General features: G+C 74.3%; 48 protein-coding genes (1 of these 48 only partly in view). 21 read left to right on the top strand and 27 right to left on the bottom strand.

Going from position 1 to position 45,439, the window contains the following annotated elements; translation table 11 throughout:
• On the top strand, positions 1 to 135 hold the 3' portion of the coding sequence (locus ACGF13_RS36240; RefSeq protein ID WP_392883520.1) for an MFS transporter. The gene continues 1,197 nt to the left of window position 1, outside the view; only the last 135 of its 1,332 coding nucleotides appear in the window; its start codon lies off the left edge, out of view; it ends in the stop codon at positions 133 to 135.
• 98 nt (positions 136 to 233) lie between these two features.
• Here ACGF13_RS36240 and ACGF13_RS36245 read toward each other — a convergent pair whose 3' ends face one another.
• Both ACGF13_RS36245 and ACGF13_RS36250 read right to left on the bottom strand, forming a co-directional pair.
• The gene (locus ACGF13_RS36245) at positions 234 to 761 is read right to left on the bottom strand and encodes a hypothetical protein (RefSeq protein WP_392883522.1); all 528 of its coding nucleotides are present in this window, start codon (positions 759 to 761) and stop codon (positions 234 to 236) included.
• 277 nt (positions 762 to 1,038) lie between these two features.
• Complete coding sequence (locus ACGF13_RS36250) at positions 1,039 to 2,556, bottom strand: glutamate synthase subunit beta (protein WP_392883524.1); 1,518 nt, start codon at positions 2,554 to 2,556, stop codon at positions 1,039 to 1,041.
• Positions 2,557 to 2,743: 187 nt separating this feature from the next.
• Between ACGF13_RS36250 and ACGF13_RS36255 the strand changes: the two genes are divergently transcribed.
• Entirely contained in the window at positions 2,744 to 3,424 is a 681-nt protein-coding gene (locus tag ACGF13_RS36255; protein ID WP_392883525.1) for a response regulator transcription factor, read from the top strand.
• Complete coding sequence (locus tag ACGF13_RS36260) at positions 3,421 to 4,824, top strand: ATP-binding protein (RefSeq protein WP_392883527.1); 1,404 nt, start codon at positions 3,421 to 3,423, stop codon at positions 4,822 to 4,824. Before ACGF13_RS36255 ends, ACGF13_RS36260 begins: the two co-directional genes overlap by 4 nt.
• Before the next feature lie 87 nt (positions 4,825 to 4,911).
• On the opposite strand, the gene ACGF13_RS36265 is transcribed toward ACGF13_RS36260, so the two are convergent.
• Positions 4,912 to 5,238 (bottom strand): hypothetical protein, encoded by a 327-nt coding sequence (locus ACGF13_RS36265; protein WP_392883528.1) that lies wholly within the window; start codon positions 5,236 to 5,238, stop codon positions 4,912 to 4,914.
• 375 nt (positions 5,239 to 5,613) lie between these two features.
• Between ACGF13_RS36265 and ACGF13_RS36270 the strand changes: the two genes are divergently transcribed.
• Positions 5,614 to 7,269 carry a cytochrome bc complex cytochrome b subunit gene (locus tag ACGF13_RS36270; RefSeq protein WP_392883529.1) on the top strand — a complete coding sequence of 552 codons (1,656 nt, stop codon included), beginning with the start codon at positions 5,614 to 5,616 and terminating at the stop codon, positions 7,267 to 7,269.
• 92 nt (positions 7,270 to 7,361) lie between these two features.
• On the opposite strand, the gene ACGF13_RS36275 is transcribed toward ACGF13_RS36270, so the two are convergent.
• Positions 7,362 to 7,763 carry a cytochrome C oxidase subunit I gene (locus ACGF13_RS36275; protein WP_392883530.1) on the bottom strand — a complete coding sequence of 134 codons (402 nt, stop codon included), beginning with the start codon at positions 7,761 to 7,763 and terminating at the stop codon, positions 7,362 to 7,364.
• 204 nt (positions 7,764 to 7,967) lie between these two features.
• On the opposite strand from ACGF13_RS36275, the gene ACGF13_RS36280 reads away from it, so the two are divergent.
• From ACGF13_RS36280 to ACGF13_RS36290, 3 genes are all read left to right on the top strand, one after another.
• Positions 7,968 to 8,582, top strand: coding sequence for a TetR family transcriptional regulator (locus ACGF13_RS36280; RefSeq protein WP_392883532.1), 615 nt, complete (start codon positions 7,968 to 7,970; stop codon positions 8,580 to 8,582).
• A gap of 28 nt (positions 8,583 to 8,610) precedes the next feature.
• Entirely contained in the window at positions 8,611 to 10,155 is a 1,545-nt protein-coding gene (locus ACGF13_RS36285; protein WP_392883534.1) for an FAD-dependent monooxygenase, read from the top strand.
• Between the two features lie 123 nt (positions 10,156 to 10,278).
• Positions 10,279 to 10,710 (top strand): YchJ family protein, encoded by a 432-nt coding sequence (locus ACGF13_RS36290; RefSeq protein ID WP_392883535.1) that lies wholly within the window; start codon positions 10,279 to 10,281, stop codon positions 10,708 to 10,710.
• A 21-nt stretch (positions 10,711 to 10,731) separates the two neighbouring features.
• Here ACGF13_RS36290 and ACGF13_RS36295 read toward each other — a convergent pair whose 3' ends face one another.
• A complete protein-coding gene (locus ACGF13_RS36295; RefSeq protein ID WP_392883536.1) occupies positions 10,732 to 11,694 on the bottom strand; it encodes a polysaccharide deacetylase family protein in 963 nt (320 codons plus the stop codon).
• Positions 11,695 to 11,938: 244 nt separating this feature from the next.
• On the opposite strand from ACGF13_RS36295, the gene ACGF13_RS36300 reads away from it, so the two are divergent.
• On the top strand, positions 11,939 to 12,478 hold the full coding sequence (locus ACGF13_RS36300) for a GNAT family N-acetyltransferase (protein WP_392883537.1): 540 nt from the start codon (positions 11,939 to 11,941) through the stop codon (positions 12,476 to 12,478).
• A 6-nt stretch (positions 12,479 to 12,484) separates the two neighbouring features.
• On the opposite strand, the gene ACGF13_RS36305 is transcribed toward ACGF13_RS36300, so the two are convergent.
• Positions 12,485 to 13,402, bottom strand: coding sequence for a carbohydrate kinase (locus tag ACGF13_RS36305; protein WP_392883538.1), 918 nt, complete (start codon positions 13,400 to 13,402; stop codon positions 12,485 to 12,487).
• Positions 13,403 to 13,742: 340 nt separating this feature from the next.
• Here ACGF13_RS36305 and ACGF13_RS36310 point away from each other — a divergent pair, with 340 nt between their 5' ends.
• Positions 13,743 to 15,365 (top strand): M1 family metallopeptidase, encoded by a 1,623-nt coding sequence (locus ACGF13_RS36310; protein ID WP_392883539.1) that lies wholly within the window; start codon positions 13,743 to 13,745, stop codon positions 15,363 to 15,365.
• A 237-nt stretch (positions 15,366 to 15,602) separates the two neighbouring features.
• The gene (locus tag ACGF13_RS36315) at positions 15,603 to 15,842 is read left to right on the top strand and encodes a hypothetical protein (RefSeq protein WP_392883540.1); all 240 of its coding nucleotides are present in this window, start codon (positions 15,603 to 15,605) and stop codon (positions 15,840 to 15,842) included.
• A 13-nt stretch (positions 15,843 to 15,855) separates the two neighbouring features.
• Here ACGF13_RS36315 and ACGF13_RS36320 read toward each other — a convergent pair whose 3' ends face one another.
• From ACGF13_RS36320 to ACGF13_RS36330, 3 genes are all read right to left on the bottom strand, one after another.
• Complete coding sequence (locus ACGF13_RS36320; protein ID WP_392883542.1) at positions 15,856 to 17,421, bottom strand: sigma-70 family RNA polymerase sigma factor; 1,566 nt, start codon at positions 17,419 to 17,421, stop codon at positions 15,856 to 15,858.
• A 187-nt stretch (positions 17,422 to 17,608) separates the two neighbouring features.
• Positions 17,609 to 18,616 (bottom strand): CAP domain-containing protein, encoded by a 1,008-nt coding sequence (locus ACGF13_RS36325; RefSeq protein WP_392883543.1) that lies wholly within the window; start codon positions 18,614 to 18,616, stop codon positions 17,609 to 17,611.
• 116 nt (positions 18,617 to 18,732) lie between these two features.
• Entirely contained in the window at positions 18,733 to 19,212 is a 480-nt protein-coding gene (locus ACGF13_RS36330) for a GNAT family N-acetyltransferase (RefSeq protein WP_392883544.1), read from the bottom strand.
• A 360-nt stretch (positions 19,213 to 19,572) separates the two neighbouring features.
• Between ACGF13_RS36330 and ACGF13_RS36335 the strand changes: the two genes are divergently transcribed.
• From ACGF13_RS36335 to ACGF13_RS36355, 5 genes are all read left to right on the top strand, one after another.
• Positions 19,573 to 21,117, top strand: coding sequence for an ATP-dependent DNA ligase (locus tag ACGF13_RS36335; RefSeq protein ID WP_392883546.1), 1,545 nt, complete (start codon positions 19,573 to 19,575; stop codon positions 21,115 to 21,117).
• A gap of 230 nt (positions 21,118 to 21,347) precedes the next feature.
• Positions 21,348 to 21,560 (top strand): ferredoxin, encoded by a 213-nt coding sequence (locus ACGF13_RS36340; protein ID WP_392883547.1) that lies wholly within the window; start codon positions 21,348 to 21,350, stop codon positions 21,558 to 21,560.
• 109 nt (positions 21,561 to 21,669) lie between these two features.
• Positions 21,670 to 22,884, top strand: coding sequence for a cytochrome P450 (locus tag ACGF13_RS36345; protein ID WP_392883548.1), 1,215 nt, complete (start codon positions 21,670 to 21,672; stop codon positions 22,882 to 22,884).
• 189 nt (positions 22,885 to 23,073) lie between these two features.
• Positions 23,074 to 23,238 carry a hypothetical protein gene (locus ACGF13_RS36350; protein WP_392883550.1) on the top strand — a complete coding sequence of 55 codons (165 nt, stop codon included), beginning with the start codon at positions 23,074 to 23,076 and terminating at the stop codon, positions 23,236 to 23,238.
• 103 nt (positions 23,239 to 23,341) lie between these two features.
• On the top strand, positions 23,342 to 23,680 hold the full coding sequence (locus tag ACGF13_RS36355; RefSeq protein ID WP_392883551.1) for a hypothetical protein: 339 nt from the start codon (positions 23,342 to 23,344) through the stop codon (positions 23,678 to 23,680).
• A gap of 48 nt (positions 23,681 to 23,728) precedes the next feature.
• On the opposite strand, the gene ACGF13_RS36360 is transcribed toward ACGF13_RS36355, so the two are convergent.
• From ACGF13_RS36360 to ACGF13_RS36375, 4 genes are all read right to left on the bottom strand, one after another.
• Positions 23,729 to 24,682, bottom strand: a complete 954-nt coding sequence (locus ACGF13_RS36360) for a hypothetical protein (protein ID WP_392883553.1) — start codon at positions 24,680 to 24,682, stop codon at positions 23,729 to 23,731.
• 52 nt (positions 24,683 to 24,734) lie between these two features.
• Positions 24,735 to 25,019, bottom strand: a complete 285-nt coding sequence (locus ACGF13_RS36365) for a DUF427 domain-containing protein (RefSeq protein ID WP_392883554.1) — start codon at positions 25,017 to 25,019, stop codon at positions 24,735 to 24,737.
• Between the two features lie 70 nt (positions 25,020 to 25,089).
• Complete coding sequence (locus tag ACGF13_RS36370) at positions 25,090 to 25,326, bottom strand: DUF6296 family protein (protein ID WP_392883556.1); 237 nt, start codon at positions 25,324 to 25,326, stop codon at positions 25,090 to 25,092.
• Positions 25,327 to 25,341: 15 nt separating this feature from the next.
• Complete coding sequence (locus ACGF13_RS36375) at positions 25,342 to 25,587, bottom strand: DUF2277 domain-containing protein (RefSeq protein ID WP_392883558.1); 246 nt, start codon at positions 25,585 to 25,587, stop codon at positions 25,342 to 25,344.
• 177 nt (positions 25,588 to 25,764) lie between these two features.
• Between ACGF13_RS36375 and ACGF13_RS36380 the strand changes: the two genes are divergently transcribed.
• Positions 25,765 to 26,958 (top strand): MFS transporter, encoded by a 1,194-nt coding sequence (locus ACGF13_RS36380; RefSeq protein ID WP_392883559.1) that lies wholly within the window; start codon positions 25,765 to 25,767, stop codon positions 26,956 to 26,958.
• On the opposite strand, the gene ACGF13_RS36385 is transcribed toward ACGF13_RS36380, so the two are convergent.
• The 3 genes from ACGF13_RS36385 to ACGF13_RS36395 form a co-directional block, all read right to left on the bottom strand.
• Entirely contained in the window at positions 26,955 to 27,473 is a 519-nt protein-coding gene (locus tag ACGF13_RS36385) for a gamma carbonic anhydrase family protein (RefSeq protein WP_392883561.1), read from the bottom strand. The genes ACGF13_RS36380 and ACGF13_RS36385 overlap by 4 nt on opposite strands.
• A gap of 59 nt (positions 27,474 to 27,532) precedes the next feature.
• Positions 27,533 to 28,834 (bottom strand): serine hydrolase domain-containing protein, encoded by a 1,302-nt coding sequence (locus tag ACGF13_RS36390; protein WP_392883562.1) that lies wholly within the window; start codon positions 28,832 to 28,834, stop codon positions 27,533 to 27,535.
• A 236-nt stretch (positions 28,835 to 29,070) separates the two neighbouring features.
• Complete coding sequence (locus ACGF13_RS36395) at positions 29,071 to 29,637, bottom strand: DJ-1/PfpI family protein (RefSeq protein WP_392883564.1); 567 nt, start codon at positions 29,635 to 29,637, stop codon at positions 29,071 to 29,073.
• Between the two features lie 257 nt (positions 29,638 to 29,894).
• Here ACGF13_RS36395 and ACGF13_RS36400 point away from each other — a divergent pair, with 257 nt between their 5' ends.
• On the top strand, positions 29,895 to 30,443 hold the full coding sequence (locus ACGF13_RS36400; RefSeq protein WP_392883566.1) for an RBBP9/YdeN family alpha/beta hydrolase: 549 nt from the start codon (positions 29,895 to 29,897) through the stop codon (positions 30,441 to 30,443).
• A 35-nt stretch (positions 30,444 to 30,478) separates the two neighbouring features.
• Positions 30,479 to 31,090: a hypothetical protein gene (locus ACGF13_RS36405; RefSeq protein ID WP_392883567.1), complete on the top strand. Its 612-nt coding sequence runs from the start codon at positions 30,479 to 30,481 to the stop codon at positions 31,088 to 31,090.
• A gap of 114 nt (positions 31,091 to 31,204) precedes the next feature.
• Here ACGF13_RS36405 and ACGF13_RS36410 read toward each other — a convergent pair whose 3' ends face one another.
• From ACGF13_RS36410 to map, 4 genes are all read right to left on the bottom strand, one after another.
• A complete protein-coding gene (locus tag ACGF13_RS36410) occupies positions 31,205 to 33,514 on the bottom strand; it encodes a transglycosylase domain-containing protein (RefSeq protein ID WP_392883568.1) in 2,310 nt (769 codons plus the stop codon).
• 181 nt (positions 33,515 to 33,695) lie between these two features.
• Positions 33,696 to 35,207 carry an alpha/beta hydrolase gene (locus ACGF13_RS36415; protein WP_392883570.1) on the bottom strand — a complete coding sequence of 504 codons (1,512 nt, stop codon included), beginning with the start codon at positions 35,205 to 35,207 and terminating at the stop codon, positions 33,696 to 33,698.
• A 147-nt stretch (positions 35,208 to 35,354) separates the two neighbouring features.
• On the bottom strand, positions 35,355 to 35,780 hold the full coding sequence (locus ACGF13_RS36420) for an acyl-CoA thioesterase (protein ID WP_392883571.1): 426 nt from the start codon (positions 35,778 to 35,780) through the stop codon (positions 35,355 to 35,357).
• Positions 35,781 to 35,893: 113 nt separating this feature from the next.
• Positions 35,894 to 36,661, bottom strand: coding sequence for a type I methionyl aminopeptidase (gene map, locus ACGF13_RS36425; protein ID WP_392883573.1), 768 nt, complete (start codon positions 36,659 to 36,661; stop codon positions 35,894 to 35,896).
• Positions 36,662 to 36,784: 123 nt separating this feature from the next.
• On the opposite strand from map, the gene ACGF13_RS36430 reads away from it, so the two are divergent.
• A complete protein-coding gene (locus ACGF13_RS36430) occupies positions 36,785 to 37,054 on the top strand; it encodes a helix-turn-helix domain-containing protein (protein ID WP_392883574.1) in 270 nt (89 codons plus the stop codon).
• Between the two features lie 72 nt (positions 37,055 to 37,126).
• On the opposite strand, the gene ACGF13_RS36435 is transcribed toward ACGF13_RS36430, so the two are convergent.
• The 3 genes from ACGF13_RS36435 to ACGF13_RS36445 are packed head-to-tail and all read right to left on the bottom strand — an operon-like array spanning position 37,127 to position 40,405.
• Complete coding sequence (locus ACGF13_RS36435) at positions 37,127 to 38,521, bottom strand: ABC transporter substrate-binding protein (protein ID WP_392883575.1); 1,395 nt, start codon at positions 38,519 to 38,521, stop codon at positions 37,127 to 37,129.
• A 49-nt stretch (positions 38,522 to 38,570) separates the two neighbouring features.
• A complete protein-coding gene (locus ACGF13_RS36440; protein WP_392883576.1) occupies positions 38,571 to 39,470 on the bottom strand; it encodes a carbohydrate ABC transporter permease in 900 nt (299 codons plus the stop codon).
• Positions 39,467 to 40,405, bottom strand: a complete 939-nt coding sequence (locus ACGF13_RS36445; protein WP_392883577.1) for a carbohydrate ABC transporter permease — start codon at positions 40,403 to 40,405, stop codon at positions 39,467 to 39,469. The genes ACGF13_RS36440 and ACGF13_RS36445 overlap by 4 nt, the downstream gene beginning before the upstream one ends.
• A gap of 238 nt (positions 40,406 to 40,643) precedes the next feature.
• Here ACGF13_RS36445 and ACGF13_RS36450 point away from each other — a divergent pair, with 238 nt between their 5' ends.
• Positions 40,644 to 41,330, top strand: a complete 687-nt coding sequence (locus ACGF13_RS36450; RefSeq protein WP_392883579.1) for an SMI1/KNR4 family protein — start codon at positions 40,644 to 40,646, stop codon at positions 41,328 to 41,330.
• A 31-nt stretch (positions 41,331 to 41,361) separates the two neighbouring features.
• Here the strand turns inward: ACGF13_RS36450 and ACGF13_RS36455 are convergent, their stop codons facing one another.
• The 3 genes from ACGF13_RS36455 to ACGF13_RS36465 all read right to left on the bottom strand — a co-directional run bounded on the left by ACGF13_RS36455 (position 41,362) and on the right by ACGF13_RS36465 (position 44,249).
• Complete coding sequence (locus ACGF13_RS36455; RefSeq protein WP_392883581.1) at positions 41,362 to 42,123, bottom strand: SDR family NAD(P)-dependent oxidoreductase; 762 nt, start codon at positions 42,121 to 42,123, stop codon at positions 41,362 to 41,364.
• The gene (locus tag ACGF13_RS36460) at positions 42,120 to 43,592 is read right to left on the bottom strand and encodes an MFS transporter (protein WP_392883583.1); all 1,473 of its coding nucleotides are present in this window, start codon (positions 43,590 to 43,592) and stop codon (positions 42,120 to 42,122) included. Before ACGF13_RS36460 ends, ACGF13_RS36455 begins: the two co-directional genes overlap by 4 nt.
• 78 nt (positions 43,593 to 43,670) lie before the next feature.
• Positions 43,671 to 44,249 carry a TetR/AcrR family transcriptional regulator gene (locus ACGF13_RS36465; RefSeq protein ID WP_392883584.1) on the bottom strand — a complete coding sequence of 193 codons (579 nt, stop codon included), beginning with the start codon at positions 44,247 to 44,249 and terminating at the stop codon, positions 43,671 to 43,673.
• Positions 44,250 to 44,400: 151 nt separating this feature from the next.
• Here ACGF13_RS36465 and ACGF13_RS36470 point away from each other — a divergent pair, with 151 nt between their 5' ends.
• On the top strand, positions 44,401 to 44,877 hold the full coding sequence (locus ACGF13_RS36470; protein ID WP_392883586.1) for a DoxX family protein: 477 nt from the start codon (positions 44,401 to 44,403) through the stop codon (positions 44,875 to 44,877).
• A gap of 32 nt (positions 44,878 to 44,909) precedes the next feature.
• On the opposite strand, the gene ACGF13_RS36475 is transcribed toward ACGF13_RS36470, so the two are convergent.
• Entirely contained in the window at positions 44,910 to 45,221 is a 312-nt protein-coding gene (locus tag ACGF13_RS36475) for an MTH1187 family thiamine-binding protein (protein ID WP_392883588.1), read from the bottom strand.
• Positions 45,222 to 45,439: the final 218 nt, after the last annotated feature.

Genomic DNA, 45,439 nt, shown 5'->3' on the forward strand with positions numbered 1-45,439 from the left:
CGGGCGGCCCTGCGCACCGGCGGGCTGCTCTGCCTCGGCAGCTCGGCCGCGCTGTCCGCCGCGCTCCCCGCCCTCTGGCGCTACGACCGGCGAGCGCCCCGCACCGAGCCCGCCCTGCCGGAGTCGACCCCGTGACAAGCCTGTACGCGCCACCCCGCGAACGGCCGCTCGGTCCAGGACGAGCTCGGTCCAGGACAAGCTCAGTCCAGGACGATCTCAGTCCGGGACGGATCTCAGTCCGGGACGAGCGCCTCGGCATGCCGGCCGATCAGCTGCCCCAACCCCCGGACGTCCTCGACCCCGCGCTTGGGCAGCACGGTCACCACCCCCGGCTCCTCCGCACCGGCCAGCAGCAGGAACAGCTCACGCGTCTCCAGGAAGTACCGCTGCTCCGGCCAGCCGAGCAGGGTGTCCGAAGCCTCGTGGCTCACGACCACCCCGCACTCGTCCAGCAGGACCCGGAACTCACCCTTGTCCGCCACCTTCCGCACCACCCGGCGCGCCTGGATCCGGCTCGGTGCGAACAGCGCCCACAGTGCGCACACCAGCAGCAGCGCGGCCGGCAGCAGCGCCGCCCCGCCGACCAGGGCGAGCAGCCCGGCACCCGCCGCCGCACCGGCGGACACCGTGCGCCTGGCGCTCCGCGACCGGCGCCCGGGCGCCGTGTGCCGGGCCAGCACGGCGAAGGCCTCCCGGAAGTCGGCGGCCGTCGGGGTGTAGCGGACCTCGACCGACGTCACCGCCCACTCACGCTCACTCACGCCCACGTCTTCCGACCCCCGTACGCCCGACTCCTGACACCCACGTCGCCGGATCGTAGCAAAGGCCGTACGTACCCGACTCACCCGTCCGCGCTCTTCCGCCGGTCGCGCACGCACCCGCTGACCGACCGCCACGCCCTGCGGTCGGCTCACCCCGGGCCGGCCGCCGGGGAGTTCGGCCTCCACCGCCTGCCGCTCCCCTGCCCCTCCCCACGGACCGATCACCGGCGCACGACCACCTCGGCGCACGACCACCCCGCCGGGGCCGCTGCCCGCCTCACGCCGTGAGCGCTCGCGCCGAGGCCCGGATCGGCGCCGGCAGCTCCGTCCACCCCCGCAGGTACCGGTCCACCGCCGCCGCCACCGCCCGCCCCTCGGCGATCGCCCAGACGATCAGCGACTGCCCGCGCCCGGCGTCCCCCGCGACGAACACGCCCTCCGCCTCCGTCGCGAAGGCGTCGTCCCTGAGCAACGTGGACTCCGGCCCGGTGGCGAGGCCGAGTTGGGCGAACAGCCGCCCGTCCGGCTCCGGCCCGGTGAAGCCCAGCGCGAGCAGCACCAGCTGGGCCGGGAGCCTGCGCTCGGTGCCCGCCCGCGGGCTGCGGTCGGCGGGCTCGGCCTCGGCGATGCGGACAGCGGCCAGCCGGCCGTCCGGGCCTGGCTCGAAGGCCACGGTGACCGCCGCGAACACCCGGGGCCCGGCGGCCGCGGCACCGGACTCCTCGTGCGAGGTGGTCTCCCGGTACACCTTGGGGTGCACCGGCCAGGGCTGCCCGGAGGCCCGGCCCTGCGGCGGCCGCGGGTTGATGTCCAGTTGGGTGACCGAGGCGGCCCGCTGGCGCAGCGCCGTCCCCAGGCAGTCGGCCGCCGTGTCCCCACCGCCGACGATCACCACGTGCCGCCCCTCGGCGGACAGCGGCGAGACCGGGCAGTCGCCCTCGTCCACCCGGTTCGCCCAGGTCAGGTACTCGATGGCCTGGTGCACCCCGGGCAGGTCCCGCCCGGGCAGCGGCAGGTCCCGGCAGGCCGTCGCGCCCACCGCGACCACCACCGCGTCGTACTCGGCCCGCAGCTCCTCGCCCGGGAGGTCCCGGCCGACCCACACCCCGGTGCGGAAGGCCGTGCCCTCGGCCCGCAGCTGGTCCAGCCGGCGCTCCAGCCGGTGCTTCTCCAGCCGGAACGACGGGATGCCGTACCGCAGCAGTCCGCCCGCGCGATCGGCCCGCTCGTACACCGTGGTGGCGTGCCCGACCCTGGTGAGCTGCTGGGCGGCGGCCAGCCCGGCCGGGCCGGAGCCGATCACCGCGACCCGCCGCCCACCGGCCCGCTCGGGGCGGTCGGGCGGCCGGGGCGCGTCCCAGCCCGCCTCCCAGGCCCGGTCGGCGATCGCCAGCTCCACGTTCTTGATCGTCACCGCGGCGCCGTCGATCGCCAGCACGCAGGCGCTCTCGCAGGGCGCGGGGCAGAGCCGCCCGGTGAACTCCGGGAAGTTGTTGGTCGCCAGCAGCCGCGCCGCGGCCGCCCGCCAGTCGGCTCCCGCCGCCCCCGCCCCCGCTTCCTCACCCGTCCCCGACTCCGCCACCAGCCGGTTCCACTCCGGCACCAGGTTCCCCAGCGGACAGGCGCTGTGGCAGAACGGCAGCCCGCAGTCCATGCACCGCCCCGCCTGTCCGCCCACCACCGGCAGCAGAGCCCCCGGCCGGTACACCTCCCGCCAGTCCTCCAGCCGCTCCCGAGCGTCCCGCCGCGCCCGCTCCGCGCGCGGGGTGGTGAAAGGAGCCATCCGGTCTGCCATCGCGGCCTCCGGCAGGGCGTGCCGACTCGGACCCGGCGGCCCACCCGGCGGCGCGCCACCGTACGGCCACCGTACGCCCGCGAAGCACCACGCAAAAGCGGCGGCCGTCGCGGACCGGCCAGGAGCGGGCCCGGACACCCCGACCCCGCCGCGAACCGTCGTGGACACGCCAGGGAGAATCTCCGCCATGACGCACACCGTGCTGATCGCCGAGGACGACCGGGCCATCCGCGACTCGCTCGCCCGGGCCCTGATGCTGGAGGGCTACCGGGTACGGGTCGCCGCCGACGGCACCCAGACCCTGGCCGTCCTCGCCGAACAGCGCCCGGACGTCCTGGTGCTCGACGTGATGATGCCCGAGCCGGACGGCCTGGAGGTCTGCAGACGGCTGCGCGCGGCCGGCGACCGCACCCCCGTGCTGATGCTCACCGCCCGGGTCGAGGTACCGGACCGGATCGCCGGCCTCGACGCCGGCGCCGACGACTACCTGGTCAAACCCTTCGACGTGGACGAGCTGTTCGCCCGCCTGCGCGCCCTGCTGCGCCGCCACCCGCCCGCGCCCACCGGCGAGGTGCTGACCGTCGCCGACCTGCGGATCGAGCCGCCCGCCCGACGCGCCTGGCGCGCCGCCCAGGAGCTCGAACTCTCCCGCACCGAGTTCGACCTGCTGGAGCTGCTCGCCCGGCACGCCGGCGCCGTCCTCGACCAGGCCACGCTCTACGAGCGGATCTGGGGCTACGACTTCGGCCCCGGGTCGAAGAACCTCGCGGTGTTCATCGGCTACCTGCGCCGCAAGCTCGACCGCCCCGGCCTGGCGCCGCTGATCCACACCGTCCGCGGCGTCGGCTACACGCTGCGCGAGCCGTGACCGGCCCGGCCCGCCGCCTCCCCGGCCCACCACGCCTGCCGCGTCTGCCGCGTCCCGGCCTGCGCACCACCCTCGCGCTGGCCTTCGCCGCGATCGCCGCGCTGGTCGCGGTGCTGATCGGCGCGCTCGGCTACCACGCCGCCGCCCGGCTGATCCGGGACGACGAGACCGCCGACTTCGGCGCCGCCGTCGACTCCGTCGGCCGGCAGGTCCAGCGCGAGGCCCTCTTCCCCGGCGACTTCGCCGGGCCGAGCGGCCTGAGCGCCGATCTGGTCCGCCCGATCCGGGTGACCACCCAGTCGCTCGACCCCGCCGGCGCGGTGCTGCCCGGCACCGCCCGGCTCGACCTGCCACCGAGCCCGTCCGACCAGGAACTCGCCCACGCCGACCAGCCGGGCCGCACCTCGATCGGGCTGCGCCACCAGCGCGACGAGGGCTACCGGGTCGGCGTGGTCTCGCTCGGCGGCCGGCGCGGCGCGGTCCAGATCATCCAGCAGGTCGGGCCCGCCGAGGAACTGCTGGCCACCCTGCGGACCCGCACGGTGGCCCTGGTGGCGGTCGTCGCGGTGCTCGCCGGCGGGGCCGGCCGGCTGCTGGCCCGGCGGATCACCGGTCGGCTGGTCCGGCTCACCGACGCGGCCGAACTGGTCGCCTCCAGCGGGAGGCTGGACGTCCAGGTGCCCGCCGCCGGGACGGACGAGGTGGGCCGCCTCGGCCGGGCCTTCGACCGGATGCTGGTCCGGCTGGCCACCGCCAGGGAGAACCAGCGTCGACTCGCCCAGGACGCCGGACACGAGCTGCGCACCCCCCTGACCAGCCTGCGCACCAACCTCTCGGTGCTGCCCAGCCTGGACCGGCTGCCGCCCGCCGAGCGCACCGCGCTGATGGCCGATCTGGCCGAGGAGGCACGGGAGTTGACCCAGCTGGTGGAGGAGCTGGTGGCGCTCGCGGCGGACAGCAGGGCAGCCGAGCAGCCGACCGAGGTGGTACTCGCCGACCTGGTCCGGGAGGCCGCCGCCCAGGCCCGGCGGCGCAGCGGCCGCGAGGTCCTGGTGGACGCGGACGGGACCGTCGTCACCGCCCGGCCGGACGCCCTGGCCCGCGCGGTGGGCAACCTGCTGGACAACGCCGCCAAGTTCGACCCGGCCGGGACCGGCCCGATCGAGGTGGTGGTGCGCGGCCCGCGGGTGGAGGTGCGCGACCGCGGCCCGGGCATCGACGCGGCCGACCTCGACCGGGTCTTCGACCGCTTCTACCGGGCCACCGCCGCCCGCAGTCTGCCCGGTTCCGGGCTGGGCCTGGCTATCGTGGACGAGGTGGCCCGCTCGCACGGCGGAACGGCCTTCGCCGCCAACCGGGACGGCGGCGGCGCGGTGATCGGCTTCACCCTCGACGGCTGAGCGCGCGTACGGGCCCGGCACCCGAAGCATCGGGCCCGGTCCGCGCTACACCGGGCCCGGTGCGTACGACACCGGGCCCGCCGCCGCTCACCCCCACCACTGCTCCGGTACGGGCTCCGGCTCGGACGACTCCGGCACCGTCACCGGTTCGGCGCAGCGCACCAGCAGATCGCCCCCCTCCGTCCCGGCGACGAGATAGCCGCACTCGCGCAGCACGACCGCGGCCGCGCCGCTCAGCGCCGCCAGCGCCTCCCGGGAGGGCGGCCCGCCCGGCTCCGCGCCCGGCGTCCAGCCGACCACCACACCCTCGGGGTGACGGTCGATCCACAGCGGTGAGGGACCCGGTCCGAGGTCGAACCCGGCGCGGGCCAGGGCCTCGGTGACGTCCTCGAAGAGTTCACGGTGATCCACCATTGGCGCAGCGTAGGCCCCGGACCGTGCGACCCCCGGACGCGGCGCGCGCCGAAACGCCTCAGTGGCACTCGACCGCAGCATCGGCACCCGTTGGGCCGAGCGGCGGCCAGCCGATCGGGCGTCAGGGCCCCCCGTCCGGCCCGACACGCGCGGCCGGACGGGCCGATGGACGTGCACAGTCGGCCCCCTGCCGACAGCATGACAGAGTAAGCGCTCCATCACCCTGAGCAACGGGTCCAGCGGAACACCTGGTCCGCGCGCCGGTCCGGCCGGCGGGCCCGTATCGAGAGGTCCCATGATCACAACACTTCGCCGGCCGGGGTTCCCGCCGGCGGGTCTCCAGCACGGCACGCCGAGGACGCCGGGGAGCCCGTCGTGAGAACCGACCAGCAGTCGCAGCCGGGACCGGTGACCACCACGCGCGCCAACCCCGCCAACGCGGCCGAGGCGCTGGCCGACTGGACCGACGGCCGGCTCGGCATCTACTCCCTGGCCAAGTCCAATCTGCGCAAGATCTTTCCCGACCACTGGTCCTTCATGCTGGGCGAGATCGCGCTCTACACCTTCGTCATCATCATCCTCACCGGCGTCTGGCTGACCATGTTCTTCACGCCGAGCATGGGCGAGGTCGTCTACGACGGGACGTACGTCCCCCTCCGGGGCATCCCGATGTCCGAGGCCTACTCCTCGACCCTGAGGATCAGCTTCGACGTGCGCGGCGGCCTGCTGATGCGCCAGATCCACCACTGGGCGGCGATCGTCTTCGTCGCCTCGATGCTGACCCACATGATGCGCGTCTTCTTCACCGGCGCGTTCCGCAAGCCGCGCGAGATCAACTGGGTCTTCGGCGCGATGCTGCTGATCCTCGGCATGTTCGACGGCTTCATGGGCTACTCGCTGCCGGACGACCTGCTCTCCGGGACGGGCATCCGCTTCATGGAGGGCGCCATCCTGGCCATCCCGATCGTCGGGTCGTACCTGCAGTTCTTCATCTTCGGCGGCGAGTTCCCGGGCACCGACATCATCCCCCGGCTGTTCACCGTCCACGTGCTGCTGATCCCGGGCATCATGCTGGGCCTGCTCGCGGGGCACCTGATCCTGGTCTTCTACCACAAGCACACCCAGTTCGCCGGGCCCGGCCGCACCAACCAGAACGTGGTGGGCATGCCGCTGATGCCGGTCTACATGGCCAAGGCGGGCGGTTTCTTCTTCCTGGTCTTCGGCGTGGTCGCGGTGATGTCGGCGATCGCCACGGTCAACCCGATCTGGGCGTACGGACCGTACCGCCCGGACCAGGTGTCCACCGACGCCCAGCCGGACTGGTACATGGGCTTCTCCGAGGGCCTGATCCGCGTGATGCCCGGCTGGGAGATCAGCGTCTGGGGCGGCCACACCCTCAACCTCGGGGTGTTCATCCCGCTGATGGTCTTCCCGCTCGTACTGCTGGTCATCTGGGGCTACCCGTTCCTGGAGGCCTGGATCACCGGGGACCGGGGCGAGCACCACATCGCCGACCGGCCGCGCAACGCCCCGGTCCGCACCGCCTTCGGCGCGGCCTGGATCGGCCTCTACCTGCTCCTGCTGGCCGGCGGCGGCAACGACCTGCTGGCCACCCACTTCCACCTCTCGATCAACGCGATCACCTACGCGGTGCGGATCGGCTTCTTCACCGTGCCGGTGGTCGTCTTCGTGATCACCAAGCGGTGGTGCCTGGGCCTGCAGCGGCGGGACAAGGAGAAGGTGCTGCACGGCCGGGAGACCGGTGTCATCAACCGGCTCCAGCACGGCGAGTTCGTCGAGGTGCACGCCCCGCTGCCGCCGGGCCGGCTCTACACCCTCACCTCGCACGACCAGCCGCAGCCCTCCGAGCTGCCGCCCGAGGTGGACGAGAACGGGGTGGCCCGCAAGGCCGGACTGTGGACCCGCGCCCGGGTCAAGCTCTCCCGCGGCTTCTACGGCAAGTACAGCCAGATCGACAAGCCCACCGTCGAGGAGCGCGAGGAGATCAGCAGCGGCCACGGCCACCACTGACCCCTCCCCCGGACACCGGAAAGGGCCCGCTGCACCGGCAACGGCGCAGCGGGCCCTCGTCGTCCCCCTCGGCCCGTGGGCCGAAGGCCCGCTCAACCCCGCAACACGGCCGGGACCACGGCGAACAGCGCCGCCGCCACGGTGACGGAGAGGCAGAGCGCCGCCCAGCGGGCGCAGATCCGGCGGCACTCGACGCGGTACCGGGCGGCCAACCGGCGGCAGCGCTCGACCGCGCGGTCGACGACCTCCTCGGCGTAGCGCAACCGGTCGGCGGTGTAAGCCTGTTCGAGGCTCTCCCGCTCCGCCGCCGGCAGCCAGGGGAACTGCGCGGCGAACGCGCGGGCGTCCCGCTCGGCCGCCGCGACCTCCGCCTCCCAGGCCAGGAACCCCTCGATGCGGGCGAACGCCGCCCGGGAGTTCGCCCGGGCACCGGCCCCGGCGGGCCTGCCCTGACGAGGGGTCCGCGCTCTCGGCGGACGCTGTCTGCCACCCATGACCGCTCCTCCAGTCCTGTCGAGTCGTCCCGCCGGAAAGCCTGCGGGGTCGGGCTCCCGACGGGGATCGCTCCGCGACCACGCAACTACTACCAGCGACAAACCGCAGGTGGCGGGCGGCTCGCCACAGGCCGTACGGCCGGGAAAAACTTGCGCGCCACGCACTATTGCGCAGCGCGCACCTTCTGCGGAACAGTGGTGCCCGTGACGAACGGTCAGCCCGGGCTACGGGAACGGAAGAAGGCCGCGACGCGGGAGGCACTCGGCTGGGCGGCCCTGCGCCTGGCGGTGGAACGGGGGCTGGAGAACGTCCGGGTGGAGGACATCGCGGCGGCGGCCGGGGTGTCCCCGCGCACCTACAACAACTACTTCTCCAGCAAGGCCGAGGCGATCGTCTCCCGGCACCGCGACCGGATCCTGCGGGCCGCCGAGGCGCTGCGGGGCCGCCCGGCGGAGGAACCGCTGTGGGAGGCGCTCACCCACTCGCTCGTCGCACCGTACGTCGGCGCGCCGGAGGGGCCCGACCCGCGGTGGACCGCCGCCGTACGGCTTCTTCTGCGCGAGCCCGCTCTCCAGGCCGAACTGATCCGCGGCGGCGCGGCCGTCCGGACCGAGCTGGCGGCGGCGGTGGCCGCCCGGACCGGGACCGACGCCGACCGGGACCTCTACCCGAAGCTGGTCGCCTCGGCCGCCCTCTCCGCGCTGCAGGTCGCCAACGAGCACTACCTGACCGCCGACCCGGTGGTGCCGTTCCAGCCGCTGTTCACCGAAGCGCTGCGGCAGCTGGCGGCCGGACTGCCGGACCCGTCACAGGCGTGAACCCACCACATCCGAGGGGGATCTCGATATGACCAACGACGTCGTCATCGTCGGCGCAGGACCGGTCGGGCTGTTCCTGGCCGGCGAGCTGGCACTGGCCGGAGTCCGGCCGGTGGTGCTGGACCGGCTCCCCGCTCGCTCGGGCGAGCAGAAGGCCAACGGCCTGGTCGGCCAGGTGCTCCGGCTGCTCGACCACCGCGGCCTGCACCAGCCGCTCAGCGGCCTCCCGGGCGCGCCGCGGCCCATACCGCGCTTCGTGTTCGGCGCCTTCCCGCTGGAGCTGGACCGGCTCGACCGGAACCCGCTGCACGCCGCGCCCGTGCCCCAGCACCGGATCGAGGAGGTACTGGAGGAACACGTCCGCGCGCTGGGCGTCACCGTGCGCCGCGACCACGAGGTCACCGGCTTCGACCAGGACCGGACCGGGGTGACCGTCCACGTCCACGGCCCCGACGGCGCCGAGCGGCTGCGCGCCCGCTACCTGGTCGGCGCGGACGGCGGCCGCAGCACCGTCCACAAGCTCGCCGGAATCGGCTTCCCCGGCATCACCGCGACTGACCCGGTCTCCCGCGTCGCGCACGTGCGGCCGCCCGAAGGGCTGCGCACCACCGACAGCGGCGAGGTGCTGCTGCCGGGCTGCCCGACCCCGTTCCGCACGTACACCCACACCCGCACCGACCACGGCGTGTTCGTCATCTCCCCGTTCGACCCGGGCGCCGTCATGATCGCCACCATGGAGTGGGGCGGTCCGCCGGTGGACCAGGACACCCCGCTCACCCTGGACGAGCTGCGCGCCAGCATCCGCCGGGTGACCGGCGCCGACCTGCCGCTCGCACCGGCCCGCACCGCCGGGCCGTTCACCCCGCGCCGCACCGTCGGCCACAACACCCGGCTCGCCGAGCGCTACCGCGACGGCCGCGTGCTGCTGGTCGGCGACGCCGCCCACGTGCACGCCGCGACCGGCGGCCCGGGCCTCAACCTCGGCCTCCAGGACGCCGCCAACCTCGGCTGGAAACTCGCCGCCGAACTGCGCGGCCGGGCCCCGGCCGGCCTGCTCGACAGCTACCAGCGCGAGCGCCACCCGGTCGGACAGCGGGTGTTCATGCACTCCCAGGCCCAGACCGCGCTGATGGCCCCCGGCCCCGGGACCACCGCGGTGCGCGCCCTCTTCGGCGAACTGCTGGCACACCCCGACAACCTCGGCCGGATCGCCGCGCTGCTGGCCGGCAGCGACATCCGCTACGACGTCGACTGCCCGCACCCGCTGGCCGGACAGTTCGTGCCGGAAATCTCGGCGACCACGTCGGACGGCGAGGTGCGGATCGCCGAACTCGCCCGAACCGGGCGCCCGTTGCTCATCGACCTCACCGGCGGGAAGCTCGACCTCGCCGGCCCGGCGGCGGGCTGGAAGGACCGGGTGGACCTCGTCACGGCCGACTGCTCCCGACCGCCGGCCGGCGCACTGCTGCTGCGCCCCGACGGCTACGTCGCCTGGGCGACCGAGCCCGACCGGGCGGACCGGGAGGGGATGGACCGGGCGCTGCGCACCTGGTTCGGCGCCGCCGGCTCCTGAGCACGGGCTCCTCGCCACCGAGCGCGGACGGGCCTGCTCCTCGGCGCGCCGAGGAGCAGGCCCGTTCCCGTCGTGCACGGGGCGGAAGGGGAGCCGCCCGACGCGTGGGGGACAATGGGCGGCATGTCCCGACGTCGTTCCGCGCCCCGCACCGCCGCGCCCCGGCTGCTGCCCTCCTCCCCCTGCCCGTGCGGCCTGCCCGCCACCTACGGCGACTGCTGCGGCCGACTGCACCGGGGCCAGACGGCGGCCACCACCACCGAGTCCCTGATGCGCTCCCGGTTCAGCGCCTTCGCCGCACAGGACGAGGCGTACCTGCTGCGCACCTGGCACCCGGACACCCGGCCCGCCGAGGTCGACTTCGACCCGGGGCTGCGCTGGACCGGGCTGGAGGTGGTCGCCACCACCGAGGGCGGCGCGTTCCACGCGGAGGGCACGGTCGCCTTCCGGGCGCACTGGACCGAGGGCGGGGAGCAGGGCGTGCTCACCGAGAACAGCCGCTTCGTGCGGCACGAGGGCGCCTGGGTGTACCTCGACGCCCTCTCGCTCGGCTGAGCCGCCCACGACCGGCGGCCGCTACAGGTAGTCGTCCAGCCGCGCCAGCGCGAACCCCTGCGCGGTGGCGTCGTCGACGACCTTGCGCAGCAGGTCCGGCATGGAGGCATTCCAGATGTCGACGCCCCGGAAGTGGGTCAGGATGATGTCGCCCGGGTGGAACTTCTGGTCGTCGTAGCGCCACTCCATGTGGTCCGGGAAGGCCTCCTCGTTCCACAGCGGCACCGCCTGCACCCCGCAGGAGGCCGCCGCGCGCAGGGTGTCGTCGTTGTACTCGCCGTACGGCGGCCGGAACAGCCGGGGGCGGACGCCGATCTGCTGCTCCAGCTGGTCCTGCTGGTTGCAGATCTCCTCGTGCTGGGTCTCGTAGTCCAGGACCTTCAGGTTGCGGTGGTTGATCGTGTGGTTGTTGATCTCCACACCCTGGGCGTGCAGGTCGCGGAAGTAGCCGTAGTTCTCGCGGACGAGGTAGTCGGAGACGTAGGTGCTGAGCGGGATGCCCAGCTCCTGGGCCATCCGGGAGAACTCGGGGTCCTTCTCGTCCCCGTCGTCGACGGTCAGGAAGACCACCTTGTCGTCGGTCGGGACCCGGTAGACGACGGGCGGGCGGCCGTCCGCGAGCTTGACGCCCTGCCCCTGGGTGAGCTCGACCCTGGTCGTCGGGCGGGGCGGGGCCTTCAGCGGCGGGCGCTCCAGGCCCCAGCGCCGGGCGGCCTCCTCCTGATCGGCCGTGGCCTCGCCGCCGTTCTCCTCCTCCTTGCCGGCCACGCCGGGCAGCCGGGGCGGCGCCACGGGCGGGGCGCCCGCGTGGTCGGGGCCCTGGCCGGCGATCTCGGCGACGGGCGCCGCGTTCGCGTTCCCGTCGACGGCCGGGGCCGGCTTCGGTCCGGCCGGAGCGGCGCAGCCGGCGAGGACGGCGGAGAGGCAGACGGCGGCCAGCAGGCCGGTCCGTGCGCCGGTCCACCCCCGCTGACTTCCCCTCAAATCCCCGCTAGTACGACAAACTGATGGTCTGTTCATGGCTGCACTGCTCCCCCGCCGTGCACCACCGCCAACCCCCTCGTCACTCGCGCGGGGCAACGACGCACCGGGGGCCTTGCCGTTCCTTTGCCCGGGCGGCGGGCGATCGGGTGGCGAGCGGCAGGGCGTGCGGACGGGGCGGACGAACGGACGGGGCCGCCGGGAAAACCGATTGCGACGACGGCGCCGTGAAGTGGATCATGCGCGCATGACGAACAGCGCGCAGCACCGCTCAGGCTCCTGGACCGTCGCAACGGCCGACGTGACCACTCCCGAGGCCCTGGACCTGCTGCGCGAGTACTACTACGACGTGGCCAACCGCTACTACCGCCTGCACTTCGACCGGGAGGGCACCCCCGAGGAGCTGGAGTCCGGCCTCGCCGGCTCCCCCAGCGACGACCTCGCCGCCCCGAGCGGCCTCTTCCTGATAGGCCGCCACGACGGCGTCGCCCACTCCTGTGCCGGCCTGCGGCGACTCGACGCCACCACCGCCGAACTCACCCGGGTCTTCGTCCGCCCCGGCCTGCGCGGCACCGGCGGCGGCACCGCACTGCTGACCGCCGTCGACCGGGCCGCCCGCTCCCTGGGCGCGGACCGGATCGTCCTCGACACCCGCCTCGACCTGGTCGAGGCCCGCGCGCTCTACCTGCGCAACGGGTACCGGGAGATCCCCGCCTACAGCAGCGGCCCGTACGCCCAGGTCTGGTACGGGAAGGATCTCACCGCCCTTGCCCAGCAGGGAGGTTGAGCCCGACTAGTCGACACCCGCCTCGGGGCGGGGCCGCGGCCCGGCCGTCAGCGCGGCCGCGAGTTCGGCCGCCGAGGGCGGGTTGGCGCCCGGGCGGGAGACGGTCAGCGCGGCCGCCGTCACCGCGTGGGCGAGACAGGTCGCCAGGCCGGCGCCGGCCGCGCGGGCGTGCAGGAAGGCGGCCATGAAGGAGTCGCCGGCGCCGACGGTGTCCGCGACCGGCACCGGGCGGGCCGCGGCCTCGGCGCGGCCCCCGTCGGCGGTGCGGACGAACGCGCCCTCGGCGCCCAGGGTCACCGCGACGGTGGCGGGGCCGAGCGCCAGCCAGCGCTCGGCGACCGCCTCGGGCCGCTCACCCGGGTAGAGCCAGGCCAGGTCCTCGTCGCCGGCCTTGACCAGGTCGCTCAGCGCCACCCAGCGCTCGACCCGGCGGACGGCCTCCGCCCGGTCGCCCATCAGCGCCGGGCGCACGTTCGGGTCGTAACTGATCTGCGCCCGCCCGCGCCAGCGCTCCACCAGCGCCCGCACCGAAGCGGCGCCGGGCTCGGTGACGGCCGCGATCGAGCCGAGGTGGATCGCGGCGGGCGGCTCGGCGGGTTCGGCGGGCGGGAGCGTCCAGCGGATGTCGAAGGTGTAGCGGGCCCGCCCCTGCCCGTCCAGTTCCACCACCGCCGAGGGCGTCCGGTCGACCTCGGCCGCCCGCACCCGCACGCCCGCCGACTCCAGGTGCCGCCGGATCAGCCGGCCGTTGGCGTCCGGCCCCAGCTCGGTGAGCAGCGTGGCCGGTCGGCCGAGCCGGGCCAGGCCGTAGGCGACGTTCGCGGGGCTGCCGCCGGGGTGCACCCGGTCCGGGGCCGCACCCGATCGGACGATGTCGGCGACGCACTCGCCGATCACCAGAACGGGCGAAGCGGGGCTGGTCACGGCGGCTCCTGACATCCGGTGCGCGGGCATCCTCGGACAGCCAGCCTACGGGCTGCGTCAGGGAGGGAAGGGCGTCAGGGCAGAGAAGTACGGCCGCCGGACCTGGCCAGGTTTTCCGACGGCCGTGGCTCGTCCGTCAGGGGACGATGCACTACTGACCTTAGACCGCGGGCGGGGGCGCCGCCATCACCGTACGCCGTCCGGGGGAGCACGGTGTGTCGCCGGAATCGCCCCGATCACGCCCGGGGCGGCCCGGCGGTCCACTAGCATCCGTGGCCAGGCTCTCCCGTCCCGGCGGCTCCCCGCCTCCGCTCCCGCCCGTGAAGCGCGGTGATCACCCTTGTCCAAGTCCCTTCTGTTCAGGGTCCGTTCGCTCCGACCTCGCGCAGGTCTCGCACTGTCGCTCGCGCTCGGTGCGGCGCTGCTGTCCGCGAGCGCGCCGACGGCCGGCGCCACCGGCGGGCTGGGCGATCCGGTCTTCCCCTCGCTCGGGAACACCGGGTACCGGGCGCTCCGGTACGACCTGGCCTTCGACTACCGGGCCGACACCCGGACGGTGGACGGCACGGCCGTGCTCACCGTACGGCCGGACCGCGTCCTCGCCCGGCTGGAGCTGGACGCGCTCGGGCTGACCGTGCGCGACGTCCGGGTCGACGGGCGGGCGGCGGGCTTCGCGACCCACGACGAGAAGCTGACGGTCACCCCGGCCAGGCCGTTCCTCCCGGGCGCCGTCACCCGGCTGACCGTCGAGTACACCGCCGACCCGCGGGCCCGACTGCCGCACACCGGCTGGGTCCCCACCCCGGACGGCTTCGCAGTGGCCGGCCAGCCGAAGAGCGCGCACACCGTCTTCCCGTGCGACGACCACCCGAGCGACAAGGCCCGGTTCACCATCGCGGTGACCGCCCCCGATGCCCTCCTGGGCGTCGCCAACGGGGAGTTGACGGCCACCGAGCGACTCGGCGACGGCCGCACCACCCGCCGGTACGTCTCCCGCGAGCCGATGGCCACCGAGCTGGTCCAGGTCTCCGTGGGCGACTACACCGTGCGCGAGCGCACCGGCCCGCACGGCCTGCCGCTGCGCGACGTCGTGCCGACCGCCCGCGCCGCCGAGCTGGAACCCGCGCTCGCCCTCACCCCCGGCCAACTCGCCTGGGCGGAGGCCCACCTGGGGCCGTTCCCGTTCGAGACGTACGGGCTCCTGCCGGCCAACACGGACGATCCGGCCGCGTTCGCCTTCACCGGACTGGAGACCCAGACGCTCACCCTCTACAAGCCGAACTTCCTGCGGCAGGCGGAGCCGGCGATCGGCTCGCACATGATGCACGAGGTGGTCCACTCCTGGTTCGGCAACAGCGTCTCCCCCGCCCGCTGGTCCGACCTCTGGCTGAGCGAGGGCCACGCCGAGTTCTACGAACTGGTGTACCGCTACGAGCACGGGTGGCCGGAGGCCGACGGCAGCACCACGCTGACCGACCGGATGCGCCTGCTCTACGGGCTGGGCGACCAGTGGCGGCACGACTCCGGGCCGGTCGCCTCCCCCACCGCCGCCGACCTCTTCGGCGGCCAGCGGTACAAGGGCGGCGCGCTGGTGCTGTTCGCGCTGCGGGAGAAGGTCGGGGCGGCGGCCTTCGAGCGGATCGAGCGCGTCTTCCTGGACACCCACCGGTACGGCAACGCGACCACCGAGGACTATGTGCGGACGGCCTCGGCGGTCTCCGGGCAGGACCTGCGGGGCTTCCTCGACGACTGGCTGTACGGGCTGCGGACGCCGCCGATGCCCGGGCATCCGGACTGGGTGGTGGGCCCCGTGGGGCAGGCGGGGCAGGCGGGGGCGACTCCGGGGGGCCAGGTGCCCGCGGCGTCCGTCCCCGGAGCGCCCGTCTCCGGGGCGCCGGCTCCGGAGGGTGGGGCCGCAGGGGCGGGCGGGCCCGTGGGGGCGCGGGGCTCCGGAACGCTCTGACGGCGCGGCTGGGGCTGCTGGTGCACGCCCGGCGCGCCGCCGTGCGTCCGGTCGCGCGTCGCACGCCCCTGACCGGCAGGGGCGGGTGGGGCCATGGTGGTTCCCACGGCCCGCCCGCCGCCCGGCAGAGTCCCGGTCGGCTCGCGGGCCGTCCAATCGTTCCCGTGTGCGCCCGCCCGTGAGCGGGCGCACACGGACCAGCCGTAACCCTTCCGGCGCAGCGTCGTTGGACCGGCCATGAAGAAGCGCAGCATGCTTGCCGTGGCCTCGATCGCCGTGGGTGTCGTCGCCTCCCTCACCGCGCCGAGTGCGCACGCCAGTGCCCTGGGCGGGCAGGAAGGGCTGCCCGGCCCGCTGAGCAGTGCCCCGGACGTGGTGCCCGGGCAGGTCGGTGACGCGGGTGGCGTCCTCGGGGAGGCCACGGGCTACGTGACCGGGTCGGCGGACGGCCTGGTGGCGGTCGCGCCCCACGCGTAGCCCCGCGTGGGGCTCAGGACATCGGGGCTCCGAGGTCCTGGGTCCAGTAGGGCGTGCCGGCGGAGTTCACGGCGAAGCCGACGCCGACGTCCTTGAATCCGCAGTCGAGCATGTTGGACTGGTGGATTCCGCCGTCCATCCAGCGGGCGAGGACGGCGGCCGGGGTGGTCGGACCCCGGTCGAGGTTCTCGCCCCACTGCGACCAGCGGTAGCCGGCGGCGGTGATCCTGGCCTCGGTCCGGACGCCGTCCGGGGTGACGTGGTCGAAGAAGCCGCGGGTGGCCATGTCGTCCGCGTGCTTCTGGGCCGAGCCGTGCAGCCTGGGGTCGATCCGCAGCGGGGCGCAACCGGCCTTGACGCGTTCGGCGTTGACCAGGTCCACCAGTTGGCGCTCCGGGTTGGGCAGCGGTGTCGCGGAGGCGGTACGGGTCGCGGTCGGCGTCGGTGTGGGCGTCGCCGTCGGTGACGGGCTCTCCGCGGGTACCGGGGTCGGCACCGGCGTGGCGGGTGCGGCGGCGGCCGTGGGGGCGTCCTGGGCCGCGGCCGGGGCGGTGGGCTCCGGTGGCGTCGGCCGCGGCGGCTCACCAGCCTGCGGCCAGACCAGGGCGAGGGTGGTCACGGCGACGGCCGCGGCCGCACCGCTCACCAGCACAACCTTGCGGGCCGCGGTACCGGCCCAACCGCCGTGCCCTCCCGCTCCGGCGTGCGCGCCGGCGCCCGCGCCGGAGCCCGCACCGGTGGCGGCCGTCGCGGAGGCGGAGGCGACGGAGGCGGCGGTGTGCTGGAAGTGCAGCAGCACGGGCGCGTCGAGCGGGATCGGCACCAGGGCGAGGCCGGCCAGCAGCCCTTCGGCCGGGAACAGGTCCCGGCCGAGCCCGCCGCAGTCGGCGCAGTCCCGGATGTGACGGGCGATGCGCTTGCGCCAGACCGAGTTCGGGGTGCCGTCGAAGCCCGCGGTGAGCTCGGTCAGCCCGGGGCAGCGGGGGTAGGCGCAGAGCGCGCGGACGACGATGCGGCCCGCTTCGAGCTGCTTCTTCATCCGCTGCACCCGCACCGCGGTGTGCTGCGGGCTCAGGTCGAGGGCCTCGGCGAGTTCGGCGCGGGTCAGTTCGCCGGCGGCCTCCAGCCACCAGAGGGCGAGCAGTTCGCGGTCGTCCGGGTCCAGCCAGCGGGTGGCCTCGGCCACCTCGCGGCGCTGGCCGGAGAGGCCGAGGCGCAGGATGGTCAGGTCGGTGAAGTCGGCCCGGGGGTCGGCGACCTCCCAGGTCTCGTCCAGGCCGCCGACGGTCGGCTGCTGCTGGCCGGCGGTGTGCCGACGGCGCACCTGGTTCATGGTGATGGCGACCAGCCAGGAGCGGAAGGCCTCCGGGTCGCGGAGCCCGTCCAGGCCGTCCAGGGCCCGGATCATGGTCTCCTGCGCGACGTCGTCCACGTCGGCGTGGCCGCCGAGGGCGCGGCCGGCCACGTTGTAGACGAGCGGCAGCCAGGCGGCGACCAGCGCCTCCCGGGCCTGCCGGTCGCCTGCCTGCGCCGCGAGTACCAGGGTGGTCCCGCTCCTGTTCTGCACATCAGCGTTCATGGTCCGCACTCCGTCTTGCCGTCTATCCGTCCGCCGCTGCCTCCTCGGAGACCCGTGGGGAGTGATCAGATAACAACAATGTGCACGGAATCGGAAAATCGGACCGGCCGGACCAGGCGGACCGGGGCGTACGGACCGGATCGTTCGGCCCGGTCCGACGGTCAGACCGGGTCGAACGAGGGCCGGTTCACGCCGGGGCGGCGAACACCTGGGTCCACCACGGGCCGTTGGCACCGGTCCGCACCCCCACGCCGAGCTGCTTGAACGAGCAGTTGAGGATGTTGGCCCGGTGGCCGGGGCTGTTCATCCAGGACTCCATCACCGCGGCCGGGTCCTTCTGGCCGCGGGCGATGTTCTCGCCCCAGGTGCTCCAGCTGTAGCCGGCCGCCTCGATCCGGTGGTCGGCGTGGTTGCCCTCGGGGCTGGCGTGGTCGAAGTAGCTGCGGTCGGCCATGTCGTCGCTGTGCGACTGGGCCGCGCTCGCCAGCCTGGGCTCGTTGCTGACCGGCCCGCAGCCGGCCTTGCCGCGCTCGACGTTGACCAGGTCCACGACCTGCTGGGCGTACGACGGGGACGCGCCCCCGCCCGCCGGCCGGGCCGCAGCGGCCCGGGCGGCGACGGTCTGACCGGCGGCGGTCTGACCGGCGGCTGCGGTGCGGGTCGCGCTCGGGGTCGCCTTGGCCGCGGCGGCCGTGGGAGTGGGGACGCCGCTCGGCGTGGCGGCGACCGAAGCCGTCGGCGAGGCCGGAGCAGTCGCGGCCGTCGACGTGGCCGCGGCACTCGGGGTGGCCGCCGGGTCGGCGGCGGTGGGGGTGGCGGGCGACGGGACGTCCGGGTTCGTCCCCCCGGCGCCGGGCACCTGGATGCCCTCGCGGGTGCCCAGCTCCGCGGAGATCAGCGCGTCGGCGGTCAGCGACTGGCCCGCCAGGTCACGGTCGGCCTGCTTGCCGCCGTACGCCGCGTAGCCGGCGCCGGCCAGGGCGGCGAACAGCCCGGTCCCGGCCACGGCGGCGACGACCGCGGTGACCGGCACGATCCCGCCGCGCCGCCGCGACCGGCGTCCCCGGCCGGCGTGCCGCTCGGCAGCGCGCCGCGCCGCCCGGCCGCCGGAGCGGCCACGGGCCGCGCCCCCGCTGTCGCTGCCGGCGCCTCCCCCGCTCGCCGGGAGGATGGTCGTCCTGTCGTCGCTGTTCACGGTGGCCACGCTTTCTGTTCCGGGTCGACTGGTCGGGTGTCGACACTTGGGAGACCTCCCCGCGGGACGTCGATAACAGAAATTCCGAACGAATGTCCGGCGGCCGGGCCGCGGCCTCAGCCGGCCGGCTCCTCCGGAGCCATGTCGTAGGTGACGAACCTGGTCCGGGTGGCGACCTGGTCGTACTTGCCACGGGCCCGGTAATTGTCCTCGGAGGTGATCCAGCGGACGGTGACCCACCCGCGTTCCGCCGCGATTTCCCGCAGCCGGCCCAACAGCGCGTCCACCGCCCCGCCGCCCCGGACCTCCGGTGCCACGAACAGATCGTCCAGGAAGCAGCCGACGGCCCCGTGCAGCGGCCGCGAGAACGGGCGGTAGTGCGCGAGCCCGACCGGCCGGCCCTCCCCGTCCCGCGCCAGCAGCCCGGCCAGCTCGTGCGCCGGATCCATCAGCCAGGACCAGACCAGCTCGGCCTTCTCCTCCGGGATCGGCACCCGGTAGAACTCGCAGTACCCACGGAAGAGCTCGCGCCAGGCGGCGTAGTCACCGGCCTCGGGCGCACCGATGCTCCAACGGGTCGTGGGGGTGTCGCTCATCTCGGTCTCCATCACTCAGGGGGTGGCGGGAGCCCCCAGCATGACGCCCCGTCGCCCGGCCGGTGATCACCGTCCCGGCCAAGACCGTGCCCCCCGCGCGCCACTGCGGAGCCTTGCGGCCCAGGGCCTGTCTTCGAACTCGCGTCTGCGGGGCGACGCTCCCCCGGCCTTCGGCCGGGAGGTGCCCCCACCTCCGCCTTGCGACGCACACACCCCAACGCCGCCCCGCCCGCCCTCCGGGCGGACGACGGGAGTTTGAAGACAGGCCCTCGGGCCGGGAAGAGCCCGGGCCGGAGCCGGGGCCGTCGTGCGGGGGTGGGAGTGCGGGCGGATGCTGAGGGACGTGGAGGTGGTGGTGGCGTGACGGGGTTGACGCGGTTGGCTTTGGTGTCGCGGGAGGTGGCGGCGGAGCCGGGGCGGCGGGCGAAGACGGGGTTGCTGGCCGCCTGTCTGCGGGAGTCGGGGCCGCTGGAGGGGGCGGTGGCGGTGGCGCTGCTGTCCGGGGAGTCGCAGCGGCTGCGGACCGGGATCGGTCCGGCGGCGCTGCGGGGACTGCCGGAGCCGGCGGTGGAGGCCTCGCTCGGGGTGCCGGAGGTGGAGCGGGAGCTGGAGCGGATCGCCGGGGTACACGGCGCGGGGGCGCAGACGGAGCGACGGCGGCTGCTGCACGGGCTGTTCGCGCGCGCGACCGCCGTGGAGCAGGGGTTCCTGCGGGCGGTACTGGTCGGGGACCTGCGACAGGGGGCGCTGGACGCGGTGGTCGGGGACGCCGTGGCGCAGGCGGCCGGGGTGCCGGCGGCGGCGGTGCGGCGGGCGTTGATGTTCCGGGGGTCGGCCCGCGCGGTGGCGCAGGCGGCGCTGACCGGTGGGGAGGCGGCGCTGGCGGCCTTCCGGCTGGAGGTGGGGCGGGCGGTGCGGCCGATGCTCGCCGCCTCCGCGCCGGACGTGGCCACGGCGCTGGAGCGCACCGGTCCGGCCGCGGTGGAGTGGAAGCTGGACGGCGTCCGGGTGCAGGTGCACCGGGAGGGCGGGGAGGTCGCGGTGTTCACCCGCGGCCTGGAGGACATCACCGCCCGCGTCCCCGAGGTGGTCGAGGCCGTGCTGGCCCTGCCGGTGCGCTCGGCGGTGCTGGACGGCGAGGCGATCACGCTCGGTCCGGCCGGCCGGCCGCGCCCGTTCCAGGAGACCGCCGCTCGCATCGCCTCCCGGCAGGACCCGGCCCGGCTGCGCGCCGGGGCTCCGCTCGACGCCTGCTTCTTCGACCTGCTGCACCGGGACGGCGAGGACCTGGTGGACCGTCCCGGGCGGGAGCGCTGGGCGGCGCTGGCCGGGGCGGTGCCGGACGTCCTGCGGCCGGCCCGGGTCGAGACCGGGGACCGCGACCGGGCGCTGGCCTTCTTCCGCGAGACGCTGGCGCTCGGCCACGAGGGCGTGCTGGTGAAGGACCCGGCGGCCCCGTACGCGGCCGGGCGGCGCGGCGCGGGCTGGATCAAGGTGAAGCCCCGGCACACCCTGGACCTGGTGGTGCTGGCCGCCGAGTGGGGCAGCGGGCGGCGCCACGGCTTCCTCAGCAACCTGCACCTGGGCGCCCGGGCGGCGGGCGAGCCGGGGCTGGGCCCGTGGGTGATGCTCGGCAAGACCTTCAAGGGCCTGACCGACGAGACGCTCGCCTGGCAGACCGCCGAGCTGCTGGCCCGGGAGACCGGACGGGACGCCTGGACGGTGCGGGTCCGGCCGGAACTGGTCGTCGAGATCGCCTTCGACGGGGTGCAGCGCAGCCCCCGCTATCCGGCCGGCCTCGCCCTGCGGTTCGCCCGGGTGGTGCGCTACCGGCCGGACAAGGCCGCCGCCGAGGCCGACACCGTAGCGACCGTACGGGAGATCGCCGCCGCCGAGGGGCTGTGAACTCCCTGGGCTGCCGGCCGGAGCCCGGGCCGGGACGCCAACTCTTGTCAGGGGTACGTCAGTTCAAACCTGCCTCGCCGCCCGGCGGCTCCGGCGGGAACCTAATCGGCCATTCTCGACGATCCCGCCGCCGCACCCGCCGTGGACGGATCAACGGCGGTTAGGTTGGCAATGACAACGAGAGGCGGCCGCCGGGCAGCCGGCGGCGCACTGGCGAGAGGTGCCCGACCATGCGGGTGAGTGTCGACCGGGACCGCTGCTGCAGCTCCGGAATGTGCGTCCTGAACGTTCCCGAGGTCTTCGACCAGGACGAAGACGACAGTCTGGTGAGGCTTCGTCAGACCTCCTTCCGGCCCGACCAGTTCGGTGACATCAGACTGGCCTCCCAGCTCTGCCCGGGCGGCGCGATCACCGTGGTCGAGGACGAGCCGGCGCAGGCCTAGGCAATCCTCGGCCGGAAGCGGGCAACAGCTCTCGGCCACAACGCGACTGACGCATCCTCAGCCACCAGTCCCCCACCGGAGAACCATCGCGAGACAAGGAGACCCCGCCTTGACGAACTCGTCCACCGCTCCCGCCATCTCCCTCCCGGCCAGGCACTCGGCCGGCTGCCCGTTCGGCCCGCCGCCCGCGTACGTCGAGGCAGCCGCCACCGCCCGGCTGACCCGGGCCACCATGCCCGGTGGCGAGCCCTGTTGGCTCGCCACCGGCTACACCGACGTCCGCGCCATCCTGTCCGACCGCCGGTTCAGCTCGGACATCCGCCACCCGTCCTTCCCGCTGCTGGTCGCCGGCAGCCGGGAGCGGATCACCGAGCACCCGAGCTTCCTGAACCTCGACGACCCCGAGCACGCCCGGCTGCGCCGCATGGTCACCGGGGACTTCCTGGTCAAGCGGATCCAGGCGATGCGCCCGGACATCCAGCGGATCACGGACGAGGCGCTGGACGCGATGACCGGCGGCCGCACCGAGGCCGACCTGGTCGCCGACTTCGCACTGCCCATCCCGTCGCTGGTGATCTGCCTGCTGCTCGGCGTCCCGTACGAGGACCACGAGTTCTTCCAGCGCGTCAGCCGGGCGCTGCTCACCCAGAGCAGCTCGCCGCAGCAGCTCCTGGACGCCCGGGACGAGATGCTGGAGTACCTGACGGAGCTGACGGCCCGCAAGCGGGCGCAGCCGCAGGACGACATCCTCAGCCGGCTCGCCGTCCGGGACGACCTCACCGCGCGCCAGATCGCCGGCACCGGCTTCCTGCTGCTGGTCGGCGGGCACGAGACGACCGCGAACATGATCTCGCTCTCCACCGCCCTGCTGCTGGAGCAGCCGGAGCAGATCGGCAGGCTGGCCGACCCGGCCACACTGCCCGGAGCGGTGGAGGAGCTGCTGCGCCACCTCACGATCATCCACACCGGAGTGGCCCGGGTGGCGCTGGAGGACGTGGAGCTGGCCGGCACGACGATCAGGGCCGGTGAGGGCGTGATGGCGATGCTCTCCACCGCCAACCGGGACGAGGAGCTGTTCGCCAGCGCCGACCGGCGGCCGGTGGAGGAGCTGGACCTGGACCGGGACGCCCGGCGCCACCTGGCCTTCGGCTTCGGCGTGCACCAGTGCCTCGGCCAGCCGCTGGCCCGCGCCGAGCTGCAGATCGCGCTGGCCACGCTGTTCCGGCGACTGCCCGGGCTGCGGCTGGCCGTCCCGCGCGAGGAGCTGTCGTTCCGCACCGACTCGTTCATCTACGGCATGCACTCGCTGCCCGTCGCATGGTGACGGCCCGGTGACTCCCTGCTGACGACCGGGCGAGGTCCGCGAGGTTCCGCAGACGTCCGCGGGGGCCGGCCGGGCACCCGGCTGGCCCCGGCGCCGGGGCGGAGGCAGGCTGGAAGGGCGAAGAGACACCACCGGCCCCACCGCGCGCGACCCCGAGCGCCGGGACCGGCCGAGGAGACGGAGCCCGCGATGACCGACATGAGCGACCGGTCCACGGTGAGCACCGAGGAAGACGAGGACGTCCGCGCCGCGGACCCCGAGGAGGGCATCCCCTCGATGCAGAACCTGCACGCGCAGGACACCTCCCAGGCGGAGGGCGCCCCCATGCTGGACGAACCCGGCCAGCCCGGCTGACCGTCCGCCGTACCGACTCGACCGCCCGGTGGGACCGGGCGGTCGCCGCGACCGCGGGTGTCGCCGCTCCGGCGGCGAGTCACCCGCGGGGGAGGATAGGCGCATGACCGAACACGACCAAGGCAACCGCCAGGCCCGACCGCCCGCGGACCCGCGCACGTCGTGGGCGACCTGGACCACTCAATCGATCATCAGCGGCCCCGGTGGGGTGACCACCACCGAGGTCGGTCCGATCTCCGGCGACCTCACCGTGCACACCACCTGGGTGGACGGCGAGGCGAGGCTGACCGTCCAGTACACCGGCGCGCTGGACTGGTACACCATCGTCGGGAGCCCGGTTCCGGCGGCCGACGAGACCACCGCACGGGCGATCCACCAGGCGATGGTGAACGGCGTCAAGGCCGGCCGGGGCGCGGGCGCACCGGCTCCGCCGAAGGCCTAGGAACCTCCGGGAGGGAGCAGCGGCGCGCCGTGCCGCTGCTCCCCCGCCCTACGGGGCCGTCCCGTCCGCCTCCACGCTCCCGCCCGTCTCCCCCGCCCCGCCGCGCGCCACCGTCTCGCCCTTCAGGGCGGGCGCGGCCACGGTCCAGTAGGTACGGTCCGCCGGGCGGCGCCCGCGCAGGTCCCTGCGCACCTCGTCGGCCAGCCGGCGGGTGTCGCGACGGTTCATGGTGGCGCCGATGCCGGCGCCGACCAGCATCGGGATCACCGCCGGCAGGTGCCGCAGCGAGCTGCGGGTCAACCGGCGGCGGACCTTCTGGCGCACCTCCGAGCTGATCGCCAGCGCGGCGAAGCCGGCGGGCCGCACCAACAGGCTCGCGTCGATCCCGCGGCGGTTGGCCCAGGCGCCGAGGTAGGCACCGGCCCGCTGGGCGGCGGTGCCCTGTGCCGGGGTGCCGTAGACCTCGTGCAGCTCGGCGATCAGCTTGATCTCCACGGCCGCCACCGCGAGCGTCTCGGCCGCGATCTCCACCGGCATCGCGGGCGGCACCGGCAGCATCGCCGCCGCGCCGACGCCCGCGCCGAGCGTGCCGGAGGCCCGGACGGCGCCGGTGACCAGCAGGTCGGCCAGCTGCTCCGGGAAGGCCGCCTCCGGGTGCTGCGCCCGCAGGGTGGCGAGGTCGCGCACCGGGATCCGCGGCGCGGTGTGCACCAGCTGTTCGGTCAGCGCCCTGCCCCCGTACGCGGCGCCCTTGGCCGCTCCCCGGGCGGCGGCCCGGCCGCCACGACCGAGCAGCCGGACGGTCTGCAGCACCAGCGCCCGGCCGCGGCCGCGCTGCTTCGCCGTGTACTCGACGACCTGGCCCTCGCCGACGGGTTGCTCGGACTCCTCGACCAGTTCGGCGAGTTGCTCGGTCAGTTCGGCCTCGGCCCGGTCGGGCCCGGCGGGCGGCCGGGGGCGGCCCGGCACGGGGAAGCGGACCGGTCTGCGGAAGACTGCCATGGGAATCCGGTACCCCTTTCGCGGCGGCGACGGCACGGCCGGCCCGGGCCGGCTACTCGACGATCTCCACCCCGTTCCAGAAGGCCACCCGGTCGCGCACGTGCTCGGCCTCGGGCTTCGGATCGGCGTAGAACCAGGCGGCGTCCGGGTTAGTCAGCCCGTCCACCTCCAGGGTCCAGTAGCCGGCGGTGCCCTTCCAGCCGCACACCGTGGTGGTGTCCGAGGGGCGCAGGTACTCGGTGCGCACCGCCCCGGCCGGGAAGTAGTGGTTGCCCTCGACGACGACGGTGTCGTCGCTCTCGGCGATGACGACGCCCTGCCAACTCGCTGTGGTCATACCGCGATTGTGCCCGACGGGCGGTCGTTGCGCCGCAGGTTCCCGGCACCCGCCCGGGCGGCCGGGGCGGTCAGGACAGCGGGTGGGCGTGCACCGGCACGTGCGGGCTCTGGTGGCCGCCGCTGGCGAGCATCCGGACCTCGCCCGCGTCGCTGATCTCGGCCCGGACGATCCCGCTCTCGTCCTCGTACACCGGGTGACCGCCCGGGCCGGTCGCGTCGGTGCGGGCGACCACCACGACGTCCTGCGGGGCCTGGGTCCCCGGGGTGCCCGGGAAGGTGAGTGCGTAGCGCTCGGCGGGGTTCATCACGGCTGCTCCTGCCTACCCGGCGGCCTCGGCCGGCACGGCGGCCCGAATGTGCGAGCCGCGGACCTCCAGTTCCGCGAGCAACCGGGCGGTGGCCTCGGCGACCGCCTCCACGGCCCGGTCGAAGGCCTCCCGGTTGTGCGCCGCGGGGGCGCGGAACCCGGACACCTTGCGGACGTACTGGAGAGCCGCCGCGTGGAAGTCCTCCTCGTCGGCGTCGGACGTGACGGGGGGTCGCAGAGTCTTGATGTTGCGGCACATGCTCCCAGTCTCGCGCGCGGGGGCCGCGGCGGCGACCCCCTTTCGTCACACGCACCTCACGGCGCCGTCATCCGGCCGGATTAGGATGCCGAACGAACGAATTCATCCCACCTTCGCCCCTTTCTCGTCCCGCCGCGCGCTCTCCCGGTCCGTCGGCGTCACCCCGGAGTCACCCCCTTGCCTCTCGCGCTGCTCGCGCTGGCCGTCACCGCGTTCGCCATCGGAACCACCGAATTCGCCGCCATGGGGCTGCTCCCCCAGGTCGCCGACAGCCTCCACGTCTCCATCCCGCAGGCGGGCTGGCTGATCTCGGCGTACGCGCTGGGGGTGGTGGTCGGTGCGCCGCTGCTGACCGCACTCGCCGCCGGGCGGCCGCGCAAGGCGGTGCTGGTGGCGCTGGCCGGGCTGTTCGCGATCGGCAACCTGCTCTGCGCGGTGGCCCCGGACTTCTGGACGCTGGCCGCCGCCCGGCTGGTCACCGGGCTGCCGCACGGCGCGTTCTTCGGCGCGGGCGCGGTGGCGGCGGCCGAACTGGTCGCGCCGGACCGGCGGGCCCGGGCGGTGGCCGTGATGTTCTCCGGACTGACCGTCGCCAACATCGTCGGCGTCCCGGCCGCGACCCTGCTCGGCCAGCACCTGGGCTGGCGGGCGACCATGCTGGTGGTCGTGCTGATCGCGGCGGCCGGGACGGTCGCCATCGCCCGGCTGGTGCCCGCGCTGCCCTCCCCCGGCCAGTCCGGGCTCCGGCACGAGCTGCGGGCCTTCCGCAGCGGGCAGCTCTGGCTGGCGCTGGCCACCGTGGTGTTCGGCTGCGGCGGCTTCTTCGCCTGCTACAGCTACATCACGCCGCTGCTCACCGAGGTCTCCGGGTACGCCACCGGCTCGGTGACGCTGGTGCTGGCACTGTTCGGGGTCGGCATGACGATCGGCAACGTGCTGGGCGGGTTCGCCGCCGACCGGGCGCTGCGCCCGACCGTCTGCGCGGCCTTCGTGCTGCTCTCCGCCACCCTGGCGCTGTTCGCGGTGACCGCGCACGCCCGCTGGTCGGCGGCCGTCACGGTGGTGCTGATCGGGCTGTTCGGCTTCGCGATCGTGCCGGCCGTGCAGACCCTGGTGCTGCAGAAGGCGCGCAGCGCGCCGACCCTGGCCTCGGCGACGGTGCAGGGCGCCTTCAACCTGGCCAACGCCCAGGGCGCGTACTTCGGCGGGCTCGCCCTGGACGCCGGGCTCGGCTGGACCGCGCCGACGCTGGTCGGCGCGGTCCTGGCCGCCTCGGGAACGCTGGTCGCGGTGCTCGCCTGGGCCATCGACCGGCGCCGGCCGGCGCCCGTTCCGACGGAACCGGCGGCGGCCGCGATGACCACGGTCTAGATCTCCCGGTGGGCCTCGGCGAGGAGCTGGTAGCCGGCGCCGTTGTCCCTGATGCCCGACTTCTCGTCCTCGGTCAGCTCGCGGCGGACCTTGGCCGGGACGCCGGCGACCAGCGAGCCGGGCGGGACGACCATGCCCTGCGGCACCACCGCGCCGGCCGCGACCAGCGAGCCGGTGCCGATCCGGGCGCCGTTGAGCACGGTGGCGCTCATGCCCACCAGCACGTCGTCCTCGACCGTGCAGCCGTGCAGCACGGCGTTGTGGCCGACCGAGATCCGCTCGCCGACCACCAGCGGGAAGCCGGGGTCGGCGTGCAGGGTGCAGTTGTCCTGGATGTTGCTGCCCGCGCCGACGGTGATCGACTCGGCGTCGCCGCGCAGCACCGCGCCGTACCAGACGCTCGCGCCGGCGGCGACGGTCACGTCCCCGATCACGACGGCGTTCGGGGCCACGAAGGCGCCCGGGTCGACGGCGGGCTCCCTGCCCCCGACTGCGGCGATCAGCGGCTCTGCCATGGCACGTCCTCCTGGTGACGGTGTGGGCCGTTGGGTCGCCGGTCAGCGTAGGGGGTCGGTCACGGTGCCATGCGGGCGAGGTCGGGTACGGCGGCGGCGGGCTGGGCGCCGCAGAGGGCGGTCGTGGTCACCCTGTGCCAGGCCGCGTTGGCGGCGTCCGGGTCCGGGATGTCGTAGACGGTGGTGTTCGCGGCGAACGCGCGCCGTCCGTCCGGGGAGGCGAGCATCATCGTGCTGTAGCCGGGGATGCCGCCGGCGTGGCCCCAGAAGGGGCCGCAGGGGGTGTCCAGGCGCTGGAGGCCGAGGCCGTACGTCCGGCCCTCCCCGTGGGCGGTGGTCTCCTTCATCGCGGCGAGTTCGGCCGGGCGCAGCAGGCGGCCGCCGAGCAGGGCGTCGAGGAAGGCGGTCAGGTCGGCGGTGGTGGAGATGCCGCCGCCGGCGGAGCCGGCCATGGAGGGGTTGAGCACGGTGACGTCGACCGGGCCGGTGGCCGCCTTGACGTAGCCGTGGGCGTGCGGGCCCGGGATGAACGGGAGGTCGCCGGGCATCCAGGTGTCGACGAGGCCGAGCGGGCGGATGATCCGGCGGGTGACCTCGTCGTTCCAGCTGTGGCCGGTGAGCTTCTCGATGATCATCCCGACCAGGATGTAGTTGGTGTTGGAGTACTGCCAGTCCCGGCCGGGGGCGAAGGCCGGCGGGTACCTGTTGGCGAGGTCCACCAGGTCCCGCAGCCGGTAGGACGTGTAGCGGCGGTCGCTCAGCCAGTCCGGGTCGTCGAACCGGAAGGCCGGGTCCTGGGTGTAGTCCGCGACGCCGCTGGTGTGGTCGAGCAGTTGCCGCACGGTGATCGCGGTGCTGTTCGGGACGATGCCGGGCAGCAGGCACTCCAGGCGGTCGTCGAGGTCCAGCCGGTGCTCGCCGACGAGTTGGAGCAGGGTGGTGGCGACGAAGGTCTTGGTGGCGCTGCCGATCCGGAACGCGCCCGCGGGGTCGGCGGGCTCGCCGGTGGCGAGTTCGGCGACGCCGGTGGCGTTCCGCCAGACCAGCCGGCCCCGTTCGCGGACGGCGGCGAGGGCGGAGGTCGAGTAGCCGGGGCCGGTCATCCCGGCGAGGGCGGCGTCGGCGGCCGTCCAGTCGCCCCGGCGCTCGGCGGCGGCGCGCTCGGTGGGGGTGCCCTCGGCACCGGGGACGGCGAGGTGCACGGCGCCGTGGCAGCCGGGGGTCGGCAGGAAGTCGACGGGTCCGGCGACGGCGGCCGGGGCGAGGACGGTGAGCAGGCCGACGCCCACGGCGGCGACGACGGCGGCGCGCAGGGCCTTCCGGCGGCGACCTGGGGCGGGGGCGGTCGGGTCGGCGGTCATGCCGTCCTCCCTGGTCCGGGGTCGGAGGAGTGGCCAACTCCGACTGGTGGGCGCTCACTTGACACCATGCCGGGCCGATCGGGAGCGGGTCGTCCGCCTGGGGACGGGCTCCGACCCCGAGGAACCCCGGAGCCGGACCCCGACGCGTCTCGGGGTCCGGCTCCGGCGGTACGGCTCCGGCGGTACGGCTCCGGCTCCGGCGAGCGGCGGTGCGGGTCAGACGCCGGCGGTACGGGTCAGCCGAGCGGCGCCTTGGTGCGCAGGACCTCGATGAAGGCGCGCAGCCACGCCGGGTGGTCGGGCCAGGCGCGGGCCGAGACGACCACGCCGTCCACCACCGCCTCGCCGTCCACGAACTCGGCGCCCGACGCCTTCACGTCCGGGGCCAGCGCCGGGTAGGCCGAGGTGCGGCGGCCGTCCAGCAGGCCGGCGGCGGCAGTGATCAGCGGGCCGTGGCAGATCTGGGCGACGGGCTTGTCCGCGTCGAAGAAGTGCCGGGCGATCCGCTGCACCTCCGGGTCGTTGCGCAGGTACTCGGGGGCGCGGCCGCCGGGGATGACCAGGGCCACGTAGTCGGCCGGGTCGACGTCGGCGAAGGCCAGGTCGGCGGGCCAGGTGTAGCCGGGCTTCTCGGTGTAGGTGTCGAACCCCTCGACGAAGTCGTGCACCACGAACTGGAGGCGCTTCTTCGTCGGGGCCGCGATGTCGACCTGGTAGCCCTCCTCGCGCAGCCGCTGGTAGGGGTAGAACACCTCCAGTGACTCGGCGGCGTCCCCGGTGACGAGCAGGATCTTCGATGTCATCGCCGACATCCCTCCATGTGGTCGAGCCTCAGGTCGGGTACGGGCGCCGGGCGGTGGCGGCCGGTCCGGGCCCGGTCCAACCTCCCGTACCGGCGGCACCGTTGGCAACGGGGCGCACCGGGCGTACGACGGCGCACAGCGGAGGTGCGCGCGCCTGTTACCGGGGGTGCGCGCCGGGTCGGCCGCCCGGATGCGGGGGCCTGACGCCCGCGTCCTAGACTCCTGCTGCCCACGACCGTCCTTCTCCGGAGGAGCCCATGCCGGACCGCACCACCCACCTCGTCCTTCCCGGTTACCAGAATTCCGGCCCCGAGCACTGGCAGACCCGCTGGGAGGCGGCCGAGCCGGAGTCCTTCCGCCGGGTCGAGCAGGCGGACTGGGACCACCCGGAGCGGACGGACTGGGTGGCCCGGGTGGACGCGGCGGTGGCCGCGGCCGCCGCCGAGGGCCCGGTGGTGCTGGTCGCCCACAGCCTGGGCTGCGTCACGGCGGCCCACTGGGCGGCCACCGCCTCCGCCGAGCGGACCGCCGCCGTCCGGGGCGCGCTGCTGGTCGCCCCGGCGGACGTCGACACCGCCGAGGTCCCGGAGCTGGTGAACTTCCGCCCGGTGGCGCTGGAACGGCTCCCGTTCCCGGCCGTCGTGGTCGCCTCGACCGACGACCCGTGGGTCTCCGCGGAGCGGGCCCGCGCCTTCGCGGCCGCCTGGGGCGCCCGGTACGTCGAGCCGGGCGCGTACGGGCACCTCAACTCCGACTCCGGGCTGGGCGACTGGCCTCAGGGCCGCAAACTGCTCGCCGAGCTGTGACCGCCGCGACGGCGGACGGGGGAAACGGGGGAACGGTGGACCGACGGACGACGGACCGACGGACGTCCCGGGCCAGGCGCGTGCTGGTCCGGGTGCTGGTGCTCGGCGGGCTGGCCGCCGTGCTGCTCTACACCGAGGGGCAGTGGGAGAGCCGGTCGGGCGGGCGGATGGCGGTGGCCGACCTGCTCAACCGGCCGGGGCTGCTGCTCGGCGGGGCACTGGCTGCGCTGATCGCCGCCGCCTGGCTGAGCGACCTGCGCACCGCCGTACGGACGGCCACCCGGGCGGTCACGGTGACCGCCGGGGTGGTGTTCCTGCTCGGCGTGCTGGCCGTGCACAAGGTGTCGGCGGCCGAGACCCGCAGCCGGGAGGACGCCCCGGCCGGGGCCGAGAACGCCCTGGTGGTGGTGCACCGCTCGTACGCCACCGGGCCGGAGGAGGACGAGCACTGGCAGGTACTGCTGGAGAGCGGTGAGGGCTGGTCGGCCCGGCGCTGGTCGCTGGCGGACGTCGGCCGGGGCCGGGGCGACGCCCGGCTGGTGGAGGCCCGCTGGACCGGGCGCTCGCAGATCACCGTGGTGACGGACTCCTACCGGCGGGTGTTCAACCTCGACCAGGACAGCGGCGAGCCGGTCGAGGCGCGGTAGGCCGACGGGCGAGGCGTGGTGGGCCGGCCGGGCCCGTCCTCTCGACCGGCCCGGATCGGGCCGGCTCGGGCCGCGGCCCCGCGCGCGTACCCGTCCGCGCGCGGGGCCGGAGGTTCACTGGTCCTCGGGGTCGGTGGCGCCGGGCGGGACGGGCGACCCGGTGCGGCCCGGGGCCGGGTTGACGCCGCGCGGCCGGCCGCCGTTCGTCGGGCTCCCGGTGGCGGGGGCGCCGGTGCAGGTGGCCGAGCCCGGCGAGCCGCTGGAGGTGGTGCAGTTGGGGTCCCGTCGCACCGGGTCCGGGATGTAGACGGTGGTGAAGTCCTTCTCCGGCATGTTCCGCACCGCGTCGCTCATCGCCTTCTGCCAGATCGGCCCGGGGCCGGTGGCGCCGAAGACCTCCGCCTGGTAGGTGCCGCCGATCCGGATGTTGCGCATGGGCACCTTGGTGCCCGGGCTGCCCAGCCAGACCGAGCCGGCCAGGTTGCCCGTGTAGCCGGTGAACCAGGCCGACTTCTTCTCGTCCGTGGTCCCGGTCTTGCCGGCGATCTGGCGGCGGTCGTCCAGGCCGAGGTCCCGTGCGGTGCCGCCCTTCTCCGTCACCCCGAGCAGCACGCTGTTGATCACGTCCGCGGTGTCCTCGGACATCGCCGGGGTGCACCGGGCCGGGGGCACCGGGACGTCGGTGCCGCCCACCGTGGTGATCCGGTTGATCGCCAGCGGCGCGCAGTAGGTGCCCCGGGCGGCGAAGGTCGCGTACACGTTCGCCATGGTGAGCGGGGTGACCTCCTCGGTGCCGAGGCCGAGCCCGGGCACCTCCGACAGCGGCGAGCCGTCGGCCTTTCCGGCCACACCCAGCTTGTTGGCCATCTGCTTGACCGCGCAGAGGCCGATCTCCTGCTCCATCTGCACGAAGTAGGTGTTCACGGAGAGCGCCATGGCCTGCTTGAGCTCGTACGGGCCCACCTCGGAGGCGCTCTCGTTGGGGATGGTCCCCTCCTTCTTGCCCTTGCTGAGGTTCTTCCAGGTGCCGTCGCAGGTCCGCATCGTCGGCCAGTCCATCCGGTTGGGCGAGTCGTACCGCTGGGTGGGCTGCAGACCGGCCTCCAGGGCGGCGGCGGCCACGATCGGCTTGAAGTTGGAGCCGGGCTGGAAGCCGATGCCGCCGCCCATCGCCGCGTCGACGTTGTAGTTGACGACGGTCTCGTTCTTCTCCTTGGCCAGGCCGTACGGGCGGGTCTGGGCCATCGCCAGGATCTTGCCGCTGCCGGGCTCGACCATCGTCATCGCGGCCGAGACCGGGTCGGTGACGTACACCTTGGTGGAAACGGCCTTCTGGGCGGCGGCCTGCTTCTCCGGGTCCAGGGTGGTGTAGATGTTCAGGCCGCCGGTGTCCCAGAGCCGCTTGCGCTCGGCCGCGCTCTTGCCGAAGGTCGGGTCCTGCTTGACGACGTGGCGGACGTAGTCGCAGAAGAAGCCCATGCCGGCCTGCGCGGTGATGCAGCCGTTGCGCGGGTCCTGGTAGTTGAGGCCGAGCGGGGCCGCCTTCGCCTCCTTCGCCTGGTCGGCGGTGATGTGCTTGTTCTCCACCATCTTGTCGATCACGGTGTCGCGGCGCTTCTGGGCGGCCACCGGGTGCAGCTTCGGGTCGTACTGGGACGGGTTCTGCACCAGCCCGGCGAGCATGGCCGCCTCGGGCAGGCTGAGGTCCTTGGCATCCTTGCCGAAGTAGCGCTGGGAGGCGGCCTGGATGCCGTAGGCCTGGTGGCCGTAGAAGGTGATGTTGAGGTAGTTGGTGAGGATCTGCTCCTTGGTCAGGTCCTCCTCCAGCTTGATGGCGTACCGGAGTTCCTGGATCTTGCGGCCGAGGGTCTTGCGCTGCGCCTCGCGCACGGCGTCCGCGTCGTCGCCGGCCTTCTCCACGTTGACGTTCTTGACGTACTGCTGGGTGAGCGTGGAGGCGCCCTGGACGGCGGCTCCACTCTCCGCGTTCTTGGTGATCGCGCGCAGGACGCCCTTGAGGTCGACGGCGCCGTGCTCGTAGAAGCGGGCGTCCTCGATGTCGACCTGCGCCGTGCGGATCAGCGGGGACATCTGGTCGGCGGATATGACGGTGCGGTCGCGCTCGTAGACCTTGGCGATCAGGCCGCCGCCGGCGTCGAAGATCTGCGTCGCCTGGCTCAGCGGCGGGGTCTTGAAGTCGTCGGGGATGCTCTCGAAGCCCTCGACGCCGTTCTTCGCGCCGAGTCCGACCGCCCCGGCCGCCGGAAGGATCAGGCCCGCCACCAGGATGCCGCCCAGCACGCTGGCGCCGAGGAAGGTGGCCGCGTGGCCCAGGATGCCGAGCGGGGTCTCGCGGCGCCTCGGGCGGGGCACCCAGGTGTCGCCCGGGTCCGAGGCGGCGGGTATGCGGCTCTTCGGTGACATAGATCGAACACTACGGCCGTGAACAGGCCCTGGGGGACGGGTGTTGGCGAAGGATTGTCACAAAATCGCGACGGATTCGACTCATTCCCGAGCGTCGAACGGGCGCGCACGCCGGGGCAAGGGCCGTTCGTCCACGGCCCGTTGCCCCCGCGCGCCGCTCCCCGCTCCCCCTGCCGGTCGCTCAGCCTGCCTGGCAGAGGACGTCCCCGGCCGGGCGGCGGCCGGTGGTCAGGTAGTCCGTCACCACCCCGTCGGCACAGGCGTTCCCGCTCAACCGGTACATGCCGTGACCGCCCGCGTCCGCCACCACCATCCGGGCGCGCTTCCCGAACGCCGCCCGCAGCTTGAGCGCACCGGAGTACGGGGTGGCGGGGTCGCGCAGGTTCTGCGCCAGCAGCACGTTCGCCGGGCCGCGGTCGGTGACCCGCACCGGCGGCTCGGCGGGGGCGAACGGCCAGAAGGCGCAGGGCATCACGTTCACCGGCAGGCCGGCGGTGAGCGGACGGGCGGCGCGGTCCGACTCGACGGCCTTCGCGTAGCCGGCCGGATCGGTGGGCCACCGGACGTCGTTGCACAGGGTGCCGACCGTGACGGCAAGGGTGTTCTGCACCGCCTGGAGGTCCCGCTCGCTCGGCTTCGGCGGGGCGGGCAGCTCACCACGGCCGAGTCCGGCCAGCATCAGCCGGGCGAGGTCCGGGAACCTGGCCTTCGAGTACAGGCTCGACAGCAGGGCCTCGCGCAGCACGTTGCCGTTCAGCTCCGCCGGGTTGGCGCCCTCCCAGGGCAGCGGGGCCCGGTCGAGGCGGGCCGCGAGGTCGAGGAAGAGCGGGCGGACCTCCTCGGGGGTGTCCGCGAGCCGGTCCTGGTTGCCCGGGTCCGACGCCCACGCGGCGAAGTCGGGGAAGCGGTCCTCCACCCCCTGGCCGTAGTTGTCCAGCCAGCCGCGCCCCACCCGGGTCGGATCCGGGTCGTCGTTGCTGTCCAGCACGATCCGGTCGGTGTGCTCGGGGAACATCGTGGCGTAGGCCGCGCCCGCGTAGGTTCCGTACGAGACGCCCCAGGCGGACAGCCTGTGCTCGCCGAGGGCGCGGCGGATGCTGTCGATGTCGCGCGCCTCGTTGGCGGTGGAGATGCTGCGCAGCACCGGGCCGCCGTTGCGGGCACAGGCCTCGGCGACGCGGCGGGAGGTGGCCAGGTTCCCGTCGATCGAGCCGTCGACGGCCGGCCAGGGATGCACCTTGACCATCGCCAGGTCGGCGGTGTCCAGACCGCAACTGACCGGGGTGGACCGGCCGACGCCGCGCGGGTCGAAGCCGACCACGTCGTAGCGGTCGCGGACGGACTGCGGCAGACGCCCGGCCATGCCCGTGACGAGGTCGAGGCTGGAGCCGCCCGGCCCGCCGGGGACGGCCAGCAGGACGCCGCGGCGCACTCGGGGTTCGGCGGCGGCGATCCGGGAGACGGCGAGGGTGATGCGGGGGCCGTTCGGGTCGGCGTAGTCCAGCGGGACGGTGACCTCGGCGCAGCGCTGAGGGCTGTCGGCCGGGGCACCCGGACAGGAACTCCAGGCGAGGCGGTCGTTCCCGGGCTTCGGGACGTCGGCCGCCCCGGCGGGTGCGGCGCTCAGCGCGGTGACGGCGAGGGCGGCGGCCGCGGTGACCGCGGCGGTGATGGTGCGGATGGGTTTCGACATGTCCAAGAGCCTGCCGTGGCAGGGAACTTGGGCCCATCCGGACAGCGGGTCGGTCGGGGGTGGGGAAAGCCCCCGGGAAGGGGTGGAGACCGCTGCAGGGGCAGCCTCCGGCCGCGGAGGATGGTGGGGGCGGAACCGGGTGCCGACTCAGAGGCCGAGCAGGCCCGGGTCGGCGGCCAGGGCGCGCAGCGGCTCGCGCGGGTCGGCGACCAGCCTGCGCTCCTTCAGGTCGAGGATGCCGCCGACGCCGGTGATCTCGGCGGCCAGCACGCCGTCCTCGCGGACCAGCCGCTGCACCAGCTGGAAGGTCTTGCCGTCCCGCCAGGTGAACGAGCAGCCGACCTCCACCGAGTCACCCGCGCGCAGCTCCCGCAGGTACTTGACCGTGGTCTCCAGGACCACCGGGCCGACGCCCTCGGCCACCAGGTCCGTCTGGCGGATCCCGGCCGCCCGGAGGTACTCCCAGCGGGCGTGCTCGGCGTACTGGAGGTAGACCGCCTGGTTGAGGTGACCCTGCGAGTCGGTCTCGTAGCCGCGGACGGTGATGCGTGTGCTGAAGGCCTGATCACTCATGCCCCGCACGGTACTCCGGGCCACCGGGGCACCACCGCGTGTCCTCCGTCACCCCGGCCGGACGGCCTCCGGGCCCACCCGGACAGGGTGGTCGACGGCGGTGCCCGGTCGGATCAGGGCAGGGTGAGGACGCGCGGGCCGTCCTCGGTGACGGCGACGGTGTGCTCGATGTGGGCGGCACGGCGGCCGTCGACGGTGCGCAGGGTCCAGCCGTCCGGATCGGTGCGGTGGTCGTCGCGGCCGCCGGCCAGCAGCATCGGCTCGATCGCCAGCACCAGACCGGGGCGCAGCGGGTAGCCCCGGCCCGGGCGGCCCTCGTTGGGCACGTGCGGGTCCTCGTGCATCCGGCGGCCGATGCCGTGGCCGCCGTAGCCGTCCAGCAGGCCGTACCGGCCGGCGCGGGCGACGGTGCCGATGGCGTGGGCGATGTCCCCGGTCCGGTTGCCGACGACGGCGGCGGCGATGCCCGCCTCCAAGGCGCGCCGGGTGGTCTCGATCAGGGCGGTGTCCTCGGGGCGGGCGGTTCCGACGGTGAAGCTGACCGCCGAGTCCCCGGCCCAGCCGTCCAGGACGGCGCCGCAGTCGATGCTCACCAGGTCGCCGTCGCGCAGCCGGTAGCCGTCCGGGATGCCGTGCACCACGGCGTCGTTCACCGAGGCGCAGATGACGGCCGGGAACGGGACGGGCGCGAAGGCGGGGCGGTAGCCGAGGAACGGCGAGGAGGCTCCGGCGGCCTTGAGCACGCCGCGCGCCACCTCGTCCAGCTCCAGCAGGCTGACGCCGACCGCGGCCTGTTCCCGGACGGCCGCCAGTGCGTCCGCCACCACCCGCCCGGCCTCGCGCATCGCGGCCAGCCCGGCGTCCGACTTGAGTTCGACCATGGCGCATCCCTCCTGGATCCAATTCTTATACCGGTATTTGTATCACGGTCGATGACGTGGTCGGCACCGCCCGACGGTGCCGCAGGGGTCGGCCCGGGAAGGACAGGCCCTAGACTCGTCGGCATGGTGAGGACTCCGCTGACCCCGTGGGAGCGCGATCGCGGCGAGCGCTTCGGGGCGCTGCTGCGCGAGGCGCGCGGCGAGCGCAGCATGGTCGAGGTGGCGGCGGTGGCGGGCGTCTCGGCGGAGACGCTGCGGAAGATCGAGACGGGCCGGGCACCGACACCGTCCTTCTTCACCATCGCCGCGCTGGCCTTCGCGCTCGACCTCTCGCTGGACGAACTGGCGGCCGCGTGCGCGCCCCCGGAGAGCGGCGAGGCGCTCTCCGCCTGAACGGCGGCGGCCCGCCCCGCGCGCGGTGCGCGGGGCGGGCCGTCGTCGTGGCGGCGCTGAGCCGTGGCGGGTTCAGCCGACCGAGCTGTTGTAGCTCTCGATCGCCGGCTGCAGCTCCTTCGCGGCGTCGGCCAGGGCCTGCTGGGCCGGCTTGGTGCCCGCGATGGTCTGCTCGATCGCGGTCTCCACGCCCTTGCGGGCCTGCGGCATCACGCCGAGCAGGCAGCCGGCCGTGGCCGGGGTCGGCTTGGTGGCCTTCAGCTGGTCGATCGCGGTCTGGAACTGCGGGTACTTGGCCACCCACTCCTTGTCCTTGGGGTCGTCCAGGGACTTGGTGTTGACCGGGAAGTAGCCGGTGCCGGTGTGCCAGACGGCCTGCTGCTCGGGGGCGGAGACGAACTTCTCGAACTCCCAGGCGGCGCGCTTCTCGGCGTCCGAGTGGCCGGGGCCGCTGATCCACAGCGAGGCGCCGCCGATCACCGGGCCGCCCTGGTCGGCGGCGGTGACCTTCGGGAAGGCCGCGGTGCCGACGCCGAACTTCGCGGCCTCGGTGTAGCCGCGCAGCACGCCGGTGGACTCCAGGTGCATCGCGACCGTGCCGGCCTTGAACGCGGCCTGGGCGTCGTCGGTGGTGCGGCCGGTGTTGGCGGCGTAGCCGCCCTTGACCAGGTCGGCCCACCACTGGACGATCCGGGCGCCCTGGGCGGAGTCGAAGACGACCTTGCCGGCCTTGTTGCCGCGGCCGTTGTCGTTGTCGCAGTACATGGCGCCGGACTCGGCGAGCAGCTGCTCGACGAACCAGCCGTAGATGGCGGCGCCGAAGCCGTACCGGACGGTCTTGCCGTCGGCGTCCTTCTTGGTGAGCTTCTTGGCCAGCTCGCCCAGCTCGTCGAGGTTCTTGGGCGCCTGGGCCGGGTCGAGGCCGGCCTCCTTGAAGGCGTCCGTGTTCAGGTAGAGCAGCGGCATCGAGGAGTTGAACGGCATCGACTGGAGCTTGCCGCCGACCGAGTAGTAGTTGCGGATGTTGGCGTCCAGGTCGTCCAGCGAGTAGCCGTCCTTGTCGGCGAAGGCCTGGGCCGGGACGGTCTGCTTGGAGTCGATCATGAACCGGGTGCCGATGTCGTAGACCTGCGCCAGGGCGGGGGTGCCCTTCTGCTGCACCGCCGCCTTGTACTTGGTGACCAGCTCGTCGTACTTGCCCTGGAACTCCGCCTTGACCTCGATCTTGCCCTGGTGGGCGGCGTTGAACTGGCTGACCAGGCCGTTCAGCACGTCGGCGTTCTTGCCGGTCATCGAGTGCCAGAACTCGACGGTGGTGACACCGGAGGCCTGGTCGAGGGCCTGGGCGCCGGGCGCGCCGGCGTCGGAGGAGCCGCCGGAGCCGGAACCGGAGCCGCTGGAGCTGCAGGCGGTCAGGGACAGGCCGGCCACCAGCAGGGCCGCGAGCGCGCGCGCACTCTTCTTCACGAGGGTTCTCTCTCTATCCGGGAAAGCGGGGTCGTGGACGGGAAGCGGGTCAGCGGACGGCGCCCGCGGTCAGGCCGCGGACGATGAAGCGCTGGCCGAAGACCACCAGGGCGAGGGTGGGCAGCAGGGAGAGCACGACGCCGGCCAGGATCAGCCCGGGGTCGGCCATCTCGGAGTCGCGCAGCGAGGTCAGACCGATCTGGAGGGTCTGCATGTTCGCCGTGCGGGTGATGATCAGCGGCCAGAAGTACTGGTTCCAGGCCGACAGGAAGACGTAGATCGACAGCGCCGCGAGGGCCGGCTTGTTGAGCGGGACGACGATCCGCCACAGGAAGCGCCAGTGGCCGGCCCCGTCGATCCGGGCGGCGTCGCGCAGTTCGCCGGGCAGCTGCCGGAAGGCCTGGCGCAGCATGAAGGTGCCGAAGCCGGAGGCCAGGAAGGGCAGCACCAGGCCGAAGTAGGTGTTGCCGAGCCCCCAGCCGGACAGCGTCAGGTAGTTGGGGATGATGATGGCCTCCCAGGGGACCATCAGCGTGGCCAGGAACACCCCGAACACCACGGCCCGCGCCTTCATCGGCAGGAAGACGAAGGCGTACGCGGCGAGGATCGAGGTGAACAGCTGGGCGAGGGTGATGACCGTCGCCACGATCGCGGAGTTGGCGTACTGGCGGGCCAGCGGGATGGCCTCCACGGCGCCGGAGAAGTTCCGGCCGGTGACCGAGTGGGGCACCAGGGCCGGCGGGTAGGAGGAGAGTTCGGACGGGCCCATGAAGGCGCCGGCGATCGCGTAGTAGACCGGGAAGGCCACGGTGACGACGGCGACGGCGAGCAGCAGGTAGACGGCGGCGCGGCCGAGCAGGTCGCGGGGGGAGCGCCCGGCGAGGGCGCGGGCGCGCGGGCGGGGCGCCCCGGCCGCCGTCTTCTCGGCCTCGGTGGTCAGGGTGGTCACGCGTAGTGCACCTTCCGCTCCAGGACGCCGAACTGGACGGCCGTGCAGGCGAGGACGACCACGAGCAGCACCACGGCCTGGGCACTCGCGGTGCCGAAGTCGCTGGAGCCGTAGGCGAAGGCCTTCTCGTAGACGGAGTAGACGAGGGTCCGGGTGGAGCCGTCCGGCCCGCCCTTGGTGAGGATGTGGATCTGGCCGAAGCTCTGGAGCGCGTGGACGGTGGAGACCACGGTCAGGAAGAACAGGTTCGGACCGAGCATCGGGATGGTGATCGAACGGGCCAGCCGCAGGCCGGAGGCGCCGTCGATGCGGGCCGCCTCGACGACCTCGCCCGGGATCGACCCGATGCCCGCGGAGAGCACCAGCACGTTGTAGCCGAGGTTCATCCACACCGTGGTGACGGCGACCGAGAACAGCGCGTAGCGGGAGTCGGTCAACCACCCGACCGGGCCGAGGCCGACGTGCGAGAGCAGGCCGTTGAGCACCCCGCTGGCGGGGTTGAAGAACACCGCGAACACCACCGATGCGCTGGCCACCGAGAACGCGAAGGGCAGTGCGAAGGCCGAGCGCAGCAGCCGCACGCCGCGGATCCGGTTCTCCAGGAGCAGAACCAGCGCCAGCGCGCCGAGCACCCCGGGAACCACGGTGATCAGCGTGAACAGCGCCGTGGTCGTCAGGGTGCGGCCGAAGTCGGCCGAGGCGAACAGGTCGGTGTAGTGCTTCGTCCCCACGTAGCGCGAGGGCGCGCCGAAGAGGTCGTTGGCGTGCCCGCTGAGGTAGATGGTCCGCCCCAGCGGGTAGCCGATGAAGAGGACGAAGACCACCAGGGACGGCAGCAGGAAGGCCCAGGCGAGCCCGTGTTCGCCCCAGCGTCCTCCCCGGTGCGCTCGTGGGCGGCGGCCCTGGAGGGCCGCGGTGTGCGGTGCGGTCGGCATCTTTCGCGCGTCCGCCTTTCGTGATGTCGGTTCAGGCCGAAACCGTGTCTTGCCCGATCGACGGCCCGGAAACCTCGTGGTGATCAACGGGTGTCACCGGGATTACGCGTTCGCGTCAGATTCGGCCGGTCGTGCGCGGACGGGCGGCGGAGGGGTGGCGAACGGGCGGCGGAGGGCCAGTTGGGCGGGCAGTCCGGCGGTTCACCGCGCTGTCGGAGGGGTGGCGTACGGTGCGCGGGTGGACGAAACGGAATTCGACATCCCGGCTGCAATGGCCGAAAGTGTGCGCTCCCGCCCGGGCGCCTGGGCGCTCGTCAGAGCCTTCGCCGCGTACTGGGGCGAGCCGCTGGGCCCGGGCGACGGCTTCACGGACGCGGAGCTGGACGCCGCCGAGCTGCGCCTCGGCCTGCGGCTGCCGGTGGCGCTGCGCGAGGCGTACCGGCTGTTCGGCCGCCGGGCGGACCTGACCAGCAGCCAGGACGTGCTGCTGACCCCGACGGAGCTGTACGTGCTGGACGGCGCGCTGGTGTACCGGGCGGAGAACCAGGGCTGCGCGCACTGGGGTGTGCTGCTGGACGACCTCGACCGGGAGGACCCACCGACGGTGGGCCGGCTCGACCTGGCGGACAAGTCGCAGGAGCGGTGGGAGCCCTGGGAGGAGAGCTTCTCGACGGCGGCCGCGGCGATGGCGCTGATGGAGAAGCTGCTGGAGGACCACGAGCTGACCGACTTCCTCGAACTGGAGGACGAACTGCCGGTCGGTCTACGGGAGTTGCCTGCGCTCGGCCGCAACTTCCGCTGGTACCAGGGGCCGGAGGCGCTGATCGGGGTGGCCGAGGGGGCCTGGGTGGTGGCCCGGGCACGCACCCCGCAGGCGCTGGAGGCGCTCTACGAGGCGGTGCCCGGGGAGTGGCTGGGCGAGTGAGCCCGGCGGCGATCGCGGCGGAGGAGCCCGGTCAGGCGGAGGAGCCGCCGTCCAGCACCAGGTCGCTGCCGACGGTGTAACCCGCCTCCGGCGAGGCCAGGTACAGCACCGCAGCGGCCACCTCCTCGGTCGCGCCGACCCGGCCGACCGGGACCTCGGCCCTCATCCGCTCGGCCTTGGCCCCGGCGTCCTCGCCCGGCCGGGAGGACATCGGGGTGTCCACCGCGCCGGGGCTGACGGTGTTGATCCGCACGCCCTCGGCGATGTGGTCGAGGGCGGCGGCCCGGGTCAGCACGGTGACCGCGGCCTTGCTGGCGGCGTAGGCGCCGACGCCCGCGACCCGCCGGTGGATGCCCAGGTTGGACGAGACGTTGACGATCGCGCCGCCGCCGTGGGCCCGCAGGTGGGCGATCTGCGCCTGCATGGCGAGCAGGGTGCCGGTGACATTGGTGCCGATCAACCGCTGCCACTCGGCCTCGTCGATCTCGGCGACCGGGCCGGCCGCACCGAACACTCCGGCGTTGTTGACGGCGACGTCCAGGCCGCCGAACAGCTCGACGGTCTCCCGGACCAGCCGGGCGGCGTCCTGGGCGATGGTCACGTCGCCGGTGAGCGCGACCGCCTTGCCGCCGGCCCGCTCGATCAGCTCGACGGTCTCGGTGAGCGGCCCGGCGGTGCGGCCGGCGACCGCCACCCGGGCGCCCTCTTCGGCGAAGGCGAGCGCGATGGCCCGGCCGATGCCGCTGCCGGCGCCGGTGACCAGGACGGACTTGTCGGCGAAACGCGTGGTCATGGGGTGAACTCCTCGATGTGGTTGGCGTGTTCGGTTGCGCTGGGGATGGTGGTCGGGTCGGGGACGGTGGTCCCGTTGGGCATGGTGGTCCGGTCGGGGACGGTGCTTCCGTTGGGCTTGGTGCTCCGGGGCAGGGCGGCGACCGCGACGGCGGTGAGCGCCAGCCCCACCGCGGCCGCCGCGAAGGCCGCGGCGTAGCCGCCGACGACGCTCGGGCGGGTGGCGGCGAGCGCCATCAGGGCGGCCAACCCGGCGGTGGGGCCGAGCTCCATGGCCGTGTTGAACACCCCCGCGGCCAGCCCGGTGCGCTCGGGCGGCACCCCGCCGGTGGCGAGCACGGCCGCACCGGCGAAGGCCGCGGCGGCGCCGGCGGGCAGCAGGAGCAGTCCGGGCAGCAGGCCGAGGGCGTATCCGCTGTCGGGGGCGAGCCCGGCCAGCAGGCCGAGTCCGGCGGCCGCCACGGCGAGGCCGCCGGCGGTGACCGCCGGCGGCCCGTACCGGACGGTCAGCGGGCCCGCCAGCCGGCCGGAGAGCAGCAGGACCGCCGCGTACGGCAGGAAGGCGGCGGAGGTGGCCGCGGCGCTCCAGCCGCGCAGCTGCTGGAGGTAGAGCGAGAGCAGGACGAAGGTGAGCGCGGTGCCGGCGGCGGTGGCCATGACGGCGGCGAGTGCGGTGGCGCGGCGCCGGTCGGCGAGGAAGCCGGGCGGCAGCAGCGGGTCGGCGGTGCGGCGCTCGGCGGCGGCGAAGACGATCAGCAGGGCGAGCCCGGCGGCCAGCGGGCCGTACGTCCCGGGGCTGTGCCAGCCGTGCTCGGTGGAGCCGACCAGGGCGTAACTCGCCGCACAGACACCGGCGGTGGCGAGGGCCGCCCCACGCAGGTCCAGTGCGGGGCGGGTGCCGGCGGGGGCGGCGGCGGGCAGGGCGGCGGAGCGGGCGAGGCCGGCCAGGGCGACGAGTACGGGCACCGCGAACAGCCAGCGCCAGGAGACGGCGGCGGCGACCGCGCCCGAGACCACGCTGCCGGCGGTGGCGCCGAGCACCGACAGGCCTCCCCAGGTGGCCATCGCCCGGCGGTAGGCGGCCGGTTCGGGATGCAGCACCCGGACCACCGCGACGGCGGCCGGGGCGGCGAGGGCGGCGCCCGCGCCCTGCACGAAGCGGCTCGCCAGCAGGACGGGGTAACCGGGCGCGAGGGCGCAGGCGATCGAGGCGGCGGCGAGCAGTGCCAGGCCCGCGCGGAGCACCGGACGCCCGCCGTGCCGGTCCGCCAGTCTTCCGCCGAGCAGCAACAGGGAGCTGAAGGAGAGCCCGTAGGCGGCGCTGAGCAGCAGCACTCCGGACGGGCCGAGCCCGAACTCCCGCGCCACCAGCGGCAGTGGCACGGTCAGGATCGTGATGGTGAAGATCAGTACCGCCTGGACGACGCCGAGCAGCGCGAAGCCGTACCGGCCGGTAGTGATGGCGGCCATGTAAAACCCTCCCCCCTATATAGACCATTCGGTTCAGAATGAGCACAGCAGAAGACGCCGGCCCGCACCGGCCGGCCGTCAGTCCAGCAGCGCCAGCGCCTGCTCGGCGGCGGCCCGCGCCCGGGCCCCGCCGTCGGCGGTCTTGCCCACCACCCGGATGCCCTGGAGCAGCACCACCAGCATCCGGGCGAGCGCCCGGGGCTCCCGCCCGACGGGCAGTTCGCCCTGCGCCTCGGCCCGCACCAGGGCCGCGGTGAGCAGCGTCTCCAGGCGGTCCAGGCTCGCCTCCACCCGGCGGGACGCGTCCGGGTCGTGCGGGGCCAGCTCGACCGCCGTGTTGGTGACGAAGCAGCCGCGCCGGGCCTCCCCCTCGCCCACCTCGGCGTACTGGCGGACCAGTGCCCTGACCGCGGGCAGCGCCGGGCCGGGCTGGGAGAGTTCGAGCATCCGCGCCGAGTCGCTCTGCTCGCAGTAACGCTCCAGCGCCCGCAGGTACAGCTCGCGCTTGCTGCCGAAGGTCGCGTAGACGCTGGCCCGGGCGATGCCGAGCCGTTCGACCAGATCGGCCATCGAGGTTGCCTCGTAGCCGCGCTGCCAGAACAGCTCCAGGGCCGCCTGCAGCGCCGCGTCCGGGTCGAATTCCTTCGTTCGCGCCATGCCGGGAACGATAGCCCTTTCCGGATCGATCGGTCAAGAAAGGCCAACTATTGGTCCATACCTGATCTCTGACGGAGCATTGCCAAGTGGACTAGACCATAGCTACCCTACCGATCCCATCCACCTCCTCCCCCCACAGGAGGCGCTTCGCATGCCCGCACACCGTCCCACCCACACCCGGCAGGCCGTCGACGCCGCCAGACCCGTCGTGCTGACGGCGTTCCGGATCGTCGTCGGCCTGCTGTTCATCTGCCGCGGCGCGTCCTCGCTGTTCGGCGTGCTCGGCGGCGCCAAGGGCGGCGGCGGCACCATCCCGCTCGGCCAGTGGCCCGGCTGGTGGGCCGCGCTGATCCAGCTGGTCGGCGGCGCCCTGGTGCTGCTCGGCGCCGGCACCAGGGTGGCCGCCCTGCTCTGCTCCGGCTCGATGGCGTACGCCTACTTCACCGTCCACCAGGAGCACGCCCTGGTGCCCCTGCAGAACGGGGGCGAGCTCGCGGTGATGTTCTGCTGGGCCTTCCTGGCCATCGCGGTGCTCGGCTCCGGCCCGTACGCCCTGGACCGCCTGCTCACCCGCCGAACCCCGGCCGCATCGGCCGAACCGGCGGCCCGGCCGACGTCAACGGTCTGACCGCTGACGCCGGCCTGACCGCCCGTCCGACGTCACCGGTCCGACGGGTCGCCCGCGGCCAGGTGGCGCTCCACCGAGGCGACCTTGGCGGTGAGGCCGTCGGTGACCCCGGCCCGGTCGTCGATCTTGATGACCGTGCTGACCCGGTTGCTGTGGACCTTCACCGCCTCGATCGCCGCCTTGATCACCGGCATCACCTCGTCCCACTCCCCCTCGATGCTGGTGAACATCGCGTCCGTGCGGTTCGGGAGTCCGCTCTCCCGGACCACCCGGACGGCGGCGGCCACCGCCTCCCCCACGTCCTCGCCGATCCCCAGCGGGGTCACCGAAAAGGCTGCGATCACGGCTCTGCGCTCCTTGCATGTCGACGGCACCGGGTCGCCGGCCCCCCGGTGGCGCGCGGCGCCCCCCCGCGCGCCCACCCCCCCCCCCCCGCCGCCGACCCCCCCCGGCCCACCACCAACCACACCCGTGCGCCGGCCCGCCGCGCCCCCACGCCCCAGGAGTCCGCGAGTGCCTCGACCAGCATCAGCCCGCGTCCGGAGGAGGCCTGCTCCCCCGG

This window comes from Kitasatospora sp. NPDC048286 (assembly GCF_043201735.1).
In the GTDB taxonomy this organism is placed as follows: domain Bacteria; phylum Actinomycetota; class Actinomycetes; order Streptomycetales; family Streptomycetaceae; genus Kitasatospora.

Bases quoted from the DNA above. Each gene is read 5' to 3' on its own strand.
- ACGF13_RS36250 (WP_392883524.1), bottom strand. From the start codon at position 2,556: ATGGCAGACCGGATGGCTCCTTTCACCACCCCGCGCGCGGAGCGGGCG.
- ACGF13_RS36255 (WP_392883525.1), top strand. From the start codon at position 2,744: ATGACGCACACCGTGCTGATCGCCGAGGACGACCGGGCCATCCGCGAC.
- ACGF13_RS36265 (WP_392883528.1), bottom strand. From the start codon at position 5,238: ATGGTGGATCACCGTGAACTCTTCGAGGACGTCACCGAGGCCCTGGCC.
- ACGF13_RS36275 (WP_392883530.1), bottom strand. From the start codon at position 7,763: ATGGGTGGCAGACAGCGTCCGCCGAGAGCGCGGACCCCTCGTCAGGGC.
- ACGF13_RS36285 (WP_392883534.1), top strand. From the start codon at position 8,611: ATGACCAACGACGTCGTCATCGTCGGCGCAGGACCGGTCGGGCTGTTC.
- ACGF13_RS36290 (WP_392883535.1), top strand. From the start codon at position 10,279: ATGTCCCGACGTCGTTCCGCGCCCCGCACCGCCGCGCCCCGGCTGCTG.
- ACGF13_RS36300 (WP_392883537.1), top strand. From the start codon at position 11,939: ATGACGAACAGCGCGCAGCACCGCTCAGGCTCCTGGACCGTCGCAACG.
- ACGF13_RS36315 (WP_392883540.1), top strand. From the start codon at position 15,603: ATGAAGAAGCGCAGCATGCTTGCCGTGGCCTCGATCGCCGTGGGTGTC.
- ACGF13_RS36320 (WP_392883542.1), bottom strand. From the start codon at position 17,421: ATGAACGCTGATGTGCAGAACAGGAGCGGGACCACCCTGGTACTCGCG.
- ACGF13_RS36330 (WP_392883544.1), bottom strand. From the start codon at position 19,212: ATGAGCGACACCCCCACGACCCGTTGGAGCATCGGTGCGCCCGAGGCC.
- ACGF13_RS36340 (WP_392883547.1), top strand. From the start codon at position 21,348: ATGCGGGTGAGTGTCGACCGGGACCGCTGCTGCAGCTCCGGAATGTGC.
- ACGF13_RS36350 (WP_392883550.1), top strand. From the start codon at position 23,074: ATGACCGACATGAGCGACCGGTCCACGGTGAGCACCGAGGAAGACGAG.
- ACGF13_RS36355 (WP_392883551.1), top strand. From the start codon at position 23,342: ATGACCGAACACGACCAAGGCAACCGCCAGGCCCGACCGCCCGCGGAC.
- ACGF13_RS36360 (WP_392883553.1), bottom strand. From the start codon at position 24,682: ATGGCAGTCTTCCGCAGACCGGTCCGCTTCCCCGTGCCGGGCCGCCCC.
- ACGF13_RS36365 (WP_392883554.1), bottom strand. From the start codon at position 25,019: ATGACCACAGCGAGTTGGCAGGGCGTCGTCATCGCCGAGAGCGACGAC.
- ACGF13_RS36370 (WP_392883556.1), bottom strand. From the start codon at position 25,326: ATGAACCCCGCCGAGCGCTACGCACTCACCTTCCCGGGCACCCCGGGG.
- ACGF13_RS36375 (WP_392883558.1), bottom strand. From the start codon at position 25,587: ATGTGCCGCAACATCAAGACTCTGCGACCCCCCGTCACGTCCGACGCC.
- ACGF13_RS36385 (WP_392883561.1), bottom strand. From the start codon at position 27,473: ATGGCAGAGCCGCTGATCGCCGCAGTCGGGGGCAGGGAGCCCGCCGTC.
- ACGF13_RS36390 (WP_392883562.1), bottom strand. From the start codon at position 28,834: ATGACCGCCGACCCGACCGCCCCCGCCCCAGGTCGCCGCCGGAAGGCC.
- ACGF13_RS36395 (WP_392883564.1), bottom strand. From the start codon at position 29,637: ATGACATCGAAGATCCTGCTCGTCACCGGGGACGCCGCCGAGTCACTG.
- ACGF13_RS36400 (WP_392883566.1), top strand. From the start codon at position 29,895: ATGCCGGACCGCACCACCCACCTCGTCCTTCCCGGTTACCAGAATTCC.
- ACGF13_RS36410 (WP_392883568.1), bottom strand. From the start codon at position 33,514: ATGTCACCGAAGAGCCGCATACCCGCCGCCTCGGACCCGGGCGACACC.
- ACGF13_RS36415 (WP_392883570.1), bottom strand. From the start codon at position 35,207: ATGTCGAAACCCATCCGCACCATCACCGCCGCGGTCACCGCGGCCGCC.
- ACGF13_RS36420 (WP_392883571.1), bottom strand. From the start codon at position 35,780: ATGAGTGATCAGGCCTTCAGCACACGCATCACCGTCCGCGGCTACGAG.
- map (WP_392883573.1), bottom strand. From the start codon at position 36,661: ATGGTCGAACTCAAGTCGGACGCCGGGCTGGCCGCGATGCGCGAGGCC.
- ACGF13_RS36430 (WP_392883574.1), top strand. From the start codon at position 36,785: ATGGTGAGGACTCCGCTGACCCCGTGGGAGCGCGATCGCGGCGAGCGC.
- ACGF13_RS36445 (WP_392883577.1), bottom strand. From the start codon at position 40,405: ATGCCGACCGCACCGCACACCGCGGCCCTCCAGGGCCGCCGCCCACGA.
- ACGF13_RS36455 (WP_392883581.1), bottom strand. From the start codon at position 42,123: ATGACCACGCGTTTCGCCGACAAGTCCGTCCTGGTCACCGGCGCCGGC.
- ACGF13_RS36460 (WP_392883583.1), bottom strand. From the start codon at position 43,592: ATGGCCGCCATCACTACCGGCCGGTACGGCTTCGCGCTGCTCGGCGTC.
- ACGF13_RS36465 (WP_392883584.1), bottom strand. From the start codon at position 44,249: ATGGCGCGAACGAAGGAATTCGACCCGGACGCGGCGCTGCAGGCGGCC.
- ACGF13_RS36470 (WP_392883586.1), top strand. From the start codon at position 44,401: ATGCCCGCACACCGTCCCACCCACACCCGGCAGGCCGTCGACGCCGCC.